We start from the raw sequence: 46,873 nt of genomic DNA on the forward strand, positions 1-46,873 counted from the left end.
CCATGCGAACCGCCTCAACCTTGAATTCCAGCGTGTACCGCGCCCTCGGGTTACCCATTGCTCAATCCTCCGTCACTGAAGTTTTACACACTCTCAGTAACGGATACGTTTTTCGAGGGCAAGGTCAGTGCTACGTCTATTGGTGGGTCGACGGCATTCACGCCGGGCTGCGCAGCGAGAACTCCGATGGCCAATGCCTGCTGGTGATCATCGGTGTGAAGCCCGATGGGAGCAAAGAGCGCGTGGCGATCGGTGACGGGTATCGAGAAACGAAGGCATCGTGGTTGGAGCTGCTGCTCGATCTGAAAGCGCGGGGCTTGCAAGCAGGTCCACGGCTGGCCGTCGGCGACGGCGCAATGGGCTTCTGGGCGGCTCTGGAAGACGCGTTTCCGGCGACGCAGGGCCAGCGCTGCTGGTTTCATTACGCCGATGTCGGAATAAGTTCCACAAAATGGGCAATGTGCTCAATGCTCTGCCGAAGTCGCAACAGGCTCGCGCGAAGGCCGAACATGCAGGCGATCTGGATGGCTGCGACACGCGCCGAAGCCCACACCGCGTTCGATCGTTTCGTGTCGATCAATGGGGCGAAATATCCGAAGGTGACCGAGACGTTGAAGAACGATCGAGAGAGCTTGCTGGCCCTTTACGACTATCCTGTGGAGAACTGGCAGCACCTGCGGACAACAAACGCCATTGAGTCGACGTTCGCGACGGTGCGCCACCGCACAGCGCGTACGCGCAACTGCGTGTCGCGGCCGACCTTCCTCGGTCTGGCATTCAAGCTGATTGAGGAGGCTGAGAAAACCTGGCGCCGTATCAACGGCCCGGAAAAGATCAAGCTGTTGCTTGATGGCATTGCCTTCAAGGACGGAGAACCGGTGCAGGACGATCAACCGGTTCAGCAGAAACTCGCCGCCTGACATCGCCGGCTATCAACTGCTCATACACCAGACTTGACGATATCTCCATGCGGCGCGGAGGTGATGATCTGCCCGTTGTCATGATCGGGGCGCGCGACGATGTCGTCGAGCGTGTCAAAGCTCTCGACTGTGGGGCGGATGACTTTATATTGAAGCCGCTCAATGTCCGCGAAGTTCTTGCAAGGATACGTCGTGTCATGAAGCGGGCGATGGCCGGACCGCTACAGGCCCCGTCGCTTGGGCGATCGTTCAGCTTCAATGGTTTTTGCCTGGACTACGCTGCCGTTAGTCTTGTCTTTCACGGGGCACCTATTCAGATGGCTCAAGCTGAATATGCGACTCTCGGTGTGTTCGCAAAGTTTCCCGGGATTGTTCTATCGAGAGATGTCATCGCACAACGTATCCAGTGGTCTGAGAAATCCCTCAGATCTACTGCGAAGCGGGCAATACGCGCTCCGTAATCGACCCGCTGGGAAAGTCCCTGATTGCGCGGATCGAGAACAAGGACGCGATAGTGCTTACGAAGCAAATACATCACGTGAATGTACTCCGCGCCAGACGCAGCCCAACCTAGCACAAAAATGAGCGGCTTTCCCTGACCTGCTTCCCAGTAAGACTGCTTCACGCCATCGCTGGTCTTGAGCGACTTGATCTGCAAATCCTCGAAATCCGACAGCCGTGCAGGAAGGCCTTCTAGCTCGTTCGGGAAAACATAGTCGCTGCCAAGTACGTCGACCGTATTCGTCGCCGATGCGACCGGCGACGAAGCCTGCCCGTCGCCGACTTCACTCTTGCCCTCGTACATGCCCACCTCCTTTCAAAGGTTGTCACGTCATACAAGCCGCGAGGTAGCCGCCATGCTCCATAGGATACGCACGCAGAATCGGCCAGAATGTATTCCATCCTGATCAAGATGAATATCGATTGCCATCCTACATCTGAAACAAATAGTTTCAAATCGACCTGTAACCGTGCTGACAAGTTGCAACGTCCGACTGCAACGCTCAAATCCACGGCGCAGTCAGGATCCGACAATGAATGGTCGTCCCCGCATCAAATTCCGACCGCTCGGGCGCCCACTTTGGGCACCTCGACCGATGCATGAATTCAACTTGCGACAAACGTCAGAACCGCTTCGCAATGCAATAGCGAGATCAGTCAATTCAAACGAATTCCGGCTGACTGCCGCTCCACCGCCGCAGCACGACATCGATTGCCTCGACGCTCCTTGTCGAGACGTCCGGAGATCCGATGCAAATTGGCAATGGGTACACATAGTGCGCTAGTGCAGCTTTCCCCTATGCACCAACCGCAAGTATCGGCGCATTCAAGCAGGCTGGGCGTCGCGGACCAAAATAACTGCGGTGAATGGCCTGCATTCATGCACCTGCGTAGACGCGTTCTTCTGAACTCGGCAACCTTCTCCGCACTACAAATAGCAAACATGGATTTGGAGACAAAAAATGCATTCATCAGAAGGTAGGCTCGAGGTTCGCAGCTGGCTCGACACGCAGCCGGTATCACTCTTCCAATGGCGCGTCCTATGGCTTTGCTTCGCGATCGTTGCGGTCGACGGGTTCGATACCGCGTGCGTGGGATTCATCGCACCGGCACTCAGCCGAGAATGGCACCTTCAGCCGACGGTTCTGGGCGCGCTTTTCGGCTCGGGCCTCATCGGGCTGATGGTCGGAGCACTCCTGTTCGGCCCGTTGGCCGATCGGATCGGGCGGCGAAAAACGCTGATTGCAACTGTCGCCTTTTTCGGGCTTACCAGCCTTGTTAGTGCATACGCCCCAAACATCGAACTCCTCATCGCGCTCCGCTTCGTCACCGGCCTGGGATTGGGGGGAGCCATGCCGAATGCGATTGCGCTAACGTCCGAATATTGCCCCGAGCGCAAGAAATCCTTTCTGACAACGGTCATGTTCTGCGGATTCACCTTGGGCTCAGGGTTAGGCGGAATCGCCGCGGCTCAGTTTCTGCCCACACTTGGTTGGCGCAGCATTTTGATCCTGGGTGGTGTGCTGCCAATACTTCTGTTCCCGATCATGCTGGTCAGCTTGCCAGAGTCAGTACGCTACCTGATGTTGCAAAAAGGTGTGTCGCAAGAGCTCATTGCGCGGATTCTTCGAAAGATTTCGCCTGCCAACGTTCCGGAGAACGCGAGGTTTACGTTGAACGAAGTCGCTCAAAACACTTCGCCCGTTCGACAGCTGTTCACTCCCGAGTATCGCACCGTCACGATGCTTCTATGGGCCGTCTTCTTCATGAGCTTGTTGGTTGTCTACTTGCTGACGAACTGGTTGCCAACGCTTGTACATAACTCGGGTATGCCACTCGCGATTGCCTCGAAAGTGGCCGTGATGTATCAGGTAGGCGGAACGATCGGTGCATTGGTTATTGGTCGAATGATGGATAAAGCAAGCCCGACCGCGATTCTGGCATTGTCCTACGCGTTTGGTGCAATCTTTCTCGTCACCACTGGCTTAGTCTCGGGTACGTTGCTGGCAGTAACAGTCATGGGTGTCGGCTTCTGCATCAGCGGCTCCCAGATCGGGGCAAACGCATATGTGGCTAGATATTATCCAACCTCCAGTCGAGTAACTGGCATCAGTTGGGCACTCGGCATTGGGCGCCTCGGATCGGTTGTCGGCGCACTCATTGGTGGCGCACTGCTGTCGGCCCAGATCAGTTTTCCGGTTCTGTTCGCAATCGTTGCGGCACCTGCCGCTATCGCCTCTATCTCGATATTCGCGTGCGGACGACAGGTGCGCTCCGCACGTTCCGAAGAAGTAGTTGCCTAAGACGCCGGCGTTGTCGAACCGGGCGTCACTGACACGCATCGGCCTGTGCAATCGCCCTTGCGGCCAATCCGAAACTTCGCCGATCTCCAAATTTGCCTTATCCGATCTACGCATTCATATTTTTTGTAGTCCTATAAATAATAGGGAATTACCCAGCCATCGATGGAGCGGAGACAAATGAAGCAGTCGAAATGGATTTTCGCAGGACTGGCCCTTTTCAGCGCCCCAGCTTTCTCTCAAAGTAGCGTCACCCTGTATGGCGTGATTGACACGGGCATCGAATTTGTGTCGCACGCAAACGCTACCGGAGACAAGATGATTCGGATGCCAGGCATCACTGGTGAGATACCGTCGCGTTGGGGGTTGCGTGGCACAGAGGATCTCGGTGGTGGACTTAAGACAATCTTCCAACTCGAAAGCGGTTTTAATCCGAGAGGTGGTGATTTAGGACAGGGCGGTAGATTGTTTGGCCGGCAAGCATGGGTCGGCCTGCAAGGCCCCTGGGGCACCGTTTCGTTTGGACGGCAATACTCCATGACATTCTGGGGTTTAACGGACTCCGATATTCTCGGCCCTGACATCTACGGCAGCGCATCGTTGGACACCTACATCCCCAACGCTCGCAGCGACAACACAATTGCCTACATGGGCACATTTCGCGGTCTGACGCTCGGTGCCACCTACTCCTTTGGCCGCGACTCCGCCGGAACCGGCAATTCTCCCGGGCAAGGAGCCTGTGTTGGCTCAGTTGCCGGACACTTCACTCAGTGCCGACAGTGGAGCGCGATGATCAAGTACGATGCACCCGCGTTTGGTGTGTCTGCATCCTATGATGAGCAACGAGGTGGCGCCGGGGCCGCCGCGAACTTCTTCAACGGCATCGCGCCGTTTGCACTGACGAACGAGGGCGACAAGGATGTTCGCATGCAATTGAGCGGGTACGGCAAGCTGGGCCCAGTCAGGCTGGGTGCTGGCTGGATTGGTCGTCACGTCGAGACCATCTCACCAGCGGTGCCAGATGTACGTTCCAATTTGTTCTTCGTCGGCGCCGCGTATCAGGTCACACCATCAGTTCTTTTGGATGGGGAAGCATTTCGAATCGTGAACAGCGACCAAAACACTCGCGCGACCATGACCACACTGAGAGGCACATATTTCCTTTCGAAGGCGACAGCCGTCTATCTGCAGTCGTCATACCTGTGGAATAGCGCCCACGCTCGTTACACCTTGAGTTCGGGTGGTGGCGGTACGACGCCAGCCGCAGGTGTTGGACAATTGGGCGTGATTGCCGGCATCCGGCATCTTTTTTGACCACGGGTAGCGCCGGCGTTAGAAGCGCGTCTGCGGTACTCAGCATCTTTTCAAAGGAATCATAGTGCAGAAACTTGCCATCTCGATCAAGCTCAAGTTCCTTCTGACATTCGGTACATGTACGGCCTTGATGCTCGGCGCGGGGGTGGCAAGCGGGATCGGACTCATCTTCGAACCCAATGCCGACGCTGCGCATCGTGTCGCGCTGACAATCGTCATTGCAACCACGCAGGTAGGATGTTGCGTCTCGATACTCGGCGGCCTCCATCTGCATCGCACTGTTTGCGGTGGACTCAATCGGCAGCGGCAAAAATTCAAAGAAATCGCGGACACGCTTGACCTGACGAGAAGGTCCGCGAGCCCTCGCAAGGACGAGTTCGGACGTGCCGCCACGGAGTTCGACCGCCTGATGCACCGCGTCGAAGAGACAATATCCACGGTACGCGTTTCGATTGACATCTTTGATACCGCAACGCAAGAACTCGCCGCGGGAAACCTCGACCTGTCAGCGCGCACGGAGGAGCAAGCCGCTTCACTGGCTGAAACGGCGTCCAGCGTGGCTCAAATCACCAACACCGTTAAACAGAACGCCGACAACGCGTATCAAGCAAGCGAGCTTGCCACGAAGGCCACCGCCATTGCGGAGACCGGCAGCCAAGTCGTTCAGACAATGGTCCACACCATCGAAAAAATCAGCGGCAGTTCGAACAAAATTGCCGAGATTACAAGCGTAATCGATGGCATTGCATTTCAAACAAACATACTCGCCCTCAACGCAGCAGTCGAAGCCGCCAGGGCTGGCGAGCAGGGCAAAGGATTTGCTGTCGTGGCTAGCGAAGTCCGCAGCCTTGCCCAACGGTCTGCTACGGCTGCAAAAGAGATTGAGGAACTCATCGCATCGTCCGTTGCGATGATCGAGGAGGGCTCGCAGCAAGCAATCGAAGTCAGCACCGTCATCAGCGATATCAGAAGTTCGACGAAACACGTCTCCGACATCGTCGGCGAGATTTCCGCGGCGTCCGAGGAGCAAAGTCACGGCATTGCTCAAGTCAATCTTGCAGTCGTCCAGATGGATCAGGTCACGCAGCAAAATGCGGCTCTGGTCGAGCAAGCAGCTGCTGCGGCACACTCGCTAGAAGAACAGTCCGGAATGCTCAGGGCGGCAGTGTCTTCATTCAAGCTTATGTAGATATTGGGTGACGTGGTGTTGCCATGCAACCTCAATTGCTGAACCGCTATCGTCGATAGTCCCACGCTCCGCGAACATTGGCCGGTAAAAAAGGCAATTGGAAATTTCCGAGCGCCATCAATCCCCTGATCTTTTTCGCTCAACGCTCTTTGTCTCCAAAGGAAACGGGAAATCTCGACCCCGACGTAAGGCTTTTAACGGATATTAGTCAACCATGTGCACGGGCGATCTCGCTACAGATGGCAAGACCCAGCCCCGATCCTTAATGCTCAGTACCAGGGGCACGCCAGAATCGCTCGAATAAAAGCGAAAAATGCTCGGGGTTGATACCAGGCCCTACTACCCCGGGCAACGTAACCGCATACGCATCGGCAAACGTGGCTCCCAAGGACAGTGGTTACGGGAGTGCGCGGCGACAATCATTTTGGCCGGTATAGCGACAGAGGTTTTGGCCGGTGGGGAGAAGTCGGAGGCGGCGTAGCCGCCGGAGACTTCTCCCCACCGGCGGCGCCGAGTCGGCCGGGTTCTACGATGGCTGATCAAATCAAGAAGAAGCGATCAGCCGCATGTCCGGAACCCGCATCACCGACCAACTGACCCTGCCTCGTTTTCACGTACAGCAACTCATGCGGCGATCAACCTGACCTTGTAGTCGACGGGGGCAAGGTAGTCGATCGAGGTATGCAAGCGTTGCCGATTGTAATAGCCTTCGATCCAATCGACGATATCCAGGCGGGCGTGGGCGCGCGTTTCGTAGTGAGTCTGATAGATTCTTTCGACCTTCAGCGTCTTAAAGAAGCTCTCCATCGGGGCGTTGTCCCAGGCGTTGGCACGACGGCTCATTGAAACGTTTATCTTGAACGAGGCGCTCAGTTTCCGGTAAGCACGACTGGCGTATTGGCTGCCGCGATCGGAGTGCAGCAGCAATCCCGGTGGTGGTTTGCGTTGCCAGCAAGCGCTGCGCAATGCCTGGCAGACCAGATCCGCGTTGATCCGCTCGGACATCGACCAACCCACGATGCGCCGGCTCGCAAGATCCAGGATCGCTGCCAGATACAACCAGCCTTCGCCGGTCCTGATGAACGTGATGTCGCTTACCCACGCCTGATTGGGCTGCCAGCCGTCGAAGCGGCGATCCAGCAGATTCGGCGCCACCGGCAGATGATGCGTCGAATCCGTGGTCACCCGATACGGGCGCTTGTAGACCGGGCGCAGCCCCTGACGTTGCAGGCTGCGTCGCACACGTTCGGCGCTCGCCGGCCGGCCTTGAGCACGCAATTGCTGCACGATGCGAGGACGGCCATAGCGGCCACGGCTGGCGCGGTGAATGGCGGCGACCTCGGCGTCCAACGCGGTATTGGCCTGAGCTCGCAGACTCGGTCCCCGACTACGCCATTGGCAATAGCCGCTGCGTGACACACCCAGAACCCGGCAAAGCCGGCTGACACTGTAGCGGTCGCGACGCTGATCGATCCATGCATACTTCATCGCGACCTCTTCGCGAAGTATGCCGGCGCCTTTCGAAGGATCTCGATGTCCAGCTTCGCGCTGGCCAGTTCCTTGCGCAGCATGCTGACTTCGGCTTCCAGATCGTTGACTGGACGACGGCTGGACACCGGCGTGCTGGCAGCCGGCCCTGTTGCCGTGTCCGTGTTGCCGCTGCGCTGATCACGGCACCAGTTCCCCAGTGTGGCCACCGGCACGCCCAGCCTACGAGCGGCCTCATGCTGACCGACGCTCTCGGCCAGCCGTACCGCTTCCATCTTAAATTCCTGCGTGTATTGCCTTCGCGGTACCCGTTTCTCTGACATGCTTCTCTCCGTACACACAAAAAGTTATCAAACTTCTTGCTGTACGTGGATTCGAGGCAGGGTCACATCAGGACACTCGTCAAGCATGGAAAGGTCGCGCTGGCCGGAACGGTGCCTGTTTCGGCACAGATCGGCAAGGCGGGAGCCGCTGCTGCGAGTGTGCCAGGCGTCGCTGGGGTGGACAATCGCCTGGTTGTCGCTGTGAAGAGCCATTAGGCGCCGGACGTTGTTGCCGGACCCGCAATGAATGATGATGCGTCAACGTTTGTACGCGGGGTGCCGAAGGGGCACGGAGTGCACATCCCTGTCGCTGCAGATCGAGTCGAGTCGGGTCAGGTCGGCCAACAGCGGCTTGATGGTTTCGATAACGCACCGCAGGAGGATGTCCGATCTGGCGGGACCCGTCGCGGCTGAAGACGTTGGGGCCAATCTCACGGGTACTTGACAGGAAGGACCAGGCTTCCATGTGCGGCGAAGTCTGAATTGACCGCCGGAGAATATATCGTCATATAAATAGAGCTGCTGTTAAAAGTATTACCCAGCAATGTTGCAAATTATTAGATAATGTTTTACAAAAAATACAAGAAATTGATTTTTTAGAATTGATGTCCAGAATTGTCGCCCTTTTCTTGCGGATGATGAGGTGGATGACCATGAGTGAAATTGATTCTTTTCCCGGAGGGGGCGATCTGCCGAACCTTCGGAGGCGCCTCTTGCTGGCTAGTGTTGTTGCCGCATGCAGTTCCACACTCATTCCTTGGGCGAAGGCTCAGCCCAGTTCCGCGAAGATGGCGGCGCCGGACAGTTTCATGCAAGTGTCCAAGATCCTTACGGGGCAGGGTTCCCCGGATGTAGGCCAGGCGGCACGGCTTTATCAGGCGCTGATAAGCGATGAGGCCGCCTTTCGCGAGCAGCACCAACAATTGCTCGCATACATCAACGAACACAAGGCCGATCCGATGCAGTTGCAACCAATGCTGGACGCGGAGAAATCCCCGTTGGCGGCGTTGCCACGCCGGATCGTCACGGCTTGGTATACCGGCATCGTGGGCGACGGCGAACGTGCGCGGTGCATCACGTTCGAGACGAACCTGCTCAATGTCCTAACCTCCGACCGGCTCAAACCGCCAAGCTATTCGTATGGCGTGTATGGCAGCTGGGCGGCACAACCGGCCTGAGGAGAATAAAGATGGCACAACAATACGATTCGGCCGACGTCGTGGTGATCGGTTCGGGCATCTGCGGCGCATTGGTCGCCGAACGCCTGGTCAAGCAAGGCATGTCGGTGTTGATTCTGGAGGCGGGGCCGCGCATCGACCGCGGCCGGATTACCGCGAATTACCGCAACTCGCCGCGCAAGGGCGACTGGGTTGCGCCGTATGATCCGGGCGTGCCGTGGGCGCCGCATCCGGTCTTTCATCCGAAGGATAACGGCTATCTGGTGCAGGCCGGCCCGTATCCGTATCCGGCCGAGTACCTTCGCGTGGTGGGGGGCACGACCTGGCACTGGGCCGCGCACGCGTGGCGGGTGCTGCCCAACGACATGCGCCTGAAGACGCTGTACGGGGTGGGCAAGGACTGGCCGATCAGCTACGACGATCTCGAGCCGTTCTACTACGAAGCGGAAGTGAAGATGGGTGTCTCCGGGGCGCCCAATACGGGCTCGCCGCGCACGAAGCCGTTCCCGATGGAACCGGTGGTCGAGCCGTGGGCGATGAAACGGGTGCGTGAGCGCCTGGCCCCGGGTGGTTACTCCGTGGTCACCAATACAACGGCACGCAACAGCCGCAACTACGATGGGCGGCCGGCCTGTTGCGGCAACAACAACTGTCAACCGATCTGCCCGATCGATGCGCAGTACACGGGCGGCATCGCCGTGCAGGCAGCGGAGAAGGCGGGCGCACATGTGCTGCCCAATGCGGTCGTGTACCGTCTCGAGCACGATGCCAGCGGCAAGATCATGGCGGTTCACTACTACGATCCGGACAAGGGCACGCACCGGGTAACGGGCAAGATTTTCGTGCTGGCGGCGAACGGGATCGAGAGTCCGAAGCTGCTGTTGCTGTCGGCAAGCGACAAATACCCGACCGGGATCGCGAACAGCTCGGGGATGGTCGGCCGTCATCTGATGGATCATCCGAGCAGCTCGCTGACGTTCGATGCGGACGAAGAAATGTGGCTGGGTCGCGGGCCGCAAAGCCCTTCGTCGATAAACACGCTGCGCGATGGCGCATTCCGCTCGGAGTCGGCGGCGTTCCGGCTCGACTTTACGAACATCTCGCAGGTGCGTGCGGTCACCGAGGATCTGATCAAGGCAGGTGTGTATGGCGCCGAGCTCGAAAAGCAGTTGCGCTATCACGCCGCGCGCCAGATGAACCTGAAGACGGTGCTCGAAGTGCTGCCCAATCCGGAGAACCGCGTGACGCTCAGTTCGCACAAGGATGCGCTCGGGCTACCCACGCCTCAGGTCCATTACGCGCTGGACGACTATGTGCACAAAGGCGCCGCAATGGGCAAGCAGCATTTTGCCCGCATCGCGGAACTGCTGGGCGGCACGAACCTGCGCTTTACGCCTGACGGGCAGTACGCTAACAACCAGCACATCACCGGTACGCTGAGCATGGGCCACGACCCGAAGGATTCGGTCGTCGATGCATTCGGGCGCACGCACGACCACGAGAACCTGTTCATTGCGAGTACCGGCGTGATGCCGACGGCCGCTACGGTGAACTCAACACTGACGGCGGTGGCGCTCGCCCTGCGCACGGCCGAACATATCCATGCCACGATGGCCTGAAGGAGCGGATCTCCATGAAATTGACTGAACGGATGTCCGTCCGGACCAAAGCCGCGCTTTGCGCGCTGGCGGCCCTCGGTAGCCTGATCGCGATGAGCGGGACGGCGCACGCGCAAAGTGTCGATGACGCGAAACTGATCAAGCGCGGCGCGTATCTGGCTGCGGCCGGCGACTGTGTGGCATGCCATACGGCACCGCTCGGCAAGCCGTTTGCCGGCGGACTGCCCTTGTCGACGCCGCTCGGCGACATCATCTCGACCAATATCACGCCCTCCGGCGTGCACGGCATCGGCAACTACACCTTTGACCAGTTCTCGAATGCGGTGCGCAAGGGCGTGCGCGCCGACGGCGCGCATCTGTATCCGGCGATGCCGTACACCTCGTATGCGCAGGTGACCGATGATGACATGAAGGCGCTGTACGCGTATTTCATGCATGGCGTCGCGGCGGTCGATGAAGCGCCGCGCGAAACGGCTTTGCCGTTTCCGTTCAACATCCGCTTGTCGATGGCCGCGTGGAACGCGCTGTTTCTGAACCCGAAACCGTTCGTGGCCGATCCTGCGAAGAGCGCTGAATGGAACAGGGGCGCGTATCTCGTGCGTGGCCTCGCACACTGCAGCACCTGTCATAGCCCCCGCAACGTCCTCATGGCCGAGGACCTTTCGCGTGATCTTGCGGGTGGTCAGGTCGGCGCCTGGTATGCGCCAAACATCACGTCGGATGGCAATAGCGGGGTGGGTGCGTGGAACGAAACGGACCTGGTGAACTACATGCGCACCGGGCATGCCCCCGAAAAGGCTCAGGCGGCCGGGCCGATGGCCGAAGCGGTCGACAACAGCCTTCGGCATCTGAGCGAAGCGGACCTCAAGGCGATGGCGGTGTATCTGAAATCCGTGCCGGCGATCCACGACGCGGCAGATACCCAGCCCGCAGACGCGTGGGGCAAGCCGGTGAGCGATCTGGAGGACGTGCGGGGCACGCCATGGCCGGCAGACAGCAGCCAGCTCAGCGGCGCGCAGCTGTACGACGGCTACTGCGCATCGTGCCACCAGGCAAAGGGCGAAGGGGCCAGCGACGGGGGGTTGCCTTCGCTGTTCCATAACACCGCGCTGGGACGCACGAATACCGACAACCTCGTGATGGTGATGTTGAGCGGCGTACAACGCCAGCCGGATACGCCCGACGTGCTGATGCCCGGCTTTGCGGACTTGCTCACGGACCAACAGATCACCACGCTCGGCAACTACCTGCTCAAGCGTTATGGTAATCCGGCTGCAACGGTGACCGTCGAGCGGGTCAGGACGCTGCGTGCAGGAGGAGAGCCGTCCTCGCTTGTCATGCTCGCTCGCGTCGGAATGGCGATCGTGGCAGTGGTCATCATTGGTGTCCTTGTACTGATGGGGCGCAGGCGCCGGAAACCTGCCCAAGCGGCGTGATGATCCGGCGACTGCGGACCGATCGTATAGCGATTCATTAACAATATCCATGGAGGAATGTGGGATGCCTTCATTTCACTCCCATCTGAAACTGATCGGCGCTGCAGTCGCCGGGTTTTGTCGCAGTAAGACCCGAGGGGCGATCGAGATCGACATACGAAGTACTGCTTATGTTGCGAGGTCATAGAATTGATCGGCGGCGGACGGGCGGATTCCGCGAGCACACTGCATCTGCCCTTTGGCGATCATATGCATCAGTTCGATGCCGACCAGCAAGTTCCGCGCACAGCGAAACGTCTTGAATCCCAACATGGGCCGCGTGCGTCGCGTGATTGCCCGATGGTCCTGCTCGACCACGTTGTTGAGATATTTGGACTGGCGGATCTTGATGGGCACCTCACGATCGGCATTGATTGCTTCCAGAGCCGCGAGATTGGAGCCGCTTTTGTCGACGGTTACCGTTTCGGGCACTCGATTGCGGGCGATCGCCTTCTCAAGGTAACGCCGGGCCGCAGACTTGTCCCGATGGGCGCGCAGCAGAAAGTCAACGGTATTACCGTCCTTGTCGACGGCACGGTAGAGATACCGCCATTCCCCCTTGACGCGGATGTACGTCTCGTCCAGGCGCCAGCTCTTGCCAACCGGCCGCTTGCGCAGGCGAAACGCTTTCTCCAGTACCGGCAGCAGCTTGATGGCCCAGCGGTGGACGGTCGAATGATCGACCGAGACGCCGCGTTCCGCCATCATCTCCTCCAGATGACGCAGGCTCAGCGGATAGGCAACGTACCAGCGCACGCAAGTCAGGATCACATTCAGCGGATAATGCAGGCGCTTGAGCACACGGGCCACCGCCGGATTCAACGTCTTCATTGAGCTTTCAGTTGTTCGTGTCGTTCCACACATCATAGCGGACCGCCTTACTGCAACAGATCCACTTGTCATCGTGCAGCGCTTCAGGCACGTCTGCTCGCCTGGCATGACTGGGCAAGCCCACGATCCCCATCGACTATTTAATGAGGATACCGTATCTTATCGACATCGATCAGACCAGCATCATCAACTTGACAAAGCCGTCAATGAATTTCACCGTCGTTGCTTTCCAGCCACGTCGGAATATCACGCTTGCCGTTGAGCACGCGCCAGACTTCGATATGAGTCTCGCGCTCAATATAGAAGATCAGGTGTGGATAGCGATCAAGCGGCCACGAACGCAGGCCCGGGACGTCCAGCTCGAACGCGTAACGAGGAGATCCGATGTTGGGGTGCTTGGAGAGTCGCGCGTATGCCCGCTCGATCTCCGCGATGAATCCGAGAGCTGCCTGCTCCGAGCCTTCGTCCACGAGGTAGTGGGTCAGCTCGTCCTCCACGTCCTGCCTGGCCAGCCTTGTCGGGATGACGGGCTTAGCCGTCATTTGCGATAAGTACGCACACGGGTGCGCAACGATTCGAAGTAGTCGGCGTCGATAGGTGCTGCGAGGCCGGACGTCGCGCCTTGCAAGATCATCGCGCGCAGACGCTTGCGATCCTGGTCCTTGCGGATCAGTTCGCGGACATACTCGCTGCTCGTGCCGTAGCCGCCCACGTCGACCTGTTCGTCGACGTAGTCCTTCAGCGAATCCGGTAGGGAAATGTTCATCGTGGTCATGAAATCACTCTAGCACGATTTGGCAAATTTTGCCAAAGCATGCTGCCACTAGCTTGCCGACGTATGGACGGTGTCTGGCACAGGTGAACAAGGAGCCGTAGACGCGACCGGGTGCGCTGCGTTCGACCGCACGTTCCTCGGCTTGAACAGCCATTATTTGACATAATAAGTACTGACGCCATTTTATCTGCAACTTCTCCCTACGTTCACCGACGACCGTGCCTTGGGAAGCGCTCAAGCTGCAATTCGGCTCGGGCGTCGACTCGGACAAGAAGTTCAGGGAAATGGTCAGGAAGGCGCTGTTGCAGGTGCTCGAAGTCTATCCGGCGGCCAACGTCACGCCGAGCCGCTCCGGACTCTATCTCGAGCCTTCGAAAACCAGAGTCCCGCGCGTGGTCAAGACCTTCTGAGCTCGGCACCAACATATGCGCGGTGAATACCGCAAAAACAACTAACGGTCAGTCGACCGGGATACCTCGAATGCACGTCAAAATCGTCTTCAGAAAAGGGGGCGGCTATCCACAGAAACGGTGCATAACGGGGCATGAACAAGGTAAGCGCAAATTCCTATCATAAGCCTTGAAGTTATAAAGATGGCCCTGATCATTACGATCCGGGGCAGTAGCGTCCGATTTTCTTGCGCTAATCTGAGCGGCCCTCTGCGATCCGGACGATCCGCATGGCTACCCTCGAACGCACCGCGTACCCGCGCTTCCCCGAGGTTCTGGCACCCCGGGAACTGCAAACCGGCTACACGCCACTGCCCGACGAACTCGAATGGGCACGCCGGTCAACGCGCGGTGAGCGACCTCGCCTAGGCCTGCTGGTGCTGCTTAAGGTCTTTCAGCAACTTCACTATTTCCCGCCGCTCGACACCATTCCGACCGCCATCGTTGGTCACGTTCGGGCAGCCGCCGATATCGGCGACATCGTGCAATTCGGCTACGACACCGCGTCATCTCCAACGCTCTTTCGGCATTACACCGCGGTACGCACGTGGCTCGACGTGAAGCCGTATTACGGCACCGACGCGAACGCAATCGCCACACGAGCAGCACACACGGCGTCGCTGACGATGGACCAGCCGGTAGACATCATCAACGCAACGATCGACGAGTTGATCGCGCGCGATATCGAGCTACCGGCGTTCTCGACGCTCGACCGGCTGACCGAACAAATCCACGCTCGGGCGCAGTCCCGACTCTTCAAGCGCGTCACGCGACGCCTGACCGATGAACAGAAACTCGCGCTCGACCGACTGCTCGCGCGCGATCTGTCGAGCCGGCAGACTGCCTACAACCGGATCAAGCGTCATGCGAAACGCCCATCGCGCCAGCATCTGGACCTGCTGATCGACCACGTTGCCTGGCTCGACGACCTCGGCGATTTTTCACTGGCGATCGCCGGGATTCCAGCCTCGAAGCTGCGCTCGCTGGCAAATCAGGCGATGGCGCTCGACGCGGCGGCGCTCAGGAATGACACGCTGCCCGAGAAGCGCTACACATTGATCGTCGCGCTGCTCAACCGCATGCGCGTGCGCGCCCGCGACGACCTCGCCGACATGTTTGTCCGGCGCATGGGTGCCATCCACAAGCGCGCAAGCGACGAGCTGGACGCAATTCAACGCAAACAGCGTGATCAAGTCGAAGATCTCGTAGGCTTGCTTGACGGCGTAGTCGACATCCTCGCCGACGAATCCGACGAGACAGCCATCGCCCGGGCGGTCAGAAAGCTGCTCGCACCGAAAGGCGATCTGGAGCCGTTGCGCGAGAGCTGTGCGGCGATTCGCGCGTTCAGCGGCCGCAACTATCTGCCGCTGCTCTGGAAGCACTTCAAGGCGCACCGCTCGGTCATGACGCGTGTTGCCCGTACCCTCGATTGGGATTCGACCAGCCCGGTCCGCACGCTGCTGAACGCACTCGACGCGGTGCTGGAGAACGAATCGCTGCATCGGGAGTGGATCGATGCGGACGTCGATGTGAGCTTTGCCGCGCCGCGGTGGCGTAAGCTCGTGCGGCGCTCGCACGGCGATGGATCGCCGACCAATCGCCGGTATCTCGAGCTCTGTGTGTTCTCGTACATGGCCGAGGAACTGCGGGTCGGTGACCTGTGCGTATCGGGCTCCGATGCGTACGCCGACTATCGCGACCACCTGCTGCCGTGGCGGCAATGCGAGCAGCAGTTGCCAGACTACTGCGACAAGCTCGGCATGCCAACGACCGGCAGTCACTTCGTGCGTCATCTTCGTCAATGGCTGACAGATGCCTCCAGCAAGCTCGACGCCGAATTACCGCGAAAGCGCGAGCACGTCGTGATCGACCGTCACGGCGAGCCGATCCTGCGCAAAACCGTCGCGAAGGAGATCCCTGCGAGCGCGATCGCTTTGCAGGAGCGGCTCAACGCCCGCCTGCCGACGCGGAACATGCTGGACATCCTTGCGAACATCGAGCATTGGACCCATTTCACGCGGCACTTCGGACCGTTGTCTGGGAGCGACCCGCAGATTCGGAAAGCCGCCGAGCGCTACCTGCTGACTATTTTCGCGATGGGCTGCAATCTCGGCCCGACTCAGGCGGCCCGCCATCTCGACTCCGATGTAACCGCGCACATGCTGTCGTTCGTCAACCGTCGGCATATGAGCCTGGACAAGCTCGAGACTGCACAACGCGAGCTGATTGAACTGTACCTGAGGCTGGACCTGCCGAAACACTGGGGCGATGGCAAGACAGTCGCGGCCGACGGCACGCAGTACGACTTCTACGACAACAACCTGCTGGCAGGCTATCATTTCCGCTACCGGAAAATGGGCGCAGTCGCGTATCGGCACGTCGCCGACAACTATATCGCGGTGTTCCAGCACTTCATTCCGCCCGGCGTGTGGGAAGCGATCTATGTGATCGAGGGACTGCTGAAGGCCGGGCTGTCGGTCAAGGCGGACACCGTTCATGCTGACACGCAGGGCCAGTCGGCCGCGGTTTTCGCGTTCACGTACCTGCTCGGCATCAACCTGATGCCACGGATTCGCAACTGGAAGGACCTCGTCCTGTACCGGCCGGACAGCAAGGTTAAATACAAGCACATCGACAAGCTGTTCACGGCGACCATCGACTGGGTGCTGATCGAGCAGCACTGGCAGGAGCTGATGCAAGTCGCGCTGTCGATTCAGGCGGGCACGATTTCGTCGCCGCTGCTGCTGCGTCGGCTCGGCTCCGAAAGCCGCAAGAACCGGCTGTACCTCGCCGCGCGCGAGCTCGGCAACGTCGTTCGCACGGTATTCCTGCTCGAGTGGATCGGCAGCCTCGAATTGCGGCAGGAGGTCACCGCAAACACGAACAAGATCGAGTCGTACAATGGTTTTTCCAAATGGCTGTCGTTCGGCGGAGACGTGATCGCCGAGAACGAGCCAGAGGAGCAGCAGAAACGGCTACGCTACAACGATCTGGTCGCGTCGGCTGTGATCTTGCAGAATACAGTGGACATGATGCAGGCGCTACGCGAGATGGCGGCAAACGGCGAGAAAGTGCGCGCCGACGATATCGAATTTCTGAGCCCGTACCCGACCCACAACATCCGACGCTTCGGCCACTACAAATTGCACCTAGACCGCCGGCCGGAAGCCTGGATCAAGGATCCGCTGTTCGGCCATGTGACACGTCACTTTCCGCCCCGCCCATGACTGCACGTCCGGCTATCACCACCACCTATTTCGGCAACGTCGACACCGCCGCGCTCGAGCGACTCGAATCGAGCTATGACACGATCCGCCTGCTGGCTGCCGTCGACATCGTCGATCGCATCCGAACGCAACTTCATGATCCCGAGGGGCTGCGTGACAATCTGCTGGAAATTCACCGCATGGCGCACTCGGTCTTGAACGGGGCGCCGTCGGTGCCTTCGCGACACGAGGGCACCCTGCCCGAGCAGGTGCTGGATACGCTCGACCTGATCGACGAATTCGTTGCGGAACTCACGCAGGTGAGAACGATCCTCGAACCGCTTGAAGCGCTGTACGCGGACGACGAGTCTGGCGACAGCTGAGAGACATTGCCCACTCCGCCAGCATCCTGGCTATCCTCACCAAACGGGCAATACTGAGTCTGGATGGCGATTCGGCAAGGTGTCTGATAAACCGACCTGTAACGCCGGAAATGCTGGCCGTGTTTGACTTTTGCGGGAGCCAGCCCAGATAGCCAAACTTCGTGCCTCCAGAAACGCCCCATTGACGCCTCGCAGCTAAGGTGTCGAGGTGGCAGAGGGGTGTGCGACAGCGATGGGGGACATTTGATAATAAAAAACCCATTCCGAATAACTACTCTTACCGGCAAAGGTTTCGAACGGCTCGGTAAATCCGGCGGTCTTAATCGGCCGCCGGGCAGAAGCGCTACCTATCCCCATGATTTCGCCACCGGGCGCCATGACCAGCAACCAGTCTGTTCGTCCGGTAATTGGATCGGGGTAGATTTGGCGTAGATGACGAACGACGGTTGGAAAGCGCGGGTCTTTGAGCAAGGCCTGAAGTGACGAGGGGTATGGGTTGCTCCCGCGAGGCGTGGCTTCATAGTAGCTTTTCAGGGCTGCACGAAACTGCGCGCCCACAAATAGAAGCTCCGCCTCTGCGGACCGGCGCCGGGCGATCGAACCTAGCTCCGCCGCAGCCGCGGAGACAATTCCAAGGATCGCGACAAAAATCAGCAATCCGAGGTACGTAAATCCTTTCGGCGGCATACCCCGCCTGGTCCTAGTAGTCGGCATACCTTGTCCCATGCCTGTCGCTTCCCGGCGCGTTACTCTTAACGTCGTAGACCTTTCCTTGGTCGGGATCGTCAGGCGGCAGAATCTTCCACTCAGCCGTCGGCCCGGCCACGGGATCAATGGGGATCGCGCGCAGATACTTCTTGTCCACAAGTTCGGTGAGACTATCGGGGTAACGCCCGGCATCCGCGTAGAACTTGTCGATGGTCTCACGCATGATTCGCAGATTTTCGTGCAGCACCGTCTCCTTCGATGCTTCGATACCCTGAAAGTACCGCGGCACGGCAAGGGTTAGTAAGACGGCGATGATCGCCATTACAACGAGCAGTTCAATCAGCGTGAAGCCGTTGGTGCCATGGTGACGACGCCGTCTCGTCGGCCCGCAAGATGCACCTGGTTCGCTACCACCTACGATACGGGATGCCATTGAGTCCGATAGCTGGTGATTTCGAATAGACATCGTAGACATCTTCGCCTTCCTGCGGATCAGTCGCTTCGCTCGCATAGCTGCGTTTCCCCCATGTATCCGCGTCAGCGATGCTGGCGTCCGTGGAGAACGGGTCACGTGGAATGTGACGCAAGAAATAGATCTTCGATTTTTTGGGATCCCGGACATCCTCGACGCCATCGACGAGAACTTTGAGATCCTTTGGATAGCCGGTGCTGTCGGCCGCCTTCTCGATACGGCCGTGCTCCGCTGCGTCCTTGTATGCGTCGATCGCTGTGCGCATTTCCCGCAGATCAACGCGCAGCTCCTGCTCTTTCACGCGTTGGACGGATACCTGCGCGATCGGGATAGCGATGCAGGCCAACACTGCGAGTACTGCCAGCGTGACGAGAAGCTCGATCAGCGTAAAACCGTTCTGAGCGTTCCGCATGTAGCACCCTTCAGGGTACGACAACGATGGCTTGCGGTGCCGGCAGCGCAAGTGGAACCGTCGTCCCGTTCTGTCCGAGCGGGGTCATCGAAACAATCGCGAGCGAGGTGGGATTGGCCGAGCTGATCGGCTTGAACGTTGCGGTTAGAACGGCACCCTGACCGGTCGCTCCGGCGCCAGCCGCCTGACCGTCGCCAGTATATGTGTCGGTCACGTATATCTGCCCCGTAGCGGAATCCGCCCGAACCTGGAAACTGGTCGGTACGCCCCCTTGTTTCAGAAAGTCCCCCTCCACAACACTGGCCACCTCCAGCTTCTTCGGGTCGTAGCCTATCGCCAGCGGGATACCCGTGACCGGCAGACTCGAGTTCACAACCAGTTGCACGGTGAACGGCTCACCGACCTTGGCTTGCGCCGGTGCAAGCCAGGTCGCTTGAGCAGTGCCGTTGGTTGTGTCAGATCCGCCATTCGCCGAAGAACCGACTGACGGACCCGATGCGGAGGTTCCAGGCACGCCCGGGGATGGATTGATGGTGCTGCTGGCGCTTGCCGGTGTCGCCGCTACCGCTCCACCGCTCGGTGCCTCTTTCGAAACGGCAGGAAGGGCTGCAGGCGACGTGCTGGGCGCGACGAGGTTCCCACCGGCGTCGCTCCGCTCCAGGCTGCGTGAGTTCGACTCGGTACCGGAGTCGAATGCCAGCAGCCGTGCATCCGGGCTCGGTAGGCTGCGAATGAGATGAGGCGTTATCGAAAGGACGATCTCTGTCTTTTTCGAGTCGTTCTGATGGCTGGAAAAGAGTCTGCCCAGTATCGGTAGCTGGCCGAGTCCAGGGACCCTGTTCGCGCTTCGAGTATCGTCGTCATTGATCAGGCCGGCCAGGACCTGGTTTTCCCCATCCTTGAGTCGAAGCACCGTGGCTGCGGACCGGGTTCCGATCTGGTAAGCGATCGTGCCTTGCGAGGTCGTCAACTGATTGGCGATGTTGCTCACTTCGAGATTGATCTTGATTTCCACTTCGCCATCGGACGCTATGACTGGCGTGACTTCCAGTTTCAACCCCACGTCGAGATATTGCACGTTTGACGACACAAAGCCGGTCGCCGTCGATGTGGAGGTGATATTCGGGACCTTGTCGCCGATCAGGATCTTGGCAGTCTCGCGGCTACGCACGCGAATGCGGGGATTCGCGAGCAGATTTGCATCCGTCGTCGTCAGACTCGCGTTGACCGTAAGCGGCGTGATTGTCGCTCCAACCCCCGCCGTCGTCAGTCGACCCAGATCGGCCAGCGTCAACGTATTGTTCGATCCGTTGGTCAATGGCGTCAGCGTAAGCTGGTCGGGATACTTGATGCCGAGGCTTGACAGTCGGTCCCGGTCGACTTCCAGGATCTCGACCTCCAACATCACTTCCGGGTCCGGCAAATCCAGGAGTTGAACCAGCTTTTCCGCGATCGAAACGGCCTCCGGTGAGTCGCGCATGATGACCGTGCTTTCCTTCTTGTCGACGATGAGATCGCGAGTCTTCACGATCGTTTTGAGCGTATTGGCAACCTGTTCCGGATCGGCGTGAGCGAGGAAAAAGGTGCGCACAGTGAGCGACTTGTAGTCCTTGAGCTTGGCCGGCGTGTTTGGATAGATGAGCATCGTTTTCCTGTCGAGCGTGCGCTCTTCCAGCTGATTGGTCATCAACACGACATCGATGGCTTCCTTGACGGTTGTGCTAGTTAGGAAAACGGAAGTTTTCTGGTCTGTGCGGACATCCTTGTCGAAGACAAAATTGATGCCCGATGTGCGAGATAGAACCTCAAAAATCTGGCCAAGCGTGGCGTCCTTGAAATCGATTGACAGAACCCGCTTCAGTGCGGCCGCCATTTGAAGGTTAACAGGCGGGCGCTCAAGCTGCTCCTCCAGAGACTTCGACAGGGTCCTCGCCGGGCCATTGGCGGGGTCTTCGGCAAGAATCTTTCGGAGCAACGCTATTGCCGCATCGACGTCTTTCCTGGCTGCCATTGTTCGGGCCTGGTCTAACCAATTTGCGTGAAGTGCATCGGCATCGAGCTGCTGCAATCCCGACTTCGCACGGTCATTGTCCGGGTCAAGCTTCAAAACCTTCTGATAGTCGTCGCGGGCGATCGTCGGACTCCCTTTGCGTGTAGCGTCCTTAGCCGCCTCAAGCCACGTGACGATGGCTTGATCGCGCAGTTGCAGGTACGTCGCCCGCAATGCGGCATTGGTCGGCTCATGCTTGAGTTCGGCTCGCAACGTGGCGAGACTCTCGTCCACCTTGCCCGCATCGAATGACTTGTGCGCTTCGCGCAATGCCCGCTCGCTGCCGCACGCGGACAGTATCGCCACGAGAACAATGCTGAACAGGAGGGTTTTTGGTGACATAGCCCGCGCCGCTCGCTATTTGATAGTCAACTGTTGTGTCTCATTCAGAGGCACATAGAGAATCGTCACGGTCGGGGGTGCAATGTCCTCGATCCGGTACGTGTCACCAATGATGTCGTTGGCCTTGACGATCAGAACCTCGTTTTCTCGTGCCAGGAAGACGCGCCATTGATCTCCGTCGAGTTCCTTTCCCAGGTAAGTGAATGGCAGTGGCGGTGCAGATGGTTTCGCCGGAGCGGAGGGCGCCGGCGGAGGAGGCGCCCAGGACAGAACGCCAAATGGTGCGACGTCCGGCTTTTCGTTCGTGTGTGACGTCGGGAGCACGCGGTCCTGAAGCAGGAGAACGCCAGCAGGTGCGACGTCGACATGATCGGACGCGTTTGCAGTTGCCGAGTGAGCCTCTGCCGGACGCTGCGTGGGCGCCGGGCCCGGTGCGGCGTGGGTGGCCAATACCACTTCGCCAGGGCTCGAGCGATCCCCGAACACCGCAACGAGTGCGGAGGATATCAACCCGCCTGCCAATACCATGCGGCGCACTCTCATCTGACCGTCTCCGTGATGAGGCGCGTTCCCGTCGGCGACAGACTGGTTGGCGAGGGCCACGAGGGTTGCGAAGTGACAAAGAACGTCAGTCTGATCGTTGCCTCGACCTGCCCGCTGCTGACCTTGTCTCGATGGAACCTGATTGCGTCGAGTGAGGCAAACGGTAGTTCGACCAGTACCTGCTCGCAGAACCCCAGGATAGTCGAGTAACTGGACCTGATGGGTACGTCAATCTGATACGTCTTGTATTGCCCGGCCTTTTCGGTGGCGATTCGATAGTCCGCCTTCTCGAGTGTCACGCCTGACCGGCCAGCAAGATCGAAAAGTTTTCCAACCGAACTCTCCAGCTGATCTTCAGGGGCAAGCACCGAGTAGAAGTGATTGAGACGTTGTGTCACCTGCCTGGCACCGCCGATTGGCTTCACATCTGATCGCTGAGAAGTCCGCTCGAGTGCACGCAGCTGGTCCTTCTGCACATGCAGTTCCTGGTACAGCAAAGGCGTGACGATGCCGGCCAGCGAAAGACCCAGCATCAATGTTCCGCAGGCGACCCATTCCGCCGCGGTTAGCGTTGCGAGCCCGAGAATGATGTTGAGCGTCATCCGTTTCATCTCGTGTCCTTACCACGTCGCATCGAACCTGAATCGAATGGGCGCATTGGGATCAGCCGTGTTGATCTCATGGTGGGAGAGGGTCACGGTCTTGAAGAACTTCCCTTGCTTGAGCGCTTCAATGTACTGAATCATTGCTTCTGGCGTGGCTGCCTCGGCCATCCCCTTCAAGGTGAGCGTCGAGGCCTCTGGCTCGATTGCTAGCAACGCGACGTGCGGCGTAGACGCGCCCTGTAGCGCCCCGAAGAAATCTCCCCACGGTACATTCAGTCGGCCAATTGCCTGATTGACAGCGCGCAACTGCACTTCGGGAGGAAGCGCCGGCGGGCGATTTGCCGTCTCGCGCATCGCACGTGCAGCCGCCATCTGACTAGCCTGCGCGCGAAGCCGCGAGTTCGTCGTTTGAATTTCATCAATTCGATAGCCCGCCCAGAGGCACAGGCCGACACCGACCAGTCCCATCCAACGAACTGGTGTGCGCAGGCACAGCCGCTGTCGCCTTGTTGATGGCAGGAAATCGATGTTCAGGCTTCTCATGGCGATGGCCCTCCCAACGTTGCCGCCGGAGACTCAGGGTTCCCGACGGGGCGCGCATCGCCGTCTACCCATTCGAAATGAAAGCCTTCGATACCTGTCGCCTGCCACGTTGCAGGCATGTCTCCGCACAACAGCACACTCTCCGGGAGACGAGCTTTCTGTTGCAGGGCGACGCAGCGCAGGGCCGACGCGACCGTGTCGAGCTGCATTTCCCCACCTGGCTGTTGCCTCACTTTCCGCACGTGCGTGATCCGCTGATCCTGCACAAGTGCCACGGTCATGATTGAATCGTTCGATACGCCAAACCATGTATCGTGCTTGCGGAATCGCCGATGATGCCTGTTCCACTCGGCTATGAACCGCGAAACACAGCACTGGATGCGAATACGACGAGACGACAATGCCGAGCGAATTGCGTCCGTTAGTGCCAGCGGAACCGCGCACGCCATAAACGGTCTGGTCGCATGCCAGTCCGCTTGGAGATTCCATGTGGTTGGCGACTCACCGAAGAGCTCTTCGAATCGCCAGAGCGCGCACAGTCTGAGATCTCCCCGAGTGGACGCATTATTTGGCGGCACGACGATCCAGAATCGGGCATACGCGTCACTCACTACGATGTCCACATCAAGATTCGACCCGTGCCCCTCAGCAAGGCACGACGTGATCGCGTCTTCCACGGTCGCCAACCCGGTAACGGGATGTTTCCTGAACTGGGCGGCCGTACTCCTTACATCACGCGGGCAAAAAGCGACATGATCCCGAGCAATCTGGAGTTGAGCGGTTTCACGTGACCAGCGCCACACGTCGAACCTCTTCCAGTGTAGTAAGCCCGCGCTTGGCCCAATCCAGGCTTGTTTGGTGCAGTGTCTTTGTGCCCTGCCTGTATGCGGCCTCTTTGATTTGCCTGATGGGTGCCTTCTCGACAATCATCTCGCGGATCTCGTCATTCAGGATAAGGATCTCCGCAATCGCTCTGCGTCCACGGTACCCGGTGCCTCGGCAGTCTCCGCATCCTGCACCCGTTACAAATGTGAACTGTTCTCCGTCGTCGGGCCGAAGACCGGCCTTGCGCAGTTGCTCTGCTGTCGGGTGCGCTGTCTGGCTGCAACGCGTGCAAGTCAGGCGAACGAGTCGCTGGGCACAGATGCCATTCAGCGCCGATACAAAGGCATAGGGATCGATTCGCATGTGCGAGAATCGCCCAACGACGTCAAAAACGTTGTTGGCGTGCACAGTCGTCAGCACGAGGTGGCCAGTGAGTGCTGCCTGAACCGCGATCTCAGCCGTCTCCGAATCCCGGATCTCGCCAACCATGATCTTGTCCGGGTCGTGGCGCAGAATGGAGCGCAGGCCGCGCGCGAAGGACAGGCCCTTCTTGTCGTTCACCGGTATTTGCAAGACACCAGGCAACTGATATTCCACTGGATCTTCAATCGTGATGATCTTGTCGTGGCTGGTGTGCGTCTCCGCAATGACGGCATACAGGGTCGTCGTCTTGCCAGATCCGGTTGGACCGGTCACCAGCAACATGCCATGGGGCGCGTCGGCCAGCTGGCGCAGTGTTTGTAGCGACAGCTCGTCAAAGCCCAGCGCATGGAGGCTCAGACTGCCGTGGGCCTCGATCAGGGCGCGTTTGTCGAGGATCCGGATCACGGCATCCTCGCCGTGGACGCTTGGCATGATCGAGACGCGAAGGTCGATCTCCCGGCCCTGCGCGCTCACCCGGAACCTGCCGTCCTGCGGAATCCGGCGCTCACCGATATCCAGTTCAGCCAGCACCTTGAGCCTGGAGATTGCCTGTTCTGCCAGCTCGTCGCCACTGAACGATGCCGCCGGCACAAGGACACCGTCGATGCGGTATCTCACAGCGAGGCCGTTCATATGGCACTCGAAATGAACGTCAGAAGCACCAGCTTTTAGACCGTCGTAAAGCGTGGAATTGATGAGCTTGATGGCGGGGCTTGAACTGTCGGCAACGGCCGCAAATGAGAGCTCCGGCGTGGTTTTTCGGTCCCTTGTATCGCTGCCGGCGATAGCCAGGATGCCATCAACCGCGCGGGTGTTTTCCTCCTGTCTATCCAAGTAGGCGCGTATATCTTCGGTGACCGCCAGCCGAAACTGCAATGGTGCGTTGGCGTGCGCATCCAGCCACACCTGCAGGTCTGCATCAAACGGGTCCGCGACCACCCCCCAGAGTTCGCCAGCCGACGTCCGCAGCAGAATAGCGCCCCGCTGTAGCGCCTTGGCGAGAGGCAGCAGGTCAAACGCGGGCGTCGCCTCGTTCATGTGTGCTGTTTCAACCACTGGCCAGTCCAGATACGCGCCAAGCATGGCAACGATTTCCCGGCCACCCCTTCCCGTTGTCGTCGTTAGCGCACTGATCATGCTCCCGGAAGACCGGCTCGCGAGCTCACGGGCCGTCTCGATCAGTTCCCGGTCAAGTGCGGAGATCAGCGTAGATTCGTTCATTCCAGGCTCGAAGCCAGATCAAAGATTGGCATGTATAGGAGAATCACGATGGATCCGACGACCACTCCGATCACGGCCATCAACAGAGGCTCAAACGTGCGCGTGAACCGGTCCACGAACCGTGAAATGTCACCCTCGTAAAATTGCGCAGCCTGTCGAAGCATCTGCCCCATCTGGCCAGATTGCTCGCCTACACGCAGCATGCGTAGGGAGACGGCTGTCGTGAGGCGCTGCCCTTCGAGCGCTGCTGCAAGCCCATAGCCAGCTTCAACGTGCCTGCTAACCCCGTCAAACGCATGGCCCCAGTCGCGTGGAATCACCGCGCGTGCACTGCGGAGCGCCTCCATGATCGGCATGCCTCCTTCAAGCAGTACGCCGAGCGTCAGGTAAAGACGTGATAGCTGATACATACGAACATGCTCGCCGACGAGTGGCAACCGCAGTAGCAGTGTCCCTAGCCCGCCATTGGTCAGAAACGAACGCGCTGCTGCCGCCAGCGCAACCGTACCCGTAACCGCCCCAATGCCAAATGCGAAGCTATGACCCGCGATGAATTTCCCACCTTTGATCATCGCAAGGGAGAGCAGCGGAAGAGGGCGACCGGTGTCCTGATAGATGACCGCGAAGCGCGGTACAACATAGGCCATCAGGAAGACGGTCACCACGCCACCAACTGCACAGAGAATCAGCGGGTAAAGCGAAGCGCTCACGACCTTGTTACGCACTGTGTCAACCCGCTGCTGGTAGGCCACATAGCGCTCGAGGGCAACCGGCAGGTCACTCGTGCCTTCCGCCGACCGGACCAGACCGACGTATATCGGCGGAAAGACAGACGTGTGCTCCGCAAGTGCGGCGGAAAGCCGGTTTCCCTCGCGCAACCGCTGCAAGAGTCGTCCTATTAGAGCTTTGGTGCTTTGCACCGCCTCTTTTTCTTCAAGGGCTTCGAGGGCCTCCACGATCCCTAGGCCTGCGCTCAACAGCGCAAGCAACTCCTGAGTAAATAGCATGACGGGAAACCGAAACCGCCGCGTTGTCGCCCGTCCGACAATCGACGGACGGACATCAATAGCGCGAAGTGACTGCGCCTCAAGCTGACGCCTCGCCGCTTCCAGGTCGTTTGCTTCGACGCTCACCAGCACGATTCGGTGGTCAGCGCCAAGAACACGCGCATCGAAACGCATCGCTGGATCCTCACTTATGGAGTCACGGAATGGAAATTTCAGGGCTTTCGCCGGTTCCGCCTGGCACGCCACTCTTGCCGAGTGTCTTCACCTCGAACTCGCCTTTGGGTCCTGGAACCCTGTACTGGTAAGGTCGGCCCCACGGATCCGGGGGTATCTCCTTCTTCAGGTACGGGCCATTCCAATTTGCGACGTTGGCCGGCTCCACCATGAGGGCATTCAAGCCTTCCTCGGTCGTGGGATAGCGACCCACATCGAGGCGAAACGCGTCAAGCGCTTTCTCAAACGACGCGAGCTGCGCTTTCGCGAGCGTCGTTTGAGACTTGTTCACCTGCGAAAAGTATCTGGGTCCGACGTACGATGCGAGTAGGCCGATGATGACGATGACCACGAGCAGCTCAAGCAGCGTAAATCCTTTTGCGCGTGCCGACGGTCCGGAAGGTTCATGTCCCGCGGTCTCGTTCCCAACTGAGTCTCTGACGAACTTCATCGGATACCCTCCCGTTCCGTGTTCATCGCCCGGTAAGCTTCGTAGCGTGCCAATACCTTGGGAACATAGAGCATCGTTTCCCGATACGGTGGAATGAGTCCATGGTGGTCGATGACCGTGTGCTCACCCGCGTTGTACGCGGCCAGGGCCAGCACGACGTTGCCGTGATAGGTGTCGAGCAGTGTCTTTAAATGACGGACGCCAGCCTCAATATTCTGGTAACCATCAAACGCGTCTCTCACGCCATAGCGCGTGGCCGTTTGTGGCATTAGCTGCATCAACCCGACGGCTCCTTGGCCAGAGCGTGCACGGGGATTGAAATTTGACTCCACGTCGATGACAGCCCGCACCAACGCAGGGTCAACTCCGCGCCGGTTGGCGACGTCCCTGACAACGGCGTTCCAGTGCGAAGCGAGGGATTTCCCTATTGCCGTAGTCGGCGAGTGGAGTCGGTCAACGGACGTTGATTCGATTAGCTGCGAGGCCTTGTTGCGAGGCACATTACTATATAAGGGTGTCCCGTCTTCTTGTCGTGTCAGGAATATGTCGATTGGCGCAGGGGATGCAGCTTGCCCCAGCAAGGTGATTGCGATGAAAAGCAAAAACGACAAACACCGAGATCTATCGCCCTTCATCTCATTGTTCCCCGAAAGTGGACACCGTTATGTGACGATTCAACAACGTATGGTGTCCTACCCAATGTCGGTCTGTCGGTCGACCGTGCACGGCAGTATAGTAATCGCCGATCTAACCTGCCAATCCGTTGAACTACTATCCCGAGCCCAGATCGCACACCCTTGTCTCATCGGATGCAGCAATCATGCGTGCGGTCAATGTTGGTATGTCAGCGTCGCCCTGCGGCTTGTCAGGCTTTCCAGAAAAGAAACCAGATCGTCCTTTTCCTGGGGAGTGAGAATCAAGGGACTACCGCTTTGCGCCGTGCGGTAGTACACCTCCTGTTCAACGGCTTCTCTGAGTGTCGCGACGCTCCCTTCATGCATATAGGGTGCCGTCAGCGCGACGTTACGAAGACTTGGCGTGCGAAATTTTCCGATGTCGCGGGGATCGAGCGTGATGACAAACCGTCCCAGCTCCGCGACATCGTTGCTGCCAAGAACGATTGTCGCAATCGAATCGCCCCGGTTCCTCGAGGCGAGAACCTGATGTGTCAATTCCGTAAGTCGGCTTTCGATCTGCGACATGCCGACGTGAAGAGTATGGAATTGCCCGTCGGTGAACGCAGCACCCTGCGGGCCGATGGTGTGGCAGGTCGAGCACTGTGCCCGCCCTGTAAAGAGCAGGAGCCCTCGCACGGCATCCGGAGAAAGCGCCGCTTTGTCGGCGCCGTAGTAGTAGCGGTCGAACGCCGAGTCGCCTGCGGCGAGGCTGCGTTCGAAGCTCGCGATCGCCCGTGCGACATGCTGTGCGCCGATATTTCGCGACGAAACGCCAAATGCTGTCTTGAAATCGCGGACGTACGCCGTATCGCCTCGAATTGATCTCAACAGTGCGTCGATGTTTTTGAGACCCTGCTCAACAGGGTTTACGAAGGGTTCCAGCGCCTGATCCTCCAGTGAGGATTTACGACCATCCCAGAACTGTGTTTCGACCAGCGCGGCATTGAGCAGGCTCGGCGCATTGCGGGTTCCAGTGAGACCACCCACGCCGCGTGATTTCGACAATCCGTCCGTGAAGGCGCGTTCGGGTTGGTGACAGCTCGCGCAACTCACAGTTCCGTCAGCGCTGAAGCGCTTATCGAAGAAGAGCTTTCGCCCCAGCAGTATCGCCTTTGGGTCGTTGGTTGCGCACGCAGCGCGTGTTGAAAGTGGAAGACCGAGCCGATCGTTGGTCACCTGGCCGGGCGCCACGATGGGGAGGGCTGCGGCGATGGCCACGGCGACGCAATGTACGGTGCGCGCTCGCACTCGATTCTGGGCCGATAGACGGCGGATGATGTTCGCGTCGACTCGCTTCATCGCCACGTCACCCGAAGTAAAAAGTGTGGTTATGAAGAAGCTAGCACACGTTAAAAATCGTACAAGGCCACATTGGTTCGCAAACGTTTGCTGATTTGAATTGTGCCAAAAGAGTGCAAGCTATTGATCCATCAATACGCACGGCACTTAAATACTTTCTCTCGTTTTATGACATTTGCCTTGCAATAACGATTAATCGATGATGGCGTTATTGATTGTCAGAACTTCGTGTGCTAGAACAAATGTCATTGCTTCAGGTGACTGAAACATATAAGAAGTAGACCTAAATAGAAGGATAAGATTTCTCGGGGGTTCAAGTGTTCATTCTTCTCAGCAAGGACTTGGGCGCGCCTGCGCTCTTCCTCGTCAAGCCCAGGTCGGGCGGCGCCTTCAACGCAATGCTTTCATCCTGCGCTGTCTGTCCATCTCCGTAGACACGATCCACCCGATCGATCTCCTGGCTTTTTGTTTGCTGTTCGGTGAGTCCACATACGGGGTGGCGGCGATGCTGCGTCGATCTTTGCGTGTTCTTCGCGCTGTATGGGCCATGTTGCCGCTTACATTCTTTGCGGCGGTCACGCTCTGCTGGGCGGGCACGTACAACTTGTCCTACGACGAGCTTGGACGGCTAACTGGCGTAGTGGATAGCTCGGGTAACGCCGCGACTTACAATTACGACGCAACTGGCAACATCGTCTCGATTGCCCGCGGCAACGCGGCAGTGTCGATAGTCGGCTTCACGCCGAGTTCTGGCGCTGTCGGCACGAACGTAACGATTTCGGGTTATGGGTTCTCGACGACGGCCAGTCAAAACGCAGTCAGCTTCAATGGCGTCGCGGCCACCGTCACTTCTGCGTCCACCACGCAACTGGTCGCGCAAGTTCCCGCCGGAGCCACCACGGGGCAGATCTCCATCACCACGCCGAGCGGTAGCGCGTCGAGCGCGTCAGCGTTTACGGTGACGAGCGCCTTGGCGCCTACGATCAGCGGATTTTCGCCGTTAATAGGCAATCGCGGCACCTCGGTGACCGTGACGGGCACTAATTTTCGAACCACTACGAGCGAAGATCGTCTCTCATTCAATACGGATCCAGCATTTGTAAGTTCCGCTAGCACAACATCTTTAACAGGCACGGTATCAACGTTGGCCACGTCGGGCCGAGTTGCCCTGACGACACCGTACGGTCAAGCGACAAGCACGCAGGACTTCTTCGTTGCACCGAGCCCCTATCTGGCGTCTGCGGTCGCTGTGACCGGGCGTATGCTGATCGGAGCCAGCCAAACTGTCACGCTTCCCGCCACCGGGACGATCGGGCTGATATTGTTCGACGGCACCGCAGGGCAAGGGGTGAGCCTGCTCGTAAGCAGCTCGACCTTTGGGCAGTGTGGCAACGGGGTGCTACAAATCCTGACACCCAACGGATCGGTGCTGGGCGGAACGGCACTGTGCAGCGGCAATTTTTCCGGCCACGAGTTCACACTGCCGGTCACTGGAACGTACACGATTTTGGTCGCGCCCAACTCAGCAACCGGTAGCGCGACTTTCACTCTCAACAATGTGCCGCCCGATCCAACGGCGACGATCACCCCGGGAGGCTCACCGGTAACGCTCACGTCCACCACGCCTGGGCAGGACTTGATTTTGACCTTTAGCGGCACGGCTGCGCAGCGTGTGTCGCTCACCATTAGTGAGAACACGTCGCTCGCGAGCACCTGGGACACCATCACGATCGTCAACCCGGACGGCTCCAAGCTGGTGAACGGCGCTCGCTTTTCGGGCAGTTACTATAGCGACGCGCTAACACTGCCAGCCACCGGCACCTACACGATCAAGTTGGCCCCGGACAGCACCGCCACAGGTGCTGCCACCTTTACGCTTTACAACGTGCCGCCTGATCCGACGGGGACGATCACTCCGGGCGGTTCGCCGGTTACCCTCACAACGACCACGCCCGGGCAGGACTTGAGCCTGACGTTTAGCGGCACGGCCGCACAACGAGTGTCGCTCACCACCAGTGAGAACACATCGCTCGCGAGCACCTGCGGCACCATCACGATCGTCAACCCGGACGGCTCCTCGCTGACTAGCTCACGCATGTGTAGCACTTACTATAGCGACGCGCTCACACTGCCAGCCACCGGCACCTACACGATCAAGTTGGACCCGGACAACACGGCCACCGGCAGCGCAACCTTTACGCTCTACAACGTGCCGCCTGATCCAACGGCCACGATCACCGCCGGCGGCCCGGCGGTCACACTCACTACCACCACGCCCGGGCAGGACTTGATCCCGACATTTAGCGGCACGGCTGGGCAGCGTGTGACGGTCACCATCAGTGAGAACGCGTCCCTCTCGAGCACCTGCGGCACCATCACGATCATCAACCCGGACGGCTCATCGCTGACTAGCTCGCGCATGTGTAGCACTTACTATAGCGACGCGCTCACATTGCCATCCACCGGCACCTACACGATCAAGCTGGACCCGGACAGTACCGTCACGGGCAGCGCCACCTTTACGCTCGCCAATGTGCCGCCTGATCCGACGGGGACGATCAGCCCGGGCGGCTCGGCGGTCACACTCACCAACACCACGCCCGGGCAGGACTTGAGCCTGACCTTTAGCGGCACGGCGGCGCAGCGTGTGTCGCTCACCATCAGTGAGAACGCGTCACTGTCGAGCACCTGCGGCACCGTCACGATCGTCAACCCCAACGGTACCTCGCTGACTAGCTCACGCATGTGTAGCACTTACTATAGCGACGCACTCACGCTGCCAGCCACCGGCACCTACACGATCAAGCTGGACCCGGACAACACCGCCACCGGCAGCGCCACCTTTACGCTCTATAACGTGCCGTCTGATCCGACGGCCACTCTTACCCAGGACGGCTCGGCGGTCACACTCACTACCACCACGCCCGGACAGGACTTGATCCCGACCTTTAGTGGCACGGCCGCGCAGCGTGTGACGGTCACCATCAGTGAGAACGCTTCGCTCGCGAGCACCTGCGGCACCGTCACGATCATCAACCCGGACGGTTCCTCGCTGACTAGCTCGCGCATGTGTAGCACTTACTATAGCGATGCGCTCACGCTGCCAGCAACCGGCACCTATACGGTCAAGCTGGACCCGGACAGTACCGTCACGGGCAGCGCCACCTTTACGCTCGGCAATGTGCCGCCTGACCCGACCGGGACGATCACCCCGGGCGGCTCGGCGGTCACACTCACCACCACCACGCCTGGGCAGGACTTGAGCCTGACCTTTAGCGGCACGGCCGCGCAGCGTGTGTCGCTCACCATCAGTGAGAACACGTCGCTCGCGAGCACCTGCGGCACCGTCACGATCGTCAACCCCAACGGCTCCTCGCTGAATAGCTCTCGCTTGTGCGGAAGTTACTCAAGCGGAACGCTCACGCTGCCAACCACTGGCACTTACACGATCAAGCTGGATCCGGACAGCACCGTAACCGGCAGCGCCACCTTCACGCTGACCAGCCAATGAAGGAACCGCGATGCTCGCCAGAAAATTCATCGGGTTACACGGCAAGGAGTGCGCCATGAACGTCTCGCCTCTTTTCCTTCGATGGCTGATCAGCCTGCTGTTGCTGCTGAGCTTGACCATTGGTCACTCATTTGCGGGAGCGCTGCCCACGGTACCGGGACAAAGCGCGACGCTTCTGCCGGACGGGCGCTGGGTGCTGGTGGGTGGCGAGGGCGCCGCTGCGGCGACGGTGTCGATCTTCAACCCGACAACTCAGCAGATCATAAAGTTGCCGACCGGTTTGGCTGCGCCGCGCGCGTACCACAGCGCGACGCTTTTACCGGATGGGCGCGTGCTTGTCTTGGGTGGTGCCGGAACGGACGGAACGATCCTAAATAGTGCAGAGCAGTTTGATCCGGCCGGCCAGTCATTCACCTCCCTGGGCGATGTGGGCCTGCTTGCACGCGCCCACCATACCGCCACCGTCCTCATGGATGGTACGGTGCTCGTGGCCGGTGGTGTCTCCGGGGCGGGGACGCCGCTACCGCAGGCTGAGCTCTGGGATCCTGCCACCCGCCAGGCCCGGCCATTCAGTGCGCAGCTAGTTGTCCCGCGCGCGGACCATACCGCGCTGGTGTTGCCGACCGAGCCCGTGTTGCTTTCGGGAGGACGCGATGGCGCGGGCAAGCCCGTGTCCACCCCTGAAATCTACTCCCCGCAACAGCAGAACTTTACCGCGGTCGATGCTGCCAGCAACAATGTACTGGCGGCACCCGCAGCTGCGGACGCGCCTGCCGTAATGGGTTCCTTGCCGACGCCGGGCACGGCTAGCGTTGCCGTCAATGCATCCATCGCCATACGCTTTTCCACGCCGTTATCCGTCGTTAGCCTCAATCCACGCACAGTGACGCTCCTGGGGCCGACCGACGCTGTCGCTGTGCACGTGGTGCCGGCCGAGGGCGGGCGGATGCTGTTCGTAACGCCGGCAACGGATCTTCGGCCCGGGGCAAATTACACGCTCTTCATCAGTGGCGCCGTCGATGCGACGAACAGGCCGCTCCCGTTTACCTCAATTGGCTTTACTACACGTACGCTAAGCGGGGCGTCCTCATCCGCGAGCACATCGTCCGGCAGCACGGTTGCGGTAGCCACGAGCCCAGTCAGTGCCGCCGCACCTACCGCGGCATCAACTCCGAAGGCACCCGCGCAGTCTAAGTCGCCCGCAGCCCTGGCCGGCATGGCGGAGCCCACTATCTGGATTCCAAATGGCCCGCATTTGGCCGGGGACTGGCGGCTCAAATTCCCCGCGGCACCCTTGCAGCAATTGCCGGCCTTGATGGCAACACCGGGGGTGACCGCGCTGTCCGGGCAGGTATTGTTCATGAACGGCACCGCGGCGGCCAACGTGACCATGAAGCTCGGAAGTCAGAGTACGCTAACGGATGCGACTGGACGCTTTCTGCTGGCCGGGGTGAGCGCTGGGACCCAAACACTGGTGATAGATGGACGAAGTGCGAATCGGCCCGGAAAGACATTGGGCTACTTCGAGGCATTAGTTACCGTCGACGCAGGGAAGACCACGGTCTTGCCGTACACGAGCTGGATGCCGCTAATCGACACTCAGCATGCAGTGAAATTTGACTCGCCGACCACCGACGAGGTGGTCATTACCACGCCGTACATCCCCGGCCTGGAAGTCCACCTCCCGAAGGGCTCAGTGCTGCGTGATCGCGCGGGGCATGTGATCAATGAACTATCGATCACTCCGGTACCTGTGGACAGACCACCATTCCCGCTTCCGACGCGCTACGTCCCGGTCTACTTCACCCTGCAGCCCGGCGGGGCGCATGTCGAAGGGGTCGATGCCGCGAGCGCGCAGGGCGCCCGCGTGATTTACCCGAATTACCATCATGGCGCACCCGGAAGCAGTCTGGACTTCTGGAACTACGACCCGACCGTCAAGGGCTGGTACGTGTACGGTGAGGGCAAGATTAGCGCCAATGGCCAGCAAATCGTCCCAGACCCGGGTGTCGCCATCTACGAGCTCACCGGGGCGATGGTCTCGTTATCTACCAACGCACCGGCAAATGGCCCGCCACCGGGCGGTTGCCCGATGGCGGGCGGCTCGCCCGGATCGGGTGGCGTACCAGGAACTGCCGCACCGCAAGGGCCGCCCCCTGGTCCAGGCGAAGACTGCTCGCAAAATGTCCCACCACCGCAGCCCGGCCACCCTGCCGGTCCCTCAGGTTCCAGTAAATCGGGCGGGAAAGCGGGTTGCGTGTCGCAGGGAGGCGACCCTGTGGATTGCGCGACGGGTCTCTTCGTGCTCTCGCGCACCGATTTGACGATCACAGGCACGACACCGTTGGCTTTGACACGGGTGTATCGTCAGAGTGACAGCACGTCGCGCGCGTTCGGGATCGGCGCCACCGACCGGTACGATATTTTCACGATTGGCGACATAAACCCGTACACCTACCAGGACCTGATCCTGCCGGACGGTGGCCGAATTCACTTCGTACGGACCTCGTCCGGGACGAGTTGGGCCGATGCGGTCTACACGCACACTGCGACTCCGAGCGCGTACTACGGCGCGACCATCAGCTGGTTGAACAACGGTTGGGTGCTGAAGATGCGCGACGGACGAACGATGTACTTTGCCGAATGCGCGTGGTGTTCGAACAGCCGGATGGCCGCGCTTCGCACGTTCGCGGATCGGTTGGGTAACCAGCTGACGCTGACGCGTGACTCCTACGGGAACCTGACACAAATTAGTAATCCGGACGGACGATTCATCAACCTGACCTATGACAGTACCAACCGTGTAACGCAGGCGCAGGACAATATCGGTCGAACCGTCACCTATCAGTACGATGCGAGCGGACGTCTTGCGCAGGTAACAAACCCGGACGGCGGTGCGGAGCACTACGCGTACGACGCTTCCAACAACATGCTCACGGTCACGAGGCCTGGCGGCCAGGTGATGGTGACAAACCAGTACGACTCCAACAACCGGGTCACGAAGCAGACACTCGCGGATGGCGGGGTGTACCAGTTTGCCTACACACTTGATAGCAACGGTAACGTGACGCAAACCGCCATTACCGATCCGAAAGGCGCCGTGCGTCAGATCGCCTTCAACGCGAGCGGTTATCCGACCAGCACGACCTGGGCAGTGGGCAAGCCGGAAGCGCAGACGTTCACCTACAGCCGAGGCACCGGCACTAACCTGTTGCTTTCCTCGACCGACGCGCTGTCGCGCACCACCAGCTATACGTACGACTCCGTGGGCAACCTCGCGAGCGTGACGGCGCTGTCGGGAACTTCGCAGGCGACTACTACCAGCTTTACATATGAACCCGTGTATAGCCGCCTGAGCACTTATACGGACGGGCTTGGGCATACCACGACATACCATTACGACAGTTCCGGCAACCGCATCGAAATGGATGACCCGCTGGGCGATGCCACGCATTTCACCTACAACAGCCTGGGCCAGATGACCGGGATCACCGACCCACTGGGCAATATCACATCGCTCAGCTATCAGGGTGGAGATCTCGCCGCGATCACCGATCCACTCGGCCGGACCGTTACCCGCTACACGGATGGGATCGGGCGGCTCCTGTCGGTGTCGGACCCATTGGGCAATCTCACCACTTTCGACTATAACGGGCGCGATTTGCCGACTCGCATGACGGACGCGCGCGGCGGCGTCACGAGCCTGGCGTACGATGCCAACGGCAATCTGACAAGCCTCACCGACGCGCGAGGCGGAATCACGAGCTTCGCCTACGATGCCAAGGATCGGCGCGTCAGCCGCACCGATCCGCTGCAGGCGGTCGAGAGCTATGCTTACGACGGCAACGACAATCTCACGCAGCACACCGATCGCAAGGGCAAAGTCGCGACGTTCAGCTACGACGGGCTCAACCGCGGTGTATCGGCCGCATATGGCCAGACGATCAACGGTGGTAGCCTCTCGTCGCCCGATGCAACCGCAAGTGTCACTTTTGACGCAGGGGACCGGCCGACCCAAATCGTCGATTCCCAAGGCGGTACCATCAATAGGACCTACGACGGCCTCGATCGCCTCACCGCCGAGACCACACCGCAGGGTAGCGTCGCGTATACGTACGATGCCGTGAGCAGGCGCACCACCTTCCAAGTGGCAGGTCAGACCGCAGTCGCCTATGCCTATGACAACGCGGATCGCCTCACCGGCATCACGCAGGGCAGCGCGCAGGTAGGGGTCACCTACGATGCTGCGGGCCGCCGGTCAACCCTCACGCTGCCCAACGCGATCGTTGCCACCTACACCTACGATACGGCGGGCCAGTTGACCGGGATCACCTATGCGAATGGCAGCACCACTGTCGGCAACCTGATCTATGCATACGACAACGCGGGACGGCGCACACAGATCGGCGGCACGCTCGCCAGCCTGAGCCTGCCGGCGGCGCTGGCGAGTGCGACCTATGACGTGGATAACCGGCTGACCAACTGGTCCGGTACTACGCTGACCTATGACGCGAACGGCAATCTTACTGGTGACGGCAGCCTCACGTATGGGTGGGACTCGCGCGGCCGGCTCGTCTCGCTGGCCGGGACGGCGACCGCGAGCTTTGCCTACGACACACTGGGGCGGCGAAGCGGCAAGACGGTGAACGGCACCGTGACGAATCTCCTCTACGATGGGGCAAACGTGGTGCAGGAACTGGCGAGCGGCACGCCCACCGCGAATCTGATGACGGGGCTGGAGATCGACAAGGTGTACAGCCGTACCGACAGCCTCGGGACGAGAAGCTTCGTCACGGACGCGCTGGGCAGCACGGTCGCGCTCACGGACGCCAGTGGCGCAATCAAGACGAGCTACGCGTATGAGCCGTATGGCAATACATCCACGACCGGCGAAGCCAGCACCAACGCTACCCAATATACAGGGCGGGAAAACGATGGCACTGGCCTGTACTACTATCGGGCCCGGTATTTCCAGCCGCGTTTCGGTCGGTTCGTAAGTGAAGACCCGGTTGGATTGAATGGAGGGGGCAACCTATATTTATACGTGGGAGCGAGTCCGCTTGCATATATCGACTCGTTCGGCCTGTTGAGGGTGCCCGACTACTTCGGATTGTCGCTTCCGGTACTCGGACCGATTGGCATAACATTCACCGTCGATCGAGCAGGTGGCGTCTATGCCGGCCCTGGCGTTGGCGTTGGCTTGGGCGGCACTGTAGGGTTTGGAGTCGGGTGGACTCCTGATCCATGCCCTCCAAATGCACAACAGTTGCGGAATTTTCTGAGTGGATTCGGGGCAAACGCCGGGGTCGGTGTTGGGGTGAATTGGTCCGATCCAACAGGTCCAGGAAACGAAGGCCCGAATCGTCTCGGAGGGACTCTGCAAACGCCTGGGGCGAGTGCCGGTTACAACTGGTACCTTGGAAACCTCAGAGGTTCTGTTGAATAGAGGTGGAGAATGAACGAGAAGACCTGGGCAGGAATTTTTGGGGCGTTTGCTATCTCGATGGGGATTTTTAAAACATTTTTCCCGTCATTTATTCTTGAGTTTCGCGAGCGCCATCCGTGGGTTAATTTAATTGGTTTTTTTACCTTCATATTTAAAACAAAATATGCAAAGCGTGCTGTTATTGCGAACGGGATTGGGATTATATTGCTTGGATCGATCCTCCTTATATGGTCTATAACAAGTTAGGATTGTGATGTTGGCGGAAAATGGTTTCTCTGTGCGCCCGAAATTGCAAAAATATTCTCGAAAAAAGATACGTTGCCAACTGCCGTGGTAATGGGAAAATTCAAGGTGCTCGACAGCGTTGGCTCGAAGCACCAACTCATGGAGCAGGTGCAATACAACTTGCTGCTTCGTTGGTTCATTCGTCTGTCGATGGACGATGCATCCATGCCCACAGTACGGAACGCGGAAGTGCACATTCGCCGCGACGGCGAAGGACGAATTCTCGCTCTGGCTGCAGGCCGACTTTCCGGACACCGCCCCAGTCCCGCTCGAAGAAACGAAGGTTGACTGCAACGTCATGCCGTATCGCGATCCCGGATTGAGGCGCGCGCCGAAGATGCCGGAGTTCGATGTAACGAACGACGACGGACTGCGTGGGCTGTGGCGCATCTGCCCGGCAACGCCGTAGTCGAGCACCTGAATCTGGCGATCGTGACGCTACGGAAGTCGCTCGAGTAGATCCGAGACCGGTATGACGTAACTGACCGCAGCACGAAGGACAAGGGCGACCTTGGGGGTGCAAACGGCAAGCTCATCCAGTTGCATCACTTGCTCCGACAAGAGATGACGCGGGCCGGGATGCTTTAGCGTTCACCCTTGTCATGGCTTTCCCTATGGGACATTGAGCCAGGCGTGCTTACCCCCTATAACTCAGACCACGTAGCGAAAAATGCGATGCGCGGGGACGGGGATGAATAAGACGAATGCCCTTGAGGGTCTACGCGGGACGGCGGCTGTTCTCGTTGTTGCATTTCACATGTACCTTGCGACGCACGGCCAATGGTTCGGCCTGGCTCGCAACGGCTATCTAGCGGTTGATTTGTTCTTCGTTCTCAGCGGGTTTGTCATATGCGCGGCGTACAGCCGCAAGCTGGATCGCATCGCGGAAACGCGCGTTTTCATCTTGCGGCGGTTCGGCCGTCTGTTCCCGGTGTTCGCCGTCACGACGGCCCTTTACTACGCGGTCTCCATCGGCGTCGCGTCCATCCTGATTCACAACGGGCATAGCGCGCCGATAGACATTCCGACGCCTGCCGAGTTTCTGGCACTCGCGACAATGACACAGGCGCTTAATACGTTTGATCATTCCGTCGGCAACGGCTCGGCATGGTCGGCGTGCGATGAGTTTTACGTCTATCTCGTGTTCGCTGCGACATGCTTCGCCGCTCGCGCCAAAGCGCGCATTTTTGCATTCGCGGGCTTGGCTATGGCTGGATACGGAATCGCAATTTGGGCCGCTGTAGGGCTTGGAAAGTGCCTTTCCGTCGGGGATTGCTTCGACTCAACGATACGGTTCGGTTGGTCACGCTGCTTGGCGGGATTCTTTGCAGGCGCGTTAATTGCAGAATTTCGACATCGTGAAATATTCCGCGCGCTACGCGGGGGATTCGCGCAAGTCGCTACGTTCACGGTCGTGGTCGCCTTCTTCATATATTCGAATCGCATTCCGGGTCTACCCTGCGCTGCGCCATTGATGTTCGTACCGCTCGTCGCGTCGTTGATCGAGGACCACGGGCCGATCGCAGCGGTCTTTTGCATGCGACCGTTTCAATTCCTTGGACGCATTTCCTATTCGCTGTACCTGACGCATGCGGTTTTCTGTCTACCATTCGTATCGGTCGTCAATGCCCGCGACACGTTCGGCGGAAGGATCGCAGCCTGCTTAGGCTTCGTGTTCGTGTGTGTCGCGATCGCGCGCATCATGTGCGAGGCCGTTGAGATCCCTTGCCGCGCGCGCATCTATGAATGGTCGACGCGGTCCTCTGGGATCAGCACTGGCCGCGCCTCAACAGCTAGCCGCACCGATTGAGCGCACAGCCACTTCCGTGACCGAAGAGCCATCGTCGTACAAACGCACCCGGTCAGCGAGCCGAGCCGGCCGTGCGATTTCCACACGTATGTGAGGCCGCCGTTACCGGTGAGGCCGCGTCAGGACTGCAAAATTCCGATCGAACGAGCTAGAGTAGCCGGGCGGCACGCGGATAATCTTTGCCCCGTTCAAGGAGTCGAGCGCGACGTGCGTCGCCTCGCACGCGGAGAGCGTCAGACCGATGATCCGCGGCGCGACCATCTTCGCGCGCTTGCGAGACTGACGTGACGTGATAGCGTAACGGGATCTACCTCGTGTCTGACGACTCGCCGCTGCCGCCCGGATTACTCGGTCTCGCGACATCGGTCACCTGACAACAACGATTGAAAGGAACGTGTCAGAACTCGAGTGCAAATGGACCGATAAGGATTATTATCAGTCCATCATCAATAATGGTCTAAACTGGCAATCATGCAAACACGTGAGACCGAACCCGTCGCGTTCCCTGATGACGCCGAACTGGCCGCGCTGCGCGCGTGGTATGCCGGGCTCGAGGCTCGAGCGGCCGTCGCGCGCTATCTGGGCGACCGCAAGGCACCGGGGATTTCCGCGCGCGGCGTGCTCGGCCGTATCCAGCGAGCTCTGATCGCGTTCGCGACGAGCCGACATCGCGACGATCTGGCGGAGGTATTCGGTACGCGATCCGCTGCGTCGGGTGACACCGTCACTCGTGCGATCGAAACGTTGCGCAACCTGCCGGCACCGGAGCCGCACATCGCCGACGAGATCGACCGGTGGTTGCCGCCGCGGGTGGTGGCCGCCCTGCAGACGCACGGGATCCGGACACTGGCCGAGCTGACCGTGCGAATTCCGCGCCGGCGGCGCTGGTGGACGGCGATCGTCGGGCTCGGCACCGCTGGCGCACGCTGCGTGGAAGCATTCTTTGCGGCCCATCCTGCGCTGACCGAACGTGCTCGCGCGCTGGTGGCAGCAACTCCTGCGGGGCCGATCGTCCCGTGGGAACAACTGCGCGTGCCACACGAGGTCGACGGCTCGCTCGGTCAGTTTCGTGCACCACCACACGTATGTATGTTGAAAGCATCGAACGACTACGAGGCGGTGCAATCCTGGCTGTCCCTGCACGAGTCCGCCGCCACGCAGCGTGCCTATCGGAAGGAGGCAGAACGCCTGATCCTGTGGGCGATCGTCGAGCGCAGATGTGCGTTGTCGTCGCTGACCACTGACGACGCGATCGCCTACCGGGCGTTCCTGCGACGGCCGACGCCACGCGAACGCTGGGTCGGGCCGTCGCGGCCACGACAGAGCGTAGAATGGCGGCCGTTCAGCGGGCCATTATCGACGCGCTCTGCCGCGTATGCGCTCACAGTGCTCTCGGCGCTGTTTCGCTGGCTGGTCGAGCAGCGCTACGTCCTCGCCAATCCATTTGCGGGCGTCAAGGTGCGAGGGAGCGTGAAATCAGGCCTCGATGTCACGCGTGGTTTTACCGATGGCGAATGGCTGCTGATCCGCGCGATTGCCGATGGCCTTGAATGGTCCTACGGCTGGAGTGAGGCGGCCGCCCAGCGCCTTCGTTTCCTGCTGGATTTCGGGTATGCGACCGGCCTCCGGGCCAGCGAACTGGTCGGCGCAACGCTCGGAGACATCCGCACCGACGAACACGGCGATCACTGGCTGCACCTCGTCGGCAAGGGCGGCAAGCTTGGCAAGGTCGCGCTCCCATCACTGGCCCGTGCGGCGCTCGATCAGTATCTGGTGCAGCGCGGGTTGCCGGTGACGCCAACCAGGTGGAAACCGGCTACACCGATCGTGGCGAGCCTCGACGGAGACGGGGTTGGCATCGAGACCACGCGGCTCGGGCGCGTGCTGCGGCGGTTCTTCCTACTGGTGGCCAACGCGATTCAGCAGGAGCGACCCACGATGGCGGACAAGCTGCGCCGTGCGAGCCCTCACTGGATGCGGCACACGCACGCCTCGCATGCACTCGCGCGCGGGGCGGAATTGATCATGGTGCGCGACAACCTGCGGCACGCATCGATTTCGAGCACGTCGACCTATCTGCACGGCGACGAGGTCAAGCGGGCTCGGCAGTTCGATCAGGCATTCGGACCACGCTCCGCCTAGAGTCGTGGCAGTAAGGCTATATTCCAAATTTCCCCAAAATCGGGCGCTCTGTATAACTGCAGCGCTTATGATAGGAATTTGCGCTTACCTTGTTCGCCCCCCATAACCTTGTGGATTCGTAACGCATAAATCGGTGTCGCAGTGCTAGAGTGGAACGCTCAAACCACGGGGAAGCGGACATTACAACTTAGCCGCTACACCAATTGTCAAAGCCGTTCTCAAATGTCCGCCTGCTGGCTATTTAGAAATGTCCGGTTTTGGGGCTGGTTTTGCGGTTGGTTTGGCTGCCTATTTGTCACGGGTTTAATCGTTACGCAGTGTCGAATGCGGGCGTCTGAACCGGCAGGGCGCTTACGTCCGCTTCGACTGCTTTTGCAGACCGACGGCCAGGTTTGCGGGGTTGCTTTGGGGTTTGCCGGCGTTGCGCCAGTTCCACGATCACGCCATCGACATCGGCCTGCGTGAACTCGCGCTGCTTCTTCGTGCCTTCCTGACGTGCAGGCGTGCGCACTTCGATGCCCTGATTCGTGCGTGACGGCGAACCCGAGGCGCGTCGATTGTCACGCTGCGCCTGGAGTGCCTGCGCAACTTGCAGCACGTGGCTCAGGCGTTTGTGTTCGACGACAGCGCCTTGGTCGATTTCGGCCAATCGGTCGTACTGCCGACATGGCAGCACGCAGCCGTCGGCGCGGATCTCGATCCGTCCGTCCGGGTACTCCCACACGTCGATGTAACGGTGAATCAGTTTCCGGTTCGCTGGCGTGTCGTCCAGCAGATACATCACCCGGTCGTATTGCACCGTCAGCGATTTCGTCACGCGCCGTGTCTCGCGCCAGGTCAGCAGCAGGTCGAGATTCTCGTCGTCCCGCAGCGGCCGGTGCGCATTGAAGTCGCTCTTCGGCGGTTTCGCGAAGCGCGCGTTGTAGGCGGCGATGAAGGAGGGCGCATACGCATTGGCGTCAGCTACCGTGCTGATGCCGCGCAGCCGCAGCTCCTTCACCAGCCGATCCTGCAGCGTCAGGTGCGCGCGCTCGACGCGCCCCTTCGCCGAGCTGCTGTTCGCACAGAACGTGTCGATGTTCAGCTCGTACATCGCCCGCCCGAAGTGCGTCACGCTGTTGCCCGTCTTGCCAGCAGACGGGCCGCGGAACACGCCCGCCTTGTCGCTGTACAACGCGCCCGGCTTGCCGTGGCGCTCCAGATAGGTCCGCGTCGCCTCGAAGTAGCTGAAGGTCGACTCGGTCGCCGTGAAGTGCAGCATCATCAGCCGGCTCGTCGCGTCGTCGACGTACACCAGCAACGTGCATTGCGGCGCCCGATCCTCGAACCACCGATGCTCGCTGCCGTCGATCTGGATCAGCTCGCCCAGGCACGCGCGCCGCGCCCGCGGCTGGTAGACCTTCGGCGGACGCTGCCGCCGCGGCACCCACAAGCCGGCGTCCGTCATCAGCTTCCGGACCGTCTCCTTGGCCAGGCGAATGCCGTGGCATTCCCAGAGCTTCTCGCAAGCCAGCGTCGGCCCGAAATCGGCGTAGCGCTCGCGAATGATCGAGAGCGCCCGATCAGCCGTTCCAGAATCCAAATGACGATTACCCGGCCTCGAACGATGTCCCGACACCAAACCAGCCGGGCCGTGCTCACGTAGTCGCGCGACCAGCCGCCGGATCTGCCGTGTGGTCAATTCCAGCCGTTGCGCCGCACGCCACGGCTTGAGCCTGCCGTCCGCGACGTCCTGAATGACCTTGAATCGGTCCAGCTCGCGCATCGTCATGGTGATCCGTTCCGTCGCTGCCATCGAAGCCTCCAGCGCCGGAGCCCCGGCGGCTGGTCAGCTTGGCGACCAAAGCGGACATTTCTATGTAGCTAAAAGCGGACATTACTATCTAGCTGCCACACCAATTCCGGCGATAATTAGATTTATGTAAACTCACAGCGTATGCAAATCGCGCGTTAATAGATGCGTTGGCGGCGGCGGTCAGACATCGCTTTGCATCTCCGATAAAGATTGCTTGAGCACTCGTCTCGCGGGTGACGCCGAGAAGTTCGTCATCCGCGTGCGCGCCGGGCAATCGGGACAGCCCGTCGAATCATACAACCACCCCAACCGGAGAAATCGAATCAAAAGTTTGCTTTGCGTTCCACAAGTTGGGTCGACTTGTCTTCGATGACCTTCGCGCTCAGCTCGAATCCTTTGAAGAGCGCGTAAAGCGGCTGCAGCGATTGAGCCAGCAGCCCGCCGATCGCCGAGGGCGGCGTACTCAGAGGCACGGACTGATACAGCGTGATGGCATCTTGATGCGCCTTCCTGCCCGGTGAAATGATTCCGCCGCGACCGTACCAGGACACCAACTCACGGCCGCTAAGGCCGGACCAGCGAAAGGCAAATTCCAGCTTGCAGTTGTCCTCTTGACATCCCATCGCTTTGGCAAAGGCCAGCCCCACCGCAATGGCCTCCGCGCAGTCATAGATCGGTAGCGCATAGTCGAAGGCAACGCCCGGCGTCGGGCTGTAGTCGGTCAATTGCAGGTCATCGAACAGTGCACGCAAATGGTAGAAGACGCCCTTTGGATCAAAGCGCTCGAAGTCCGTGTGGCGGCCACCCGGAAGCGCAACCAGCGCTTCCCAACCGTGGTCGATTACGTACGGACGATCGGCCTCGTTGCCGAAAGCTTCGCTCACCAGCCAAACTGGCCAGCCACTGTACTCGGGATTGCTCGACCTCAATAGATTCAAAAAGGTACCGAGGTTTTGGTCCGGCACCGGGCCATCCAGGTACATGGCGACCTCCCAATATCCGGTCTTGGGAAGGCTCAATGACCGTTTGGCAACGGCCGCCGAGAATCGCTGCTTCCCATCGTCCAACAGCATCTGCAATCGATTCTGCTCGACCGGAGCTCCAGCATTGTCTTCGCCCATCGCGCCGAGGATCTGCTTGACGGCATCCGTGGTTAGACCGCTCAGGTGACGTCGGACGAAGCGGCCGATGTCTGCTTCGCGATTGTCGAAGCAGGTGTCGATAATCGCTGGCCAATCTTTCCAGTGCACTTTCGCGCTGCTGGGCCGTCGATTCGCATTCAGTGTCCGCACGTAGATGTCGCCTTCCACCACCAGTTTCTTACCGTCCAAAATCAGGTCGGACTTGGCCGCCACAGGTGTCCGGACGCCGGCCGGTATCACGATGACCGGATACACCCGGGCGTCCCGCTCGGTAAACTCGATCGCGACATCGAAGAGTTCCGACGCAAACCGCGCGACCAGCGCGTAGATCTTGTCAGGATGAAACATGCTTCTCACATCCGCCGGAGCGCGATCGAGGTCCGGCGCCAGCGACTTATCATCGAAGCCGATGAGCAGATAACCGCCGTTCGCATTGCGCAGCGCCAACATGGCACGGACTAGCTTCGACTGCCCTTCCGCCGAGTCGGGATCAATCCACGTTTTGATTTCCACTGCGAGGCTTTCGCTCGGCCGCTCAACGAGCGTCTTGACCCGGGTATTGTCCATTTCCGCCACCGTGACCTCCTTCTCGAAAGGACGACCTGATTGATCAAGCGTCAGGCCCATCGTTGTGTGGTGTTACACCGCGATCCGCCAGAAACCGCGACTACTCCTGCGCGAAGTCCTGCAGGTCCGCCCGATTGCTCGTCAGATAGATCGACAGCACATCGGCACAAACCCATTTGACCGCCTGCAGCCATGCGCCGATATCCTCGCCGTCCGCCTGGTCGAGTGCGGCATCAATTGTGTCGATCAGCTGGTCAATGGCGGCTGCATCCATCGCCTCGTCGTCTTCATTACGTCGCCAATACAGGGGTAATCGAATGAAAGGGACTTCCCCGTCCCGAGGCTGCGGCGGAAGCCGCGAATCGGCATCAAAGTGCCATGATGGAGTGTCGAGCCTTCATCAACGCCAGCGCGAGGGGAAGTCCATGTCCAT

The 46,873-nt window shown here is 59.6% G+C and carries 36 protein-coding genes and 1 pseudogene; 16 read left to right on the forward strand and 21 right to left on the reverse strand.

Annotated features, from left to right (window positions below; all coding sequences use genetic code 11):
* Positions 1-920, forward strand: a 920-nt coding sequence (locus G3N94_RS18840; protein ID WP_205794093.1) for an IS256 family transposase, incomplete at its 5' end; no start/stop codon positions are given.
* A 322-nt stretch (positions 921-1,242) separates the two neighbouring features.
* Here the strand turns inward: G3N94_RS18840 and G3N94_RS42480 are convergent.
* Entirely contained in the window at positions 1,243-1,725 is a 483-nt protein-coding gene (locus G3N94_RS42480) for an alpha/beta hydrolase (protein WP_241021938.1), read from the reverse strand.
* A gap of 658 nt (positions 1,726-2,383) precedes the next feature.
* On the opposite strand from G3N94_RS42480, the gene G3N94_RS18850 reads away from it, so the two are divergent.
* From G3N94_RS18850 to G3N94_RS18860, 3 genes are all read left to right on the forward strand, one after another.
* On the forward strand, positions 2,384-3,724 hold the full coding sequence (locus tag G3N94_RS18850; protein ID WP_205794095.1) for an MFS transporter: 1,341 nt from the start codon (positions 2,384-2,386) through the stop codon (positions 3,722-3,724).
* Between the two features lie 177 nt (positions 3,725-3,901).
* A complete protein-coding gene (locus tag G3N94_RS18855; RefSeq protein WP_205794096.1) occupies positions 3,902-5,035 on the forward strand; it encodes a porin in 1,134 nt (377 codons plus the stop codon).
* A 64-nt stretch (positions 5,036-5,099) separates the two neighbouring features.
* A complete protein-coding gene (locus G3N94_RS18860) occupies positions 5,100-6,224 on the forward strand; it encodes a methyl-accepting chemotaxis protein (protein WP_346778715.1) in 1,125 nt (374 codons plus the stop codon).
* Positions 6,225-6,848: 624 nt separating this feature from the next.
* On the opposite strand, the gene G3N94_RS18865 is transcribed toward G3N94_RS18860, so the two are convergent.
* Positions 6,849-8,035 (reverse strand): IS3 family transposase gene (locus G3N94_RS18865; protein ID WP_205794097.1). Its coding sequence is split into 2 segments (ribosomal slippage): positions 6,849-7,738 and positions 7,738-8,035, totalling 1,188 coding nucleotides; the frame shifts between segments, so codons are not numbered across the junction.
* Positions 8,036-8,688: 653 nt separating this feature from the next.
* Here G3N94_RS18865 and G3N94_RS18875 point away from each other — a divergent pair.
* From G3N94_RS18875 to G3N94_RS18885, 3 genes are read left to right on the forward strand one after another with little or no spacing between them, the layout of a single operon-like run.
* Positions 8,689-9,213: a sugar dehydrogenase complex small subunit gene (locus G3N94_RS18875; protein WP_205794099.1), complete on the forward strand. Its 525-nt coding sequence runs from the start codon at positions 8,689-8,691 to the stop codon at positions 9,211-9,213.
* A gap of 11 nt (positions 9,214-9,224) precedes the next feature.
* Positions 9,225-10,832 (forward strand): GMC family oxidoreductase, encoded by a 1,608-nt coding sequence (locus G3N94_RS18880; protein ID WP_205794100.1) that lies wholly within the window; start codon positions 9,225-9,227, stop codon positions 10,830-10,832.
* A 14-nt stretch (positions 10,833-10,846) separates the two neighbouring features.
* The gene (locus tag G3N94_RS18885) at positions 10,847-12,268 is read left to right on the forward strand and encodes a cytochrome c (protein ID WP_241021939.1); all 1,422 of its coding nucleotides are present in this window, start codon (positions 10,847-10,849) and stop codon (positions 12,266-12,268) included.
* Positions 12,269-12,436: 168 nt separating this feature from the next.
* Here the strand turns inward: G3N94_RS18885 and G3N94_RS18890 are convergent, their stop codons facing one another.
* The 3 genes from G3N94_RS18890 to G3N94_RS18900 all read right to left on the reverse strand — a co-directional run bounded on the left by G3N94_RS18890 (position 12,437) and on the right by G3N94_RS18900 (position 13,913).
* Complete coding sequence (locus tag G3N94_RS18890; RefSeq protein ID WP_205794101.1) at positions 12,437-13,138, reverse strand: IS6 family transposase; 702 nt, start codon at positions 13,136-13,138, stop codon at positions 12,437-12,439.
* A 203-nt stretch (positions 13,139-13,341) separates the two neighbouring features.
* Positions 13,342-13,680, reverse strand: coding sequence for a type II toxin-antitoxin system RelE/ParE family toxin (locus G3N94_RS18895; protein ID WP_205794102.1), 339 nt, complete (start codon positions 13,678-13,680; stop codon positions 13,342-13,344).
* Positions 13,677-13,913 (reverse strand): type II toxin-antitoxin system ParD family antitoxin, encoded by a 237-nt coding sequence (locus G3N94_RS18900; protein ID WP_205794103.1) that lies wholly within the window; start codon positions 13,911-13,913, stop codon positions 13,677-13,679. Before G3N94_RS18900 ends, G3N94_RS18895 begins: the two co-directional genes overlap by 4 nt.
* A 218-nt stretch (positions 13,914-14,131) precedes the next feature.
* Between G3N94_RS18900 and G3N94_RS18905 the strand changes: the two genes are divergently transcribed.
* From G3N94_RS18905 to tnpC, 3 genes are all read left to right on the forward strand, one after another.
* A complete protein-coding gene (locus G3N94_RS18905) occupies positions 14,132-14,323 on the forward strand; it encodes a hypothetical protein (RefSeq protein ID WP_241021940.1) in 192 nt (63 codons plus the stop codon).
* A gap of 269 nt (positions 14,324-14,592) precedes the next feature.
* Positions 14,593-17,589 carry a Tn3 family transposase gene (locus G3N94_RS18910; RefSeq protein WP_205794104.1) on the forward strand — a complete coding sequence of 999 codons (2,997 nt, stop codon included), beginning with the start codon at positions 14,593-14,595 and terminating at the stop codon, positions 17,587-17,589.
* Positions 17,586-17,951, forward strand: a complete 366-nt coding sequence (tnpC, locus tag G3N94_RS18915; protein WP_205794105.1) for a Tn3 family transposase post-transcriptional regulator TnpC — start codon at positions 17,586-17,588, stop codon at positions 17,949-17,951. Before G3N94_RS18910 ends, tnpC begins: the two co-directional genes overlap by 4 nt.
* Positions 17,952-18,146: 195 nt before the next feature.
* Here tnpC and G3N94_RS18920 read toward each other — a convergent pair whose 3' ends face one another.
* From G3N94_RS18920 to G3N94_RS18980, 13 genes are all read right to left on the reverse strand, one after another.
* The gene (locus G3N94_RS18920; protein ID WP_205794106.1) at positions 18,147-18,638 is read right to left on the reverse strand and encodes a type II secretion system protein; all 492 of its coding nucleotides are present in this window, start codon (positions 18,636-18,638) and stop codon (positions 18,147-18,149) included.
* Between the two features lie 13 nt (positions 18,639-18,651).
* Positions 18,652-19,092, reverse strand: coding sequence for a type II secretion system protein (locus tag G3N94_RS18925; RefSeq protein WP_205794107.1), 441 nt, complete (start codon positions 19,090-19,092; stop codon positions 18,652-18,654).
* Positions 19,067-19,543 carry a type II secretion system protein gene (locus G3N94_RS18930; RefSeq protein ID WP_205794108.1) on the reverse strand — a complete coding sequence of 159 codons (477 nt, stop codon included), beginning with the start codon at positions 19,541-19,543 and terminating at the stop codon, positions 19,067-19,069. Before G3N94_RS18930 ends, G3N94_RS18925 begins: the two co-directional genes overlap by 26 nt.
* 10 nt (positions 19,544-19,553) lie before the next feature.
* Complete coding sequence (locus G3N94_RS18935; protein WP_205794109.1) at positions 19,554-21,935, reverse strand: secretin N-terminal domain-containing protein; 2,382 nt, start codon at positions 21,933-21,935, stop codon at positions 19,554-19,556.
* A 15-nt stretch (positions 21,936-21,950) separates the two neighbouring features.
* Positions 21,951-22,478: a hypothetical protein gene (locus G3N94_RS18940; RefSeq protein ID WP_205794110.1), complete on the reverse strand. Its 528-nt coding sequence runs from the start codon at positions 22,476-22,478 to the stop codon at positions 21,951-21,953.
* Positions 22,475-23,080 carry a hypothetical protein gene (locus G3N94_RS18945; protein ID WP_205794111.1) on the reverse strand — a complete coding sequence of 202 codons (606 nt, stop codon included), beginning with the start codon at positions 23,078-23,080 and terminating at the stop codon, positions 22,475-22,477. Before G3N94_RS18945 ends, G3N94_RS18940 begins: the two co-directional genes overlap by 4 nt.
* A gap of 18 nt (positions 23,081-23,098) precedes the next feature.
* On the reverse strand, positions 23,099-23,626 hold the full coding sequence (locus tag G3N94_RS18950) for a hypothetical protein (RefSeq protein ID WP_205794112.1): 528 nt from the start codon (positions 23,624-23,626) through the stop codon (positions 23,099-23,101).
* Positions 23,623-24,303, reverse strand: a complete 681-nt coding sequence (locus G3N94_RS18955) for a hypothetical protein (RefSeq protein ID WP_205794113.1) — start codon at positions 24,301-24,303, stop codon at positions 23,623-23,625. Before G3N94_RS18955 ends, G3N94_RS18950 begins: the two co-directional genes overlap by 4 nt.
* A 106-nt stretch (positions 24,304-24,409) precedes the next feature.
* Entirely contained in the window at positions 24,410-26,095 is a 1,686-nt protein-coding gene (locus G3N94_RS18960) for a GspE/PulE family protein (RefSeq protein WP_205794114.1), read from the reverse strand.
* The gene (locus G3N94_RS18965; RefSeq protein ID WP_205794115.1) at positions 26,092-27,276 is read right to left on the reverse strand and encodes a type II secretion system F family protein; all 1,185 of its coding nucleotides are present in this window, start codon (positions 27,274-27,276) and stop codon (positions 26,092-26,094) included. The genes G3N94_RS18960 and G3N94_RS18965 overlap by 4 nt, the downstream gene beginning before the upstream one ends.
* A 22-nt stretch (positions 27,277-27,298) precedes the next feature.
* A complete protein-coding gene (gspG, locus tag G3N94_RS18970) occupies positions 27,299-27,766 on the reverse strand; it encodes a type II secretion system major pseudopilin GspG (RefSeq protein WP_205794116.1) in 468 nt (155 codons plus the stop codon).
* Complete coding sequence (locus tag G3N94_RS18975) at positions 27,763-28,401, reverse strand: lytic transglycosylase domain-containing protein (RefSeq protein ID WP_205794117.1); 639 nt, start codon at positions 28,399-28,401, stop codon at positions 27,763-27,765. Before G3N94_RS18975 ends, gspG begins: the two co-directional genes overlap by 4 nt.
* Before the next feature lie 195 nt (positions 28,402-28,596).
* Positions 28,597-29,742, reverse strand: a complete 1,146-nt coding sequence (locus G3N94_RS18980) for a cytochrome c peroxidase (RefSeq protein ID WP_205794118.1) — start codon at positions 29,740-29,742, stop codon at positions 28,597-28,599.
* A gap of 547 nt (positions 29,743-30,289) precedes the next feature.
* On the opposite strand from G3N94_RS18980, the gene G3N94_RS18985 reads away from it, so the two are divergent.
* The 6 genes and pseudogenes from G3N94_RS18985 to G3N94_RS19005 all read left to right on the forward strand — a co-directional run bounded on the left by G3N94_RS18985 (position 30,290) and on the right by G3N94_RS19005 (position 42,936).
* Positions 30,290-33,253: an IPT/TIG domain-containing protein gene (locus G3N94_RS18985; protein ID WP_241021941.1), complete on the forward strand. Its 2,964-nt coding sequence runs from the start codon at positions 30,290-30,292 to the stop codon at positions 33,251-33,253.
* Positions 33,254-33,263: 10 nt separating this feature from the next.
* Positions 33,264-38,699, forward strand: a complete 5,436-nt coding sequence (locus G3N94_RS18990) for an RHS repeat-associated core domain-containing protein (protein WP_205794119.1) — start codon at positions 33,264-33,266, stop codon at positions 38,697-38,699.
* Positions 38,700-38,708: 9 nt separating this feature from the next.
* Positions 38,709-38,945 (forward strand): hypothetical protein, encoded by a 237-nt coding sequence (locus G3N94_RS18995; RefSeq protein ID WP_205794120.1) that lies wholly within the window; start codon positions 38,709-38,711, stop codon positions 38,943-38,945.
* A gap of 81 nt (positions 38,946-39,026) precedes the next feature.
* Positions 39,027-39,161: pseudogene (locus G3N94_RS42485) on the forward strand (transposase); the annotation flags it as partial.
* A gap of 514 nt (positions 39,162-39,675) precedes the next feature.
* Positions 39,676-40,794: an acyltransferase gene (locus G3N94_RS19000; RefSeq protein WP_205794121.1), complete on the forward strand. Its 1,119-nt coding sequence runs from the start codon at positions 39,676-39,678 to the stop codon at positions 40,792-40,794.
* A 471-nt stretch (positions 40,795-41,265) separates the two neighbouring features.
* Positions 41,266-42,936, forward strand: coding sequence for a phage integrase family protein (locus tag G3N94_RS19005; RefSeq protein WP_205794122.1), 1,671 nt, complete (start codon positions 41,266-41,268; stop codon positions 42,934-42,936).
* A gap of 310 nt (positions 42,937-43,246) precedes the next feature.
* Here the strand turns inward: G3N94_RS19005 and G3N94_RS19010 are convergent, their stop codons facing one another.
* From G3N94_RS19010 to G3N94_RS19020, 3 genes are all read right to left on the reverse strand, one after another.
* A complete protein-coding gene (locus G3N94_RS19010; protein ID WP_205794123.1) occupies positions 43,247-44,731 on the reverse strand; it encodes an ISNCY family transposase in 1,485 nt (494 codons plus the stop codon).
* A 323-nt stretch (positions 44,732-45,054) separates the two neighbouring features.
* Positions 45,055-46,500, reverse strand: a complete 1,446-nt coding sequence (locus G3N94_RS19015; RefSeq protein ID WP_205794124.1) for an ATP-binding protein — start codon at positions 46,498-46,500, stop codon at positions 45,055-45,057.
* 40 nt (positions 46,501-46,540) lie between these two features.
* Positions 46,541-46,714 (reverse strand): hypothetical protein, encoded by a 174-nt coding sequence (locus tag G3N94_RS19020; RefSeq protein ID WP_205794125.1) that lies wholly within the window; start codon positions 46,712-46,714, stop codon positions 46,541-46,543.
* Positions 46,715-46,873: the final 159 nt, after the last annotated feature.

The organism is Burkholderia sp. Ac-20353 (assembly GCF_017104785.1).
GTDB lineage: Bacteria > Pseudomonadota > Gammaproteobacteria > Burkholderiales > Burkholderiaceae > Burkholderia.

Bases quoted from the DNA above. Each gene is read 5' to 3' on its own strand.
- G3N94_RS42480 (WP_241021938.1), bottom strand. From the start codon at position 1,725: ATGTACGAGGGCAAGAGTGAAGTCGGCGACGGGCAGGCTTCGTCGCCG.
- G3N94_RS18850 (WP_205794095.1), top strand. From the start codon at position 2,384: ATGCATTCATCAGAAGGTAGGCTCGAGGTTCGCAGCTGGCTCGACACG.
- G3N94_RS18855 (WP_205794096.1), top strand. From the start codon at position 3,902: ATGAAGCAGTCGAAATGGATTTTCGCAGGACTGGCCCTTTTCAGCGCC.
- G3N94_RS18875 (WP_205794099.1), top strand. From the start codon at position 8,689: ATGAGTGAAATTGATTCTTTTCCCGGAGGGGGCGATCTGCCGAACCTT.
- G3N94_RS18880 (WP_205794100.1), top strand. From the start codon at position 9,225: ATGGCACAACAATACGATTCGGCCGACGTCGTGGTGATCGGTTCGGGC.
- G3N94_RS18885 (WP_241021939.1), top strand. From the start codon at position 10,847: ATGAAATTGACTGAACGGATGTCCGTCCGGACCAAAGCCGCGCTTTGC.
- G3N94_RS18890 (WP_205794101.1), bottom strand. From the start codon at position 13,138: ATGAAGACGTTGAATCCGGCGGTGGCCCGTGTGCTCAAGCGCCTGCAT.
- G3N94_RS18895 (WP_205794102.1), bottom strand. From the start codon at position 13,680: ATGACGGCTAAGCCCGTCATCCCGACAAGGCTGGCCAGGCAGGACGTG.
- G3N94_RS18900 (WP_205794103.1), bottom strand. From the start codon at position 13,913: ATGACCACGATGAACATTTCCCTACCGGATTCGCTGAAGGACTACGTC.
- G3N94_RS18910 (WP_205794104.1), top strand. From the start codon at position 14,593: ATGGCTACCCTCGAACGCACCGCGTACCCGCGCTTCCCCGAGGTTCTG.
- tnpC (WP_205794105.1), top strand. From the start codon at position 17,586: ATGACTGCACGTCCGGCTATCACCACCACCTATTTCGGCAACGTCGAC.
- G3N94_RS18920 (WP_205794106.1), bottom strand. From the start codon at position 18,638: ATGCCGCCGAAAGGATTTACGTACCTCGGATTGCTGATTTTTGTCGCG.
- G3N94_RS18925 (WP_205794107.1), bottom strand. From the start codon at position 19,092: ATGGCATCCCGTATCGTAGGTGGTAGCGAACCAGGTGCATCTTGCGGG.
- G3N94_RS18930 (WP_205794108.1), bottom strand. From the start codon at position 19,543: ATGCGGAACGCTCAGAACGGTTTTACGCTGATCGAGCTTCTCGTCACG.
- G3N94_RS18935 (WP_205794109.1), bottom strand. From the start codon at position 21,935: ATGTCACCAAAAACCCTCCTGTTCAGCATTGTTCTCGTGGCGATACTG.
- G3N94_RS18940 (WP_205794110.1), bottom strand. From the start codon at position 22,478: ATGAGAGTGCGCCGCATGGTATTGGCAGGCGGGTTGATATCCTCCGCA.
- G3N94_RS18945 (WP_205794111.1), bottom strand. From the start codon at position 23,080: ATGACGCTCAACATCATTCTCGGGCTCGCAACGCTAACCGCGGCGGAA.
- G3N94_RS18950 (WP_205794112.1), bottom strand. From the start codon at position 23,626: ATGAGAAGCCTGAACATCGATTTCCTGCCATCAACAAGGCGACAGCGG.
- G3N94_RS18960 (WP_205794114.1), bottom strand. From the start codon at position 26,095: ATGAACGAATCTACGCTGATCTCCGCACTTGACCGGGAACTGATCGAG.
- G3N94_RS18965 (WP_205794115.1), bottom strand. From the start codon at position 27,276: ATGCGTTTCGATGCGCGTGTTCTTGGCGCTGACCACCGAATCGTGCTG.
- gspG (WP_205794116.1), bottom strand. From the start codon at position 27,766: ATGAAGTTCGTCAGAGACTCAGTTGGGAACGAGACCGCGGGACATGAA.
- G3N94_RS18975 (WP_205794117.1), bottom strand. From the start codon at position 28,401: ATGAAGGGCGATAGATCTCGGTGTTTGTCGTTTTTGCTTTTCATCGCA.
- G3N94_RS18980 (WP_205794118.1), bottom strand. From the start codon at position 29,742: ATGAAGCGAGTCGACGCGAACATCATCCGCCGTCTATCGGCCCAGAAT.
- G3N94_RS18985 (WP_241021941.1), top strand. From the start codon at position 30,290: ATGTTGCCGCTTACATTCTTTGCGGCGGTCACGCTCTGCTGGGCGGGC.
- G3N94_RS18990 (WP_205794119.1), top strand. From the start codon at position 33,264: ATGCTCGCCAGAAAATTCATCGGGTTACACGGCAAGGAGTGCGCCATG.
- G3N94_RS18995 (WP_205794120.1), top strand. From the start codon at position 38,709: ATGAACGAGAAGACCTGGGCAGGAATTTTTGGGGCGTTTGCTATCTCG.
- G3N94_RS19000 (WP_205794121.1), top strand. From the start codon at position 39,676: ATGAATAAGACGAATGCCCTTGAGGGTCTACGCGGGACGGCGGCTGTT.
- G3N94_RS19005 (WP_205794122.1), top strand. From the start codon at position 41,266: ATGCAAACACGTGAGACCGAACCCGTCGCGTTCCCTGATGACGCCGAA.
- G3N94_RS19010 (WP_205794123.1), bottom strand. From the start codon at position 44,731: ATGGCAGCGACGGAACGGATCACCATGACGATGCGCGAGCTGGACCGA.
- G3N94_RS19015 (WP_205794124.1), bottom strand. From the start codon at position 46,500: ATGGGCCTGACGCTTGATCAATCAGGTCGTCCTTTCGAGAAGGAGGTC.
- G3N94_RS19020 (WP_205794125.1), bottom strand. From the start codon at position 46,714: ATGGATGCAGCCGCCATTGACCAGCTGATCGACACAATTGATGCCGCA.